Source organism: Streptomyces sp. NPDC025833 (assembly GCF_055558055.1).
In genome coordinates, this window is the sequence record NZ_JBVHNF010000001.1 from 335,777 (window position 1) to 392,657 (window position 56,881).

Genomic DNA, 56,881 nt, shown 5'->3' on the forward strand with positions numbered 1-56,881 from the left:
GCGGCGCCAGGTGCTTGGCGCGGACCCGGCTCCAGGTGCCGGTGGCGAGGGCGCCGCCGTCGGCGAGCGGCACTGAGCAGCAGCCCGCGAGCCACTCGTGGCCCCGGTCGGTCATGTACCGGGCTATGCCGGCCCAGATCAGGCCGATGACGGCACCGTCGCGGTGGTCGGGGTGGACGCAGGAGCGGCCGACCTCCACCAGTCCGGGACGGATCGCGTCGAGCCGGCCGAGGTCGAACTCGCCCTCCGAGTAGAGCCGGCCGGCGACCGCGGCCCGCTCCGGGGGCAGCAGCCGGTAAGTGCCGACGACCTGCCCGGTCACCGTGTCGCGCACGAGGAGGTGGTCGCAGTACGCGTCGAAGGCGTCGACGTCGTGGCCCGGCTCGGCGGTGGCCAGCAACGCCCCCATCTCCCCGGCGAAGACGTCGTGCCGCAGCCGCTGGGCGGCGCGCACGTCGGCCTCGTCGCGGGCTAGGGTGACGGTGTAGCGGGTGGGTGCCGCGGGCTGCGGCGGACGGTCGAGGGTGGAAACGCCGGTCATGGCTCTCTCCTGGTCACGGGCCGGTCGGCGAGCGGCGGGCCGGATGCGCACGACCCGCCGCCTCAGTTCTCCCGACGCCGGTTGACCGGTGCGTGACCTGTGCCGGGAGAGCGGATGTGGGGATGCTGAACGGCGGGCACCGCGCCCCCCGCACGCGCCTCGCGCCCCGCAGGCCTCCGCACACCCGTGTCGTACGCGTGTGCGACCGCTCCCTGGAACGAAGGTGGGAAGGACGCTGAAGGCGTCGGCCGGCGCCTGGAGTCCGGCGCGGTGCCACCAAGTCCTCGCTGGTGCTGAAGGCGGCCCAGAGTGGCAGGAGGATCACCGTGCGGGTGATCGCCCACCGCGCCGGACACCAGGGCGGTTCGGTGACGAGCGCGTCCACGGAGCCGGTCGCGGGCTGATCCGGCGGCACACCGCGTGACGGGGGAGGGCGGCCGAGGCCCCCTCCCCCTCATGCCGCCCCGCGCGGCGAGGGGCGGCTCACCTGGTGACGGACGAGGCGCCGTGTGCGACAGCCGTAGCGGGCCGCCGGTGCGGCGGGGCGCCCGGTGGCTCACGGTTCCAGGACCACCTTGCCGATCGTGCCGCGCCGCTCCAGCGCCCGGTGCGCCGCGGCCGCGTCCGCGAGCGGGAAGCGGGTGACCGCGGGGCGCAGCCGGCCCCGGGCGGCCTCGTCGAGCGCGCGCAGCTCCAGGGCGCGCAGGCCGCCCGACCTCCGCAGCATCTCCGGGCCCAGGACGGACTGCGAGACGCCCTCGACGAAGTGGCCCCGGCCTCCGTCGATACCCTCGGCGGACCAGCCGAAGACCAGGTGCCGGCCGCCGGGCCCGAGCAGGGCGACGGCTTCCCGGGCGGCGTCTCCCCCGACACCGTCGTAGACGAGCGTGGCCGCCCGCCCGCCGAGGTACGCGCGCACCTCGGCCGGCCAGCCGGGGTCCGTGTAGTCGACGGCGAGGTCGGCGCCGTTCGCCCGCACCCGGGCGGTCTTCTCCGGGCCGCCCGCCAGTCCGATCACGGTCGCCCCGGCGTTCCCGGCGTACTGCACGAGCAGTGTCCCGATGCCGCCCGCCGCGGCGGGTACGACCACCACGTCCCGCGGACCGGGTTCGGCGAACCGCACGATGCCCAGCGCCGTGCGCCCCGTGCCGATCATGGCGACGGCGGCGGCGAAGTCCAGGGTCTGCGGCAGCGCGTGCAGGCGCTCGGTCCCGGTGACCGCGAGTTCGGCGTAGCCACCGGGCACCATCCCCAGGTGGGCCACCACGCGCCGGCCGAGCCAACCGCCGTCGGTACCGGTGCCGAGCGCGTCCACCACCCCCGCGACCTCCCGGCCGGGCACGGTCGGCAAGGCGGGCAGCTCGGGCAGCGGTCCCTGGTGCCCCTCCCGCAGGGCGGTGTCGAGCAGGTGCACCCCCGCGGCGGCGACGGCGATCCGCACCTGACCCGGACCCGGGACCGGATCGGCCACCTCCTCGTGGACCAGGTTTTCGGCCGGGCCGAAGGCGTGCAGACGGACGGCGTACATGGGACCCCCAGGCGGGACGACTCGGTGCGGCGGTTCACCGCACCTGCGAGCCTCCGGCCTCAAGCACACCTGAGGTCAAGGCCAGGCCGACCGGGACCGGCGGGACGCCATTGCGCGTTCCCTCCGGACACCGCCGGCCCCCGTGCCGTGCGCCCGGCTCCGCTCGGACCAGGGCGGATCAGGCCGTGCCGTGCGTCGCGGACCGGGGCATCTCCTCATGAACCCCTTATGCCCACACCGCCTTGACCACGGCGTGACCCGCCGCGGCCGCCCGCCCGTAGAACTCCCGCAGGCCCCCGTGCAGGCCGACGAACTCCTGCCTGGCCTCCGCCTCGTCCCATCCGTGGCCGGCGAGCCGGGCGCCGACGGCGGCCCACAGCTCGTCGAAGGAGACACGCGCGAGGAACTCCGCCGCTCGCGCCACCCCGGGCGGCTCCAGGAGCATCAGGGGCGGGTTCGAGGTGTCGGCACCGGCGCCGTGTGCCACGGGGCGCCCGCCGTAGACCGGCAGCGTCCACGGCCTGCCGGACTCACCGGACTCACCGGACTCACCGGGCAGGGCATCGGCCGCGGCGTAGAGGTCGTTGACGGAGTCCCAGATCCCGTACCCGGCGGCACCGACAGTCGGCGGCCGCCGGGCCGCCGGGGCGTGGAGGCACGGCCTCCCGGTGCGCGGGCGCTGACGCCCGGCGCGCACCAGGAGGCCGTGCCGCGTCCGGGGCCGGAACCGGCTCCGGACGGCTGCTTCCCGGCCGGGGACGCGCTCCCCGGCCCGGGCCGCTAGCAGGCCCCGAGGTCCTCCCAGACACCCCACTGGCCGGTGGTGCCGGGCTTGTCGCCGCTCACCCACCACTTGGCGCGCCAGTTGTGGCCGCCGTAGGACACGGTCTCACCGCCGTTGTAGATCCGCGCGGAGTCCCAGGCCGGCGCGGTGCAGGTGTCACTGCCGCCACCGCCGCCGCCGTTGCCGCCACCGGTGCCGCCGCCACCGCCGCTGCCGCCACCGATGTTGACGTCGACGCAGGAGTAGAACGCGTTGGCGGTGTCCGAGATGTTCCAGACCGCCAGCACCTTCTGACGGCCCGTGAAGTTGCCGAAGTTCACCTGGTGGCTGATGTCCGCGCCCGGCTGCTGGTTGTTGCCGGCGAACTCGGCGACCTTCTGGCCGGAGATGAAGTACTGCCAGTTCGCGGTGGCGTGCCGGGCCGTGTTGTGCCAGGTGAACGTCGCCGACGTACCGACCGGCGTGACCTTCCAGCCCTTGCTGTCGTCATCGAGCTCGGCGTACTCCGCGTGTCCGCCGCTGCAGCTCTGGAGACCCTTGGGCCCCTCGACGCTCTGCGGTTCGTACTTGATCTGACCGCAGGAGACGACGCCCTCGGCGCACTGCTGCTGCCGGCTCGTGGGCAGTGTCACCCAGCCGTGGGCGCTGGCCGAGCTGGCCGGGAGGCTGACGGCGAGCACCGGAGCGACCAGCGCACCAATCGCGAAAGCTGCTCGTCTTTTCGTGTCCATGCCACGTCACTTCCTTCAAGGGGATCGAGAAACGGCGCCCGTGCGGTCCGGCCGTGCCGGTCCCGCGGGGTGCGCGGTCCGCCCCGGCCGCGCATCCCGCCGGGCCGGGCGGGGTGCGCGGACACGGCGACGACGGGACGCGCGGGACGCGCGCCCCGTCGTGGCGCGACCGACACCACGGGACCGGGCAGGGGTCGGCACAGGTCTGGACCTGCACCCACTAGGTCTAGACCATAGCCCCGCGCCCGGCCCGGTCAAGAGTGCTCGCCCCAAAAAAACGGAGGCCCTTCCCGGCGCCTCCCGACCCCGAATCTTTTCCGGCTATTGGTCTAGACAAGGTGGCTGGAATGGTTCACAGTGCGTCTACACCAACGTGCCGCCGGACGGCACCGAAACCGCTTCCCCACCGTTGCCCCGCCGCGCCGCGCCCCACAAAAGCGCAGGCGGGCACCGCGCGCCACCCGCTGGAGCACACTCCGGCCACCATGCGCCGAAGCCGTCCGGCCGACACGACCACAAGCGAAATTCCGCCTCCCCCCCCCACCGCGGCGCAGCGCCCCCCAGGCCGCTGCGCGAGAGAGGAGTACCCCCATGGAAGCGCTGGAACGAAGCAAGGCATCCGCGCTCGGCCTGTTCCGGATCGTCACGGGGCTGCTGTTCACCTGCCACGGAGCCGCCACCCTGTTCGGCGTCCTGGGCGGCCCGGTCGGCGCCACCCCGCGCCTGGCGGAATGGCCCGGCTGGTGGGCCGCGGTCATCCAACTGGTCGGCGGGCTACTGGTGCTGTGCGGTCTGGAGACCCGCATCGCCGCCCTGCTGTGCTCGGGTTCCATGGCGTACGCCTACTTCGACGTGCACCAGGCTCACGCGCTGCTCCCCATCGAGAACGGCGGAGAGGCGGCGGCCATGTTCTGCTGGTCCTTCCTCCTCATCGCCGCCCTCGGACCGGGCCGTTGGGCACTGGAGTCCGTGGTGCCCACCCGCCGGCGGCCCGGTGCCAGGCCGACCGGTTCGGTGTGGTCCCGGAACACGACGACATCCGTCTGAGCGAACGGCCGACGTCACCCCGGCACACGATCACCGGTCGCGCGGCCGGGGCGGCGGCGCAGGCCCCCGTGGCCGGGGCGCCGTCCTGGTCGGCGCCGCCGGGCACCGGACCGGATCCCGGTTGATCGCATTCCCCGCCGACGGCGGGAGTCGGGCAGGCAGCCGACTCCGGACACCGGCTGACGGCGCGCACGAGGCCGGGAACCCGGACGGCGGGTCCCCGGCAGTCCGCGACCGGGTGATGCTCGTGACGGCCGCACCCGGTCGCCGTAGACGGACGCGCCCTGGTTACGGCGTACCGGTCTTGTTGAACCCCCGGTCGAGGTAGGGGTACTGGTCCGGGACGTGGCCGTCGGCCGCGACCAGCCGGGCGATGCCGCCCTGGTCCCGCCACACCTGCTGGGAGGAGCCGAAGGTGAAGCCCCCGAACTGCGGGTGGGTCTCGTTGGTGTAGATGCGGTAGCGCTGGCCTGGCTCGATGACCGTCCCCGCCGGGAAATGGAAGTCGCGACCGGTGGGCTTGGACTCCACGACCCAGCCGGTCAGGTCCTGGGGCCCGGCGCCCTGGTTGAAGATCTCGACGTACTCGTCGGCCTGGCCGGGGCCGGTGCCCAGGTACCGCAGGTCGGAGATGATCACGTCGGGCTCTTCGGCGGTGAACATGCAGACGACCTCTGCGAAGTTGACACCGCCCTCGGGGCTGCGGAACTGCCGGACGATCTGGCCGCCCCGCTTGAAGCCGCTCAGCACCGCCCGGTACTGCTTGCCGCCGATCGTGACGGGCTGGGGGTGGACGAAGGTCTGGAGGTCGACCAGGTCGTCGTCGACCGGGCTGCTGCCGGTGGTGTTGGGGGTCTCGTGGTGGTGGAAGGCGAAGTCCAGGTCGGTGGTGCTGCCGTCCTCGAACATGACGTTGATGCGGAGCTGGACGTCGAACTGCTCCGTGCTGACGCTGGTGGGCAGGTTGCGGTGCACGAAGGTACCGACGACGAACTCGGTGCCGTCGAGCTCGACGTCCGCGGCCGCGCCCCGGAACTGGTAACCGCTCTGGGACCCGCTGCTGCCCCACCTGACGTCCGCGGTGCCCAGGCCGTCGATGGGTGTGACGGCCGGGCTGGTGGACGGGAAGACGCCGGAAGTGACGACGGTGGTCATGGTGGCTGACTCCTGCTCTCGTTAGTCTTCGTCCTCGATGACCTCGGCCTTGATCTTGGCCGGCGGCGCGGATCCGACCTGCGCGACGCCGTCGGTGAAGCGGCCGGGCCTGGCGCCGTCGGCGGCTTCGAGGCCGCAGGTGTAGACGAGGCAGTCCTTGTCCTCGCCGCTCGTGTTCAGGTGCACGTGGTAGCTGAAGGTGAGCGTGCGCCCGTCGTCACTGACCTTGGCCTGGACCGGGGGCAGATTGCCGCCCGTGGTCTGGTCCATGCGCTTGTACTGGGCGCCCACCACGCCGTTCCAGCGGAACCCGGTGGGCGCGGTGAAGATGTGGTCGCGTTCGCCGGCGTCTACGGTCTCGCTCCAGTTCGGCGTGCGCACGCAGACGTTGACGGTGGTGCCGAGACCGCCGGGAGCGTCCTCGACGCCGCCCTCCTGCCACACCACGAGGTCCAGCTTCTGCGCCCGGCCCTGTTCGTAACCCCAGTCGTAGCCGTTGGCGTACTGGTCCTTCTCGGCCCGCTTGCCGTCGCGCGGCGGGCCGGCGTGCGGCTTTCCGGCGAGCGCGTCGGCGCGCCCCTGGTCCTCACCCCGTTTGTAGGCTTCCTTCTTGGAGTTCACCTCGGTGGCCATCTGCGTCCTTCCTGGACTCGTGCTCGAAGCGTGCGGTGGAAAGTGGAAAGGGGACGACCGGGCGCTCACCCGCCCTGGGACACGGGCCGGTCCCGGCTCCGGACACCGCGGAACTCACCGGACGCCGGGACGCCCGCGGGGAGCGGCGGCGGGCACCGAACGCGGGCCGCGCCCTCCCATGGCTTGGGGAAGGGCCGTTCACAGCCGTTGCGGCGCGCACTCGGGCCGTCATCCGCACCAATCGTTAACCCGGACTCTCGGGAGGTATGCCGCGATTCCCCCATCCGCGAATGAGGGATCGATCCTGCCTCACTTGTTCGAGTGGATTCGAAGCACTGGGTACATAGGGGTGCAGGGAGGAAGTTACGTGCGCCCCCTGTACGGCGTACACGCCCCCGTTTCGGCGTGCGCGCCCCGCCGCCCGCCTCCGTGCACCTCCCCGGACCCGCCCGGCACCCCGCCGGGCGGGTCCTCCCTCGTGCGGGTGGTGCGCGCGGTGCGCCGCTCCCCCGGTGGAGGCCCGGCCGGTATGCAGAGGGCGTACCGACGACGGCCCGGAAGGAGACGGACATGCGGGAGACGCGGGCGTGGCGAGGGAGGGAACCGGGCGGCACGGGGGCCCGGCCGCCGCGGTGCCGGGCGGTGTCGGCGTGACGGCGCAGACCCCGGCCCGGCAGGGCGCTACCGCTCGCGGTGCGGACACGGGCTCCCCGGACGGGGCCGGCGCACCGGTCACCGTGGCGGGGAACGGTACGGCCGGGTTCTCCGGGGACGGCGGCCCCGCGCCGGACGGCCGGCTGGCCTTCCCCGCGGACGTGGCCGTGTGGGGCGGGTCGGTGTTCGTCGCCGACCACGCCAATCACCGCATCCGGCGGATCGACGGCCCCGGCGTGCTGAGCACGGTCGCCGGGGACGGGATGCGCGGCTTCGCCGGGGACGGCGCGGAGGCCGTGCGCGCCCGGCTGGGCTTCCCGGTCGCGGTCGCGGCCGGCCCGGACGGTGCCCTGTTCCTGGCCGACGAGATGAACCACCGGGTCCGCCGCATCGATCCTTCGGGCGTCATCCGCACCGTCGCGGGCGAGGGCACCCGCGGCGGTGACGGCGACGGCGGACCCGCCGGACAGGCGCGGCTGGACGCCCCCTGCGCCCTGGCCGTGGACGGCACCGGAGTGCTGTACATCGGCGAGGCGGGCGTCCCCAGGGTGCGCAGGGTCGGCCGCGACGGTGTCATCGGCACGGTCGTCGCGGCGTCCGGGGGGCCTGCGGGCCCCGGCCCGGCCGACGCCGGCGAGGCGTTCCTGCCCGCGGGTCTGGCGGCCGACGCGGCCGGGCGGCTGTTCATCGCCGACCCGGTGGGCCGCCGGGTGCTGGCGCTGGACACGGACGGAACGCTCCGGGGCCTGGCCGGACCGCCGGGCGCGGACGGCGGGGGCACCGAGGCCGACTGGGACGCACCGTGCGCGGTGGCCGTCGACGGACAGGGAGCCGTCTACGTCGCCGACCTGAACGGACACCGGGTGTGGCGGCTGGCCGACGGAGCGGCCCGGGTCTTCGCGGGGCCGGAGCCGACGGCGGGCGAGGACCCCGGGGCCGGGCGCACGGCCGATGCCGCCCCCGGGAGCTCACTGGCCTACCCGTGCGGCCTCGCCGTCGACCCGGCCGGCCGGCTGCTCGTGGCGGACAACTTCCACCACCGCGTCGCCGCCCTGCCCCTCACCACCGCCCCCACCCCGGTCGACGAGCCGGAAGAGGACGAGAAGCGGGAGCAGGAACGGGAATCGGAAGAAGACCAGCGGGGCCACAAGGCGGAACCGGAGCGGGAGTCCGAAGGGGGCGGCGGGGCCCGGGACGACGCGGAGCTGCTGGTCCGCCAGGAGGTCGGGGTGGAGGTGCCGCGCGGCGGGCACGAGCTGCTGCACGTACGGGTCTCGTCCACCGACCCCTGGGCGCCGGGGCCGGTGGAGCACCGCTTCACGGCTCCGACGGGGTTCGCCTTCGACGGGCTGGTGACCTGCGCGTACTACCGCGCGGACCGTACGGTGCTGCCGGGCGGCGAACCGGCGGCGGCCCTGCGGGACGGCGGCAGGTCGCTGACCGTCACCGACGCGCCCCGCCTGAACACCCCCGACCGTCCGGCGGCGGCCCTGGTCTACACGCTCGGCGTCCGGGCCCTGCCGGACGCCGAGCCGGGCCGGTACACCGACGGCCGGGCGGTGGTCGCGGGCCGGCCCGAGGTGCGTCTGAAGGCGAGCGTCCTGGACGACGACGACTGACCGGCACCGGCACGGTGCCCGCCGAGCCGCCCCCGAGGCGCACCCCGTCCGGGGCGGCTCTCCCCGCTCCCAAACCCCTCAGCAATAACTAAACGTTTCTCTGCTCCCGCGTCACCCGCCCGAACGTCACAAGTTGTGATGGATGGCATGCGGTGAGTTACCTTTCGAATCGTGTTCGCTCCCTCTCCGCCAAGACTCGGCCCCCCGGGCCCCTTCCCGGACGCTCCCCTCACCCACCCGCTGGACCGCAAGTGGCTGCACTACGCGTTCCTGTCCCGCTGCGGCCGGCAGGCCCTGATCGCCAACCTGTCGGTCCTGGGTTCCTCCACCGGGGCCGTCCTCGCGGATCCGGGTGCCCCGGTCACCGGGCGGCGCAGCGGGACCGGCACGGCCGCCGAGGGGCAGCACATGGCCATCCTGCTCGTCTACGGGGAGGGGCACGGCTGGAGCTCGACCCAGTTCAACGCCGACCAGCCCGAACTGCCCTGGTCGGCCTTCCGGTTGCCGCACCGGCACGGCGAGCCCGGCGCCTTCCGGGTGGCGGCCAGGTCGGCGGCGCCCGCGGCGGACGTACGGCTGACCCGGACCAGCAGGCCATGCACCTCCCAGTGCGCACCGTTCGGCGAGGACCAGCACCTGCGGTGGCAGTCCGAGCCGGGCGTGCTGGGCACCGGGACCCTGCGGCACGGCGACGGCGCGGCCACGGAGACCGAACTGCTGGGCTACCACGAGCGGGTGCGCGGCCGGTGGTCCTGGACCACCCTCGGCGGCTGGGTGTTCGGATTCGTCAACGACCCGTCAGGGCCCGGCGACGCCGCTCCGCCCTCGGCGGTCGTCTTCACCCTGATCCAGCCGAAGCACCCGGCGGACGCGGCCAACGGGTCGGTGATGCTCTGGCGCGACGGACGGATGATCCGGCACTTCCCCCGCCGCAACCTCCAGGTCGCGGTCAGCGGCAGCCTGGACCGTGACCGGGTCGCCGTGACTCCCCCGCTGGCGGACCTGCTGGCCACCCCGTCGATGGCCGCGGTGCCGGGCCGGCTGCTGATCACCGCCCGGCTCGGCGACGACCGGCTCGTCCTCGACTTCCGCTCGCACACGGCGGGCCGCATCGCCAACCCGTCGGAGACCAGCCTGCGCCCGTTCAGCGTGCACGAGACCCTCGGCCCGTGCACCGTCGAGGGCCGGGTCGGCGGGCGCCGCATCGGCTTCAGCACCCAGGGCATCGTGGAGTTCGCCGGCGGTGCCCATGACTGAGACCATGCCCGCGTTCACCGGTGCCCGGCTGCTCGACGAGACCGTCGCCGCCCTGTCCGACCGGGCGCCGGCCATCCTCGCCGCGGCCGCCGACGAACTGCGCGACATCCGGCTCGGCCTGCACTTCAACGACGGCAGCCACGCCACGCTCACCGCGCGGCACAGCCGGATCGTCGTGACCCGGGACCGCTGCACCGATCCCGACGTCGAGGCCGCCTTCGACAACCGGGCGATGAACCTGCTCTTCGACCTCCAGCGGGAACCCATCGACCAGGTGCTGCCCGACAGCCTCGACGTACGCGGCGACCGGGACGACACCCTCGCCGTGTGGCGTGCCTTCACCCTGCTGTCCCAGCGCGCGGCCGGGCTGCGCAGCATGCAGGAACTGTGGGGCACCTACCGCGAGCGGGCACCGCGGCTGTGGGGCTCCGCGACGCCCGCCACCCGGGCGCCGGCCGCCGATCCGGTCGGCTGGACGGCGCTGGACCACCTCGCCCGGCACTCCCCCGAGGACACCGCCGCGCCGCCCGCGCTGATCGGCGACACCACCGTCACGGCCCCGCGCATGCTGTGGGACGGCCGCACCAGCACCGACTGGTCGCTGGAGGACACCGTCCGCGACGCCGACCTGATGGCGACCATGCGCCGGTGCCGGGCCCGCACCAACGAGGAGATCGAACGGCTCCTGCCCGACCGGGAACCCCGCGCCGAGCTGTACGACCTCATGCGTTCCTACCCCGCCCGGCAGGGCAAGGGCCTGCGGCCCACCCTGACCATCGCGGCCTGCGCCGCGTTCGGCGGCCGCCCCGAGGACGCCGTACGCGCCGCCGCCGCGCTGGAACTGTTCCACAACGGCTTCCTCGTCCACGACGACATCGCCGACGAGTCCACGCACCGGCGCGGCCTGCCCACCATGCACGAGGAGCACGGCGTCGGCCTGGCCATCAACGTCGGCGACGGGCTGAACCTCCTCGCGGTGGACGCCGTCCTGTCCAACCTCGCGACACTCGGCCTGGCCCGCACCCTCGGCCTCATCCACGAGGCCGTGCACATGTGCCGGGAGTCCATCGAGGGGCAGGCCATGGAACTGGGCTGGATCCGCCACGACACCGTGCCCGGGACCGACGACGCCTACTTCACGATGAGCACCAAGAAGACCGGCTGGTACACGTGCATGAGCCCGTGCCGCATCGGCGCGGTCTGCGCGGGCGTCACCGACCCGTCCGTGCTGGGCCGCTTCGACGAGGCGTTCCGGCTCATCGGCATCGCCTTCCAGATCCAGGACGACATCCTCAACCTGGTCGGCGAGGAGTCCCTCTACGGCAAGGAGCCCCTCGGCGACCTGCTCGAAGGCAAGCGCACGGTGATGCTGATCCACCTCTTCCGCACCGCGCACCCCCACGAACGGCCGCGGCTCTTCGACGTCCTGCGCCGTCGCCGCACCGACAAGACCCAGCAGCACGCCGAGGAACTCCTCGCGGCCATGCGCCGGCACGGCTCCATCGAGTACGCCACCGACCTCGCCGACCGGCTCGCCGCCGAAGGCATCGCCCGTTTCGAAGCAGACCTCCGGATCATCCCCGAGAACGAAGGCAAAGCCGTTCTCCGGCAGATCGCCCACTACGTCACCTCAAGGCCACTGTGACCACGTCAACCACGCCCCCGCCCGCCGGTTCCACCGACGCCGGCCCCCTGCTCCCGGTCGACCACCGGGCCTTCGCCTTCCTCGGCCAGGTCAACGGCGCGTTGCGCCAGTGCCTGTGCACGCTCGCCCGCCACGGTGTGGCGCTGCGCCGCGGCGACCCCGACCGCGCCCGACTGCTCCTCGACACCGTCCGGCCCTGGCCCCTCTACAAGGGCGGCCAGTTCCTCTTCGACCTCATGGAGTGGGAGGACCTCATGGTTGACGGCGACCCGCCGCCCCTGATGCCGGCCGAGCGGATCGTCTCCGCCTGCACGGTGCCCGTGCAGTGGCTCGCCGCCACCACCTCCGGGGCCGACACCGCGCCGCACCTGGTCCCCGGGCAGCGCACCGCCGCCGCCCTCGACCTCCCCCTGCGGCTGCTGGCCACCACCGCCCGCACCGCTTTCCTCGGCGCCGCGCAGGACCTCACCGATCTGCTCGGCGCGCCCGCTGCCCCGGCCGGGACCGACGACGACAGCGGACACGCCGTCCCGCCGGAGCCCGCCCCGCAGGACGGCGAGGCCGAACCGCCGCCCCTGGAAGGGGGCTTCTACCTCTACGAGGACATCATGCTGGGCGCCCTCGCCGTCCTCGGCCCCCTCCTGGCCGAACACGCCCCCAGCGCCTCCGATCCCTCCGCCTAGCTCACCGCGGCCGTCGCCGGTCCCGACGGTGCACGAGCGGGCGCCCCAAGACCGCCGCCGGCGGAACCGCCCACGCGGAAGCCCATCCACAGAAGGGAAACACATGGCCACGCAGACGCAGGCCCCGGTCCAACCGGGTTCCGAGAACAAGCTGTACATCCTCCAGCAGGGCATCGTCGAGGACGCCCCGGGGGGCGTTCCGGCGCACCTCAGCTTCGGCATCCTCAGCACCGTCCCCGACCCGGTGAACCCCGGTGACATCACCATCAGCCTGAAGGCGCCCACCGGCTTCGTGTTCACCAGTTGGCTCTCGTGGGCCTACCACGACGTCAACACGCTCCAGGCCAAGGGCAACATGAAGACGACCCAGGGCACCCTCGGTGACGGTGGCCGCACGCTGACCTTCACCCACAACCCCTACCTGGCCAGCAACCAGGAGGCCCTCGGCTACGCGGCCCAGGTCACCGCCGTCGACGGCGCGACGCCCGGCCGTTACACCGACGGCCAGCTCAAGGTGGGTGCCGCCAGCCCGATCAAGCTCAAGGGACGCGTCCTCGACCCCGACGAGGACTGATCCCCGTCCGACGGGCGGCCCGTCGGTGGCTCGCCGGCCGGTCCGCGAGCCATCGGCGGGCCGCGAGCCGTTCGGCGGGCCGCGTGCCGTGCGCGCCCCCGCCGGGCCGTACGGCCGGACCCCGCCGTGGGATTCGAGTGATCGTGCCGGACGCACAGGCATGTCCCCTCCGCACGTCACGGTCCCCACCCGCATGCTCGACGTGAACCGGTATCTGACGACGCGTCACAAGCCGGTTCGCCCGGAACGTCATCGGTGACAGAGAGAGGCTCGAACGTGGACGAAGCAGGAATCAGCGTGGCGGTCGGGAACGGGGAGACCGCCTCGCCGGTGCCGCGCACGCGGCGCGGGGTGTGGGGGCTGGGGACGCTGGTCGCGGCGATGCTGCTGGGGGCGTCGCTCCCGGGGACCGCCGCCGCTGCGCAGGGGCAGCCGGCCGCGGCGGCCCCGGTCGCGGCGGTGAAGGAGCCTGAGTGCATCCAGCCGGGGAACGCGTGGCTCAACCCGCGGTTCTACTGGCGGAACGTGTTCGGCGCCCGACTGGGCGAGGGAGTGATCCACGAATCGAACTCCCCGAACCCGTTCGGCGGGCGGATCGCACCGGGGTCGACGTTCACCTTCAGGTGGCGTCCCGAGACCACCCGCAACCCCCTGGGGGCCCAGTACCACGTCCACCGGGTCAACCTGGCGTCGATCATGGCGGTGGCCCAGGTCGAGTCGGTGACGGGGCCGGGCAGCCTCGCCGGGACCACGCTGAGCGCCCAGGAGACGCCGCCGGCGAAACTGGGCGACACCCTGGTCACGTTCCGCATCCGGCCGGGGACCGAGGGCCGGACGGCCACCCTTTCCTCGGCCGACCACAGCCTGACGACCAGGTGGCTGTTCGCCAACATCAACAACATCTGGGAGAACACCGGGAGCATCAGCTTCACCGTCGCCAGCCGTGCCAGCCTCGGCTGCGGATCCTCGTCGATCCTCGGCTAGCCGGACGACGAGGTGACGCGGAGGCCGGCTAGCCCCGTCAGGGGTCCCGCCGGCCTCCGCGTCATCCCAGGGCCCCGTTCGGATCACCCCGCGAGCCCGGCGTGACCCGGACGAGAGGCCCTATGGCTCCGGGGCCGGTCTCGGGGGGACGCGGGAGTGGGTCCAGGTGAGCAGTGCGGGGTCGTGCAGCGCCGGCAGCCAGAGGTGGGCGCGGTCGGCGCCGTCGCCCCGCGGCCGGGGTCCGACGCCCAGGACCCGTAGTCCGGCGCGGCGGGCCGCCTCCACCCCGGTCAGGGAGTCCTCGACGGCCAGCGCCCGGTGCGGGCGGACACCGCAGAGCCTGGCCGCCACGGCGTAGACGTCCGGGTGCGGTTTGGGGCGTACCTGGTCCCCGGTGTCGGGGACCACGATGTGCTCGAAGTGCCCGCGCAGTCCCGCCCGTTCCAGGCTGCCTTCCACCACCACCCGCGGGCAGTTGCTGGCCACCGCCAGGGGCAGCCGGCCGGAGAGCAGCCGGACGAACTGGACCGCGCCCGGCATCGTCACCGGGTCGTCGGTGACGAGTGCCAGGAAGTGGTCGAGGAGCGCGGCCGTCAGGCCTTCCGTCAGTTCGGGCTTGCGCACCGACCGGGCCATCAGCCGGCCGCAATCCTCGTAGTGCAGGCCCGCGGCCTGCTCCGCGAACCCCGGCGGCGTCTGGAGCCCGTACTCCCGGAAGGCCCGGCTGCGGGCTTCCTGCCAGTGGCGTTCGCTGTCCATCAGGGTGCCGTCGCAGTCGAAGACGACGGCTTCGGGCGACCAGTCGAGCAGATTGTGAGCCGTGGTGGTCACAGGGGCCTCCTATGCGTCCGTACGCATTGGCATGCGGCATTTCCGACTATCCACGGGAAACGGAAAGATAGTGGTCGCTACGTTATTTCCGTCCCGGCAATTCGGGCAATGACCCTATTGAGTGACTCGACGGCGCCGGGATGCGGGCGTATGGCGGTGCGGCGACGGCAACGGGCGCCCATCGGTCGACTCCCTCAACACCACTTGCGGAACACATCAGTTGACACGTGGGCGCGGACCGGGTGGGCCCGGTGGGACCCAGGCCCATTACCACTCTCCCGCGTTCCCCTTCGAAAGAAATGCTTAATTACCACACGCGTGTGACCCGCTTTTGCTCCAGGCGTACGCTGGCGCACTAAATTCATGGCCGGCGGAGCACCGAGCGAGGGCGGACGGAACGTTGCAGGAACGGGCGAAGGCAACCCGCAAATCGCTGCTGGAGGCGGCTGCCCAGCTCTTCGCCGAACAGGGTTACGCGGCCACCAGCGTCAACGACATAAGCGCCCGGTCGGGCCGGACCAGCGGCGCCGTCTACTTCCACTACGCCGGCAAGGAGGGCATCGCCGTCGCCGTCGTCGAGGACCGGTTCGCCACCTGGACGCAGCTCGCCGCACGGTACGCGGACGAGGCCGTCCCGCCGGTCGAGCGTCTCGTCGCCCTCAGCTACGACATCGCCCACGCCCTCGCCGAGGACCCGGTGACGCGGGCCGGTGCCCGCCTGTGGGCCGAACGCGCCACCATCAACGCGCCGCTGCCCGACCCCTTCGCGCTGTGGACCGCCGCCGCCACGCGCCTGCTCGCGCAGGCGCGGCACGCCGGCCACCTGAGCGCGCACGTCCGCCCCGCCCGCACGGCCCGCACCCTGGTGCGCGCCTTCTTCGGCCTGTGCGCGCTCACCGAGGCGCTCGAAGGCACGGCGGTCGTCACCGACCGCCTGACCGACTGGTGGCAGCTGACCCTGCCCTCGCTCAGGCCGCAGCCGGTGCGCGAGGACCTGACGACGCGACGGTGACCCCTGCCGGTCCCGGCCCGCCACGGCCGGGCACGGCGCGACCGCGCGCCGTCAGCCGGCGGAACCGGGTGCGGGCGCGGTCCCGTCCCGCCGGTTCGGTGGGGCGGGACCGGTTTCCCGGGCCTTCGGCGGCGGGGGCGCTACTTCAGGTAGACGATCCCGTCCGTCGTGACGGTGGGACGCCCGGTGGTGCCCCTGACCACGATCTGCACGGTGTGCTTGCCGCCGGCCGTCCAGTTCTTGACCCAGATGGCGTTGCGGTAGGCGGTGGTGGCGGACTTGAGGTCGACGGTGGCGACCTTCGTCCCGTCGACCCGGATGTCGGCCTGCCCGGAGGTCGCGGCCCGCGACACCGTCCAGGCCACCGAGCGACCGGTGAAGGTCCAGGTGAGGGAGGCGTTCTTGGTGCTGCTGGTGAGGGACGCGCCGCCCAGGTAGTTGGCGGAGGACTTCACGGCCCAGGTCCCCGCCCGCTTCGCCGAGGTCTCCTGGAGGATCACCGGTGTGCCCGCCACCGACGCGGCGGCGGAGTTGCCGACGGTGTCGTAGGCGCGGAGCGTCCAGGTCGTGGCGGCACCGGACTTGGCGGTGTGCGCGGCGCTGCCGACCGTCGGTCCGTACGTCTTGGCCAGGGGCGCGAGGAGCCGCGTCTCCTTCAGCGAGACGTCGTCGGCGGCCTTCCAGCCGAGGGTCAGCGGGACGGCCGCGGTGTTGACCGTGCCGGTGCGCAGGGCGAGGTTCGGCTTGGTGGTGAACGTCGGTGCGGCGGTGTCGGCGACGACGGTACGGGCCGCGCTGGTGGCGGTCCGGCCGGACTGGTGAGTAGCCCTCACCTGCACCTGGTGCGTGCCCGCGCCGAGGGTCAGCTTGGCGGAGGCCGCCGTGCCCGGGACGGTGACGGCGGTCCTGCCGTCCACGAGGACCTCGAAGGACGAGATGAGCTCCTTCGGGGTCGTGGCGGACCAGGTCACCGTCAGGGGGCCGTTGGTGTAGGGGGTCGTGCCGACCGTGGTCGTGCCGGTGACCGTGCCGAGGGCGAGGCCGGTGACCGGGCCGGCCGCGAGGGACCGGACGGTCTTGAGGGCACCGTAGAAGGCGTCGCCCGGGCACAGGGTGTTGTAGCCGTCGCGGTGGCCGTGGATCGCCGGGAAGGCTAGCTGGTCGCCCGGCTTCCAGGTCTTGCCGGCGAGGTTCTGGCCGCCGAGGGCGGCGGTGAGCGTGACGTCGGAGTCCGGTTCGACGCCGTACTGGCCCAGCTTCCAGGCGGCGACGCGGGCGACCGAGGTCATCGCCTGGGCCGGCGGCACGCTGTCGGTGTGGGTGCCGATGACGGCGATACCGGTGGTCAGCGAGTTGAAGCCGTAGGCGTGCGCGCCGACGACGGGGAGGTCGGCCCCGCCCTTGCGGCCTTCGTAGACCGTGCCGCACTTGTCGACGAGGAAGTTGTAGCCGATGTCCTTCCAGTCCAGCGTCCGCACGTCGTAGGTGTAGATCGCGTTGATGATCGACGGGGTCTCGGCGCACGTGTAGTCGTTGGTCGAGGCCGTGTGGTGGACGACGACCGCCCTGATCTTCCCGTCGATGTACGTCGGTGCCTCGGGGCTGATCGACTCGTCCGCGCCCCAGCCGGAGCGGGCGGTGATCGGCGGGCGGGGGGCCGTGGAGGGCGGTGGGGCGGGGGCCGTCGTCGAGGGCGAGGGCGAGGCGGTCGCCGTCCCGCCGGGGGTGCCGCTCGGGGAACCCGGCGGCGTCCCGGTCGGTGACTGCGTCACCGACTCGGAGTCCGTGGGCGAGGGCTCGGTGGGCGACGGTTCCGTGGACGTCGTGTCCGTGGGCGCCGGTTCCGTGGTGTCCGGATCGGTGGTGACGGGGTCGGGCGAGCCGGGGGTGCCCGTCTCGTCGGGAACGGTCGACTCGGACGCGGACGGCGTGGGCTCCCCGGTTCCGTCCACCGCGTAGGCGGCGGGCTCGGCGTCGTCGCCCGTGCCCCCGCTCGCGGCGCCGGAGGTGACCATGTCGAGGCGGAGCCCGTCGGGCAGCTTCGCGGTCGCCTTCCCGTCGACGCGGGCCTCGACGGCGTCGGAGAGTCCGACCCACGCGGGCTCGGTGCCACCGCGCGCGGCACCCTGCTCACCCGCGCCGCTGTCGGCGTCGAGGGTCCGCCACCCCGACCACGTGCCGGACCCGACGGCGCGGGTCCGCACCCGGACCTCGCCGGCCGGCGTCGAGGAGCCGTCCCGCCAGGTGATCCCGACGAGGCTGAACGGCTTGACGGACCGCCGGGACAGCGTCGCCGACCGCCCGTCGCCGCTCACCTTCAGCGCCGTCGACCGCAACCGGTCGTGCACCGGGCCGTGGGCCGTCGCGCGAGGACCGTCGCCCTCGCCGCCGGTTCCCCCGTGCACCCCCTGCACCGCCAGCGTTCCGCACACGGCCGCCGCGACGACCACGCCCGGGACCCAGAAACGATGTGCTCTCATGCCGAACTGCACGCCCCTTGTCGTGAGTTGGGAGCATCCTGGGAACCCGCGCACTGTGCGGGTGCGGCGGGGCCGAGCTCCGGAATCTCGACACTCTACACAATGTGAACATGTCAGCCGCCGCCGGGACGGTCGTGGCCGACGCCGGGCCTCCACGCCCGGCCCGTTCCTCACCAGCCACCGCGAAACCGCTGGTGAAGAGTGGTCCAACGACCGGTCGAAGGTGCACCGGAAGCCATTCCCATGAAGATTCAACCATGATAGGAAGATCGCCTTCACGGAATGAACACATGCGTGGGGGTGATTCGCCGCGCGGCCGGCGTCCCGCGCGTGCGGGCGCCGACCTCCGGCGGCCGACCGGCCGGTGACACCGCGTCAGACGTGCCGGGGCGGATCCGTCACCTCATCCATGTACGCACCACCCACCCCGTACCCTTCTCTGCACGGAGAGCGCTCTCGATGCCTCTGATACGCCTGCTGTCCGCGACGGCCGTGACCACGGCGACCGCGGCCGGCCTGCTGCTGCCGGCCGCGCCGGCCGGCGCGGCCACCACCGTGGGGGACTCCCGTCTCCCGGCCGTGGGCAGCCGGCCCGCCCACGTGACGCACCGGACCCACGGGACGACGACCGCCGACGAGGGCGTGCCGGCCGCCGAGGGCGTGACGGCCCGGGCCGCGGCGTCCGGTCCCGTCTACCGCTTCCTGGAGCCGGGCCCCCCGCCGGGCCGGTGGAACCCCTGCGCCAAGCTGACCTACAAGGTGAACCTCAACGGCACGTCGACCGCCGAACTCACCCGCGTCAAGGCCGCGGCCAAGGTCATCGCCGACGCGCTGGGCGGCGTCAGCCTCGACTACCGCGGCACGACCACGAAGATCCCGCAGTCCGCGGACGACGTCGGCGGCTCCGGCGCACCGATCGTCCTGGCCTTCGCCACCCCCGGCTCCGGGAAGGGCAGGTCCCGGATGCTGCCCGGCGGCAGCGTCGCGGGCGAGGGCGGGTTCGCCTGGCGCCAGGCGTCCAACGACTGGCGGATCGCGCGCGCCTACGCGGGCGTCGCGGCCTTCGACGAGAACCACGTCCGCAAGATGACCGCCACCCAGCGCAGCAGCCTGTACCTGCACGAGATCGGACACGTCTTCGGCCTCGACCACGTGGGCTACAAGAGCTCGATCATGTACCCGACCATCCTCGGCGTGACCAAGCCGAACACCGGTGACCGCGCGGGTTTCAAGAAGCTCGGCACGTCCGCCGGCTGCCTGAACGACGCCTCCCCGGTCACCCCCGCCCTGGCGCTGTCCGGCACCTCGCTGAAGGTGTCCTGGCCCGCCGCGTCGGCGACTTCGGGGCGTCCCACGTACCAGATCTCGATCAAGGTCAACGGCAGCCTGGCCCTGTACCTCGGCCCCACCACGGCCACCGGCGTCACGGTGCCGCTGTCCCGGCTGTTCGACGAGGCCTGGCCCCTGGAGCCCGGCACACCGCTGACCGTGACCGCCCGGATCACCGTGACGAACCCGCTGAGCAGCAAGGACGGCGCGACGACCGCCCTCCGGCTCCCCGCCGCCGTCCAGGAGAAGGAGGCCACCGCGAGCTTCGACTTCACCGCCGAACGGCTGACGGTGACCGCTCCCCGCTGGACGGTGGCCACCGTACGCCTCCCGGTGACGTGGGACGTCGACGGCTCGGTGACGTGCCATCAGCCCGGGGACGGCTGGTGGCGCACGTCCGGCAGCCTCGCCTCGATCGGGTCCGACAGGACGAGCGCTTCCGTCGACCTGCCGGTCGACTGCGTCTCCGTGGACCTGGATGCGAACGTGCGGGCCTGGTACCCGGGGCGGGAGACCCAGGCCACCCACCTGGTGCGGACCTTCACCGCGCCGAACACGGCCGGCTGAGCCCTGATCACCCGCGGCGGGGGCGGACCGTACGCCGTGCTCCGGCCCCCGCCCCGGGCTCGGCGAGGGCGCCCGTGACCCCGGGCGAGGCGCGCCGCGGTACCGGCCCGGCCGCGGGTCAGGGCCTGTCGGCGCCGGCGGACCGCACGGCCTGCCTGCGGTAGTCGCCGGGCGGCGTTCCGAGGGCCCGCTTGAAGGCGACGCTGAAGGCGCTCTCGGAGCCGTAGCCCACGGACGGGTGAGGTACTCCAGCGGCCCCTGGCCGACCGCGGTCTTGAAGCGGGCGGCCAGGGTGAACCGGGACACCGCGGCGGCGGCCGCCAGTCCGGCCACGGTCCACGGGTGCGCCGGATCGCGGTGCGGGCAGGCCGGCGCCGCGGCGACGACGGGGTCCGCGGAGCCGGCCGTCCACCCCGGCACCGCGTGCGGCTCGCGCACCAGGTGCGGGCGCGGCAGGTGGACGAGCATGCGTGCTGGACGACGAGGGCGGCATACGGCCGCCGCCGCACTACAGGACGCCCGAGCAGGGGGCCGCCACCGCCGTCCTGCCGGCCGCCTCGCCCTTCGTGGCGAGCGTCACCGGCCGCTCCTTCGAGGACGACCAGGAGGCGGCGACCGTCCGCGGCGACTAGGGCCGGTCCGCGGGCGTGGCCGCCCACGCGCTCGATCCGGAGGCGGCGGACCGGCTCCGGCGGTACGGCGCCGACGCCCTCCGCGCGGGCGCCGCGCCCGCCGGGCTCGGCTGACGAGCAGCGGGGCGGAAACACCAGACGGGGCCGGGTGAGCACCGCTCCCGGCCCCGCCCGCCCGCCATTCGGCGAACGCTCGGTGTGCCCACCGCGGGGCGCTCCGCCCCGGCGGTGCTACCGCTTCCCCGCCTTGCGGGTGGCCCGCAGCCACTCCTTGTTCATGGCAGTGATCGAGACCAGCGGGATGCCCTTGGGGCAGGCGGTCGCGCACTCCCCCGCCAGCGTGCACCCGCCGAACCCCTCCGCGTCCATCTGCGCGACCATGTCCAGCACCCGCGTCTCCCGCTCGGGCGCGCCCTGCGGCAGCACGTTGAGGTGGTTGACCTTGGCGGAGGTGAAGAGCATCGCCGCCCCGTTGGGACAGGCGGCCACGCACGCACCGCACCCGATGCACTCCGCGTGCTCGAACGCGAAGTCGGCGTCGGCCTTCGGCACCGGCGTGGCGTGCGCCTCCGGCGCGGACCCGGTCGGCGCGGTGATGTAGCCGCCGGCCTGGACGATCCGGTCGAACGCCGACCGGTCCACCACCAGGTCCTTGATCACCGGGAAGGCGGCGGCCCGCCACGGTTCGACGTCGATGGTGTCGCCGTCCCGGAAGGAGCGCATGTGGAGCTGGCAGGTGGTGGTGCGCTCCGGTCCGTGCGCGTCGCCGTTGATGACCAGCGAGCAGGCGCCGCAGATGCCCTCGCGGCAGTCGTGGTCGAAGGCGACCGGCTCCTCGCCGGCCAGGATGAGCCGTTCGTTGAGGACGTCCAGCATCTCCAGGAAGGACATGTCGGGCGAGATGTCGTCCACGTCGTAGGTGGACATCGCTCCTTCGGCGCCGGCGTTCTTCTGCCGCCAGACGCGCAGGGTGAGCTTCATGCGTAGCTCCGCTGGGTGGGGTGGACGTACTCGAAGACCAGGTCTTCCCTGTGCAGGACGGGGGCCTCGCCGGTGGCGGTGAACTCCCAGGCGGCGGCGTAGGCGAACGCGTCGTCGCGGCGGGCGGCCTCGCCGTCCGGGGTCTGCGACTCCTCGCGGAAGTGGCCACCGCAGGACTCGGCGCGGTGCAGCGCGTCGAGGCACATCAGCTCCGCGAGCTCCAGGTAGTCGACGATGCGGTTGGCCTTCTCCAGCGACTGGTTGAACTCCTCGCCGGTGCCGGGGACCTTGATCCGCCGCCAGAACTCCTCGCGAATCTGCGGGATCCGCTCCAGGGCCTTGCGCAGCCCGGATTCGGTGCGGGCCATGCCGCAGAACTCCCACATCAGCTCGCCGAGTTCGCGGTGGAAGGAGTCGGGGGTGCGGTCGCCGTCCACCGCCAGCAGCAGGTTGAGGCGGTCCTCGGTCTCGGCCAGCACCTCCTGCACGACGGGGTGTTCCGCCGTGACGGCCTCCTGCCGCGGGTGGCGGGCCAGGTAGTCGTTGATGGTGGCCGGCAGCACGAAGTAGCCGTCGGCGAGGCCCTGCATCAGCGCGGAGGCGCCGAGGCGGTTGGCTCCGTGGTCGGAGAAGTTGGCCTCACCGATCGCGAACAGGCCGGGGACGGTGGTCTGCAGGTCGTAGTCGACCCACAGGCCGCCCATCGTGTAGTGCACGGCCGGGTAGATCCGCATCGGCACCTCGTACGGATCCTCGTCGGTGATCCGCTGGTACATGTCGAAGAGGTTGCCGTACTTCGCCTCGACGGCCTTGCGGCCCATCCGCTGGATCGCGTCGGCGAAGTCCAGGTAGACGCCCTGTCCGCCGGGGCCCACGCCCCTGCCCTCGTCGCAGACGTTCTTGGCGGCCCGGGAGGCGATGTCCCGCGGCACCAGGTTGCCGAACGAGGGGTAGATGCGCTCCAGGTAGTAGTCGCGCTCCTCCTCCGGGATCCGGTGCGGCGGCCGGGTGTCGCCCTTCGCCTTGGGCACCCAGATCCGGCCGTCGTTGCGCAGCGACTCGCTCATCAGCGTCAGCTTGGACTGGTGGTCGCCGGTGCGCGGGATGCACGTCGGATGGATCTGCGTGAAGCAGGGGTTGGCGAAGTAGGCACCGCGCCGGTGTGCCCGCCAGACGGCGGTCGCGTTGGAGTTCATCGCGTTGGTCGACAGGTAGAAGACGTTGCCGTAGCCGCCGGAGGCGAGGACGACGGCGTCCGCGAAGTAGGTGTCGATCCGGCCGGTGACCAGGTCCCGGGCCACGATGCCCCGGGCCCGCCCGTCGACGACGATCAGGTCGAGCATCTCGGTGCGCGGGTGCATCTCCACGTTCCCGGCGGCGATCTGCCGGGACAGCGCCTGGTAGGCGCCCAGCAGGAGCTGCTGGCCCGTCTGGCCGCGGGCGTAGAACGTGCGGGAGACCTGGACGCCGCCGAAGGAGCGGGTGTCGAGCAGGCCGCCGTACTCGCGGGCGAACGGCACGCCCTGGGCCACGCACTGATCGATGATCTCGACGGAGATCTGCGCGAGCCGGTGCACGTTGGACTCGCGGGCCCGGAAGTCGCCGCCCTTGACGGTGTCGTAGAACAGCCGGTGGATCGAGTCGCCGTCGTTGCGGTAGTTCTTCGCGGCGTTGATGCCTCCCTGCGCGGCGATGGAGTGCGCGCGGCGCGGGGAGTCCTGGTAGCAGAACTGGACGACGTGGTAGCCCTGTTCCGCGAGGGTGGCGCCGGCGGAGCCGCCCGCGAGGCCGGTGCCCACCACGATCACCGTGTGCTTGCGCCGGTTGGCCGGGTTGACCAGCTTGGCCTCGAAACGGCGCTTGTCCCAGCGCTCGTTGATCGGGCCGGACGGGGCCTTGGAGTCGGCGACCGGCGCGCCGGTCGCGTAGTCGGTGTACGTCATGGTCAGCTCACCACTCCGGTCATGACGCCCACGGGTACGGCGATGAAGCCGACCGTGAGCAGCAGCGCGAGGACGTCGGCGACGGCCTTCAGGGCGCGGTCGCGGGTGCGGCTGCCGACGCCGAGGGTCTGGGCGGCGCTCCAGAAGCCGTGCCGGACGTGCAGGCCGAGCGCGAGCATCGCGACGATGTAGACGACGTTGCCGTACCAGGTGGAGAACGTGTCCACGACGTTCTGGTACGGGTGCCCCTCCTGGAAGCCGCCGGGGTGCACGGTGCCGGTGGTCAGGTCGAGGATGTGCCACACGATGAACAGGCCGAGGATGATCCCTCCCCAGCGCATGGTCCGGGTGGCGTAGCTCGCCCGCGGCTTCCTGTGCACGTACTTGGCGGGCCGTGCCCTGAGGTCGCGGCGGCTGAGCTGGTAGGCGGACGTGGCGTGGGCGACCACGGCGACGACGAGGACGATCCGGACGAGCCAGAGGGTCCACTCGTAGTGCATGAAGGGTTCGCCGACCGTGCGCAGCCAGTGCGCGTAGTGGTTGAACTCGCCCGCGCCGAAGAAGATCTTCAGGTTGCCGATGACGTGCGCGACCAGGTACAGGAGCATGATCACGCCGCTGACGGCCATGACCGTCTTCTTGCCGACGGAGCTGTCCCACACGGTACGCGCCATGGACGGCCGTCGGTCCGTCCGCGTTGCCAGAGCCATGCCCAGCACGCTAAACGGACCGGACCCGATCGGTCCAAGACATGGTACGGCTCGTTTCCATAGCCCGCGGCTATGCTTGTGGGATGCAGTTCCAGCAGCTCCAGTACTTCGTGGCCGTCGCCGAGACCCGGCACTTCACCCGCGCCGCCGAGCAGGTCCACGTCGCCCAGCCCTCTCTGTCGCAGCAGATCAAGGCGCTGGAGCGGGAGCTGGGCGCGGATCTGTTCCGGCGGGCGCGGGGCAACATCACGCTCACCGACGCGGGCGAGGCGCTGCTGCCGCTGGCCCGGCGCATCCTGGCCGACGCGGACACCGCCCGGCACGAGGTGCAGGAACTGGTGCAGCTGCGGCGCGGCCGGGTGCGGCTGGGGGCGACGCCGAGCCTGTGCACGGGCCTGCTGCCGGACGTGCTGCGCGCCTTCCACGACCGCTACCCGGGGGTCCGGCTGCTGATCGAGGAGGGCGGCTCGCACGACCTGGTGCGGGGGCTGGCCCGGGGCGCCCTCGACCTGGCCCTGGTGGTGCTGCCACTGCCGACGCCGGCGCCCGCCCTGACCACCGTGGAGCTGCTGCGCGAGGACCTGGTGGTGGTCTCCTCGCCGGAGGCGCCGGTGCCCGGCCGGGACGGGCGGGCCGTGGAGATCGCCGACCTGGAGGGGGAACGGCTGGTGATGTTCCGGCACGGGTACGACCTGCGGGAACTGACCGTGGCCGCGTGCCGCTCCGCCGGGTTCGAACCGGACTTCGCCGTGGAGGGCGGCGAGATGGACGCGGTGCTGGGGTTCGCGCGGGCGGGGCTCGGGGTGGCCGTGGTGCCGCGGATGGTCGCCGCCCGGGCGGGCCGCGGCCTGCGGGTGACCCCGCTGGCCCGCCCCGGGCTCCACCGGACGATCGCCCTGGCGCACCGCAGCGACGTCGCTCCGCCGCGGGCGGCCAGGGAACTCCAGCGGATGCTGCTGGAACGCTGATCCGGGCGGGCGCCGGGTACGGGCGCCCGGGGCCGCGCCGGACCCCGCGCGCCCCGCACGTTCCGCGTGCCCGGCCGACGCGTGCCCGGCCTGCTCCGGTCAGCCCGTCGCGTCCACCAGGGCCAGCTCGTGGAGCCGCTCCGGGGGGCCGGGACGCGCGTAGTACCAGCCCTGGGCCGTGTCGCAGCCGAGGACGCGCAGCTGTTCGGCCTGCGCGCCGGTCTCCACGCCCTCGACCGTGACCGCCAGGTCGAGGCTGTGGGCCAGCGAGACGATCCCCTCCACGATCTTGAGGTCGACGGGGTCGGCGGGGAACTGCTGCATGCCCTGGGTGAAGGAGCGGTCGAGCTTGAGGACGCTCACCGGCAGACGGCGCAGGTTGGCGAGGTTCGAGTACCCGGTGCCGAAGTCGTCGAGGGCGATGTCGACACCCATCTCGGCGAGCCGGCGCAGCGGCTTGAGCAGGTCGTCGTCGGCGCCGATGAGCGCGGACTCGGTGACCTCCAGGCACAGGGCGTCCGGGGTGACGCCCGCGCGTTCGAGGATGTCGACCGTGTCCTGGACCAGCCCGGGGTGACTGAGCTGGCAGGGCGAGAGGTTGACGTTGATGCGCAGCGGGCCGGCGTTCCGGTCGCCGTGGCGTTCCCGCCAGGCGCGGGCCTGGCGGATCGACTCCTCCAGGACCCAGCGGCCCAGCGGCACGATCAGACCGGTGTGCTCGGCGAGCGGGATGAAGCGGTCGGGGCCGAGGATCCCGTGCTGCGGGTGCAGCCAGCGCACCAGGGCCTCGGCGCCGCGCACGCTGCCGTCGCCGAGGTGGACCAGGGGCTGGTACTCGATGAAGAACTCGCCGCGCTCCAGCGCGGTGGGCAGGGCGGTGGTGAGGCCGTGCCGGGTGATGGCGCGGGCGTCGGCCTCCGCATCGGCGAGCTCGAAGCGGTTCCCGCCCGCCGACTTGGCCCGGTACATGGTGATGTCGGCGCTGCGCAGGACCTCGGCGGCGGTGCGTTCCCCGGCCGGGCCCTCGACGATGCCGAGGCTGCCGCGGACCAGGAGGTCGCGGCCGTCGATGCTGATCGGGGTCACGAGCGCGTTCATGATGCGCTCGGCCAGTTCGTCGACCTCGCGCTCGGTACCGGGGCCGGTGGTCAGGGCCACGAACTCGTCGCCGCCGAGCCGGGCGACCATCTCGCCGGGTGCGGTCGCGCAGGACTGGAGCCGGTCGGCGACCTCCACCAGCAGCCGGTCGCCGGCCGCGTGGCCGAGGCTGTCGTTGATGGTCTTGAAGCCGTCCAGGTCGAGGTAGCACAGGCCGAAGCGCTGGCCCTCGCCCGCGTTCAGGGCCTTCTCCAGCCGCTCGAAGAACAGCGTGCGGTTGGGCAGGCCGGTCAGGGCGTCGTGGGTGGCCTCGTAGCGCAGCCGGAGGTTGAGCAGCCGGCGCTCGGTGGTGTCCTCCATGAGGGCGAGCTGGTACTGCGGCATGCCGTCGGCGTCGCGCAGCAGGGAGACGGTCAGGTTGGTCCACAGGACCGTGCCGTCGGTGCGGTTGAACGCCTTCTCCAGGTGGTAGTGCTCGCGCTCGCCGGTGACGAGTTCGTCGTACAGCCGCCAGGTCTGCGGGGCGTCCTCGGGGTGCACCCAGTCCTGGACGCGCCGCCCGCGCAGGGCTTGCTCGGGGAGGCCGAACATGCGCAGCAGCGCCTCGTTGACCTGGAGGATGTTGCCGTCGAGGTCGGCGATGCCGATCCCTATGGCCGCGCCCTCGAAGACCGCGCGGAAGCGGGCCTCGCTCGCGTGCAGCGCCTGGGCGACGACGCCCTGCGCCAGCAACGCGGCCTGGGCGATGGACTCCTGCTCGGCGAGGGTGCGCTCGCGCAGCGCCTGGGCGTAGCCGGCGGCCATCGCGTGCTGCAACCGCGAGGAGCGCATGCGCAGTTCGTCCTGGGGGCCGTCCTCGCCGCAGTACAGGACCAGGTAGGCGTCGACGCAGTCCAGGGTGCGGGCCAGCGCCTCGGGGTCGGTGCAGTGCGCCCCGACGAGCGCGGCGCCGACGGCCTTGGCCTCCTCCGCGTCGAAGCTGCGGGCCAGCAGCAGTTCGCTCAACCGGTGTGCGAGCGGCAGGAGTTGCTCCTCGAACTCGGCACGGGTCGAGGACGTCGAGGTCACCGGGAAGACCGCCCGGCTCCAGATCGTCGTCAGCCGGCGAAGTCTGCCCTCCGGCCCGTCCGGCCCCGCACTCACGCCGTACGCCCCACGCCGGCGAGTCCGGAGAAGGCGTACGGGTCCTCGTCCTCCGGCGCCGAATCCGGGCGCCAGAGCGGCATCTGCACCAGTCCGGGCTCCACCATGTCGTACCCCTCGAAGAACCGCGCGACCTCGTCGCGCGAGCGCATGATCAGCGGGTTGCGAATGTCCTTGTACACGTCCACCGCGCCCTCGGCCCGCTCCGCGGGCAGCGGGATCCCCTCGTACGAGGCATGGGTGAGGATGAGCAGGCTGCCGGGCGCGAGCGCGTCGCGCAGCTCGGCCACCGCACCGTACGGGTCGTCCGCGTCTTCCACGAAGTGCAGTATGGCAACGAGCAGGAGGGCCACTGGCCGATTCAGGTCGATCAGCCGCTCCCGCTCGGAACTGGCCAGGATCTCGTGGGGCTTGCGCAGGTCGGCGGCGACCACGTCGGCGTCGTCGTCACCGGACAGCACCGCCTGGCTGTGGGCGACGGCCACCGGGTCGTTGTCGACGTAGAGCACGCGGGCGCCCGGCGCGGCGGCCCGGGCCACCTCGTGGACGTTGCCGAACGTGGGGATGCCGGAGCCGATGTCGAGGAACTGGGTGATGCCCTCGCCCGCCGCGAACCGGACGGCCCGGCGCATGAACGCCCGGTTGGCCTGCATGACCTTCGGCAGGCCCGGCATGAACGCCATGGCCTTGCGGGCCGCTTCGCGGTCCACCTCGAAGTTGTGCGAACCGCCCAGGTAGTAGTCGTAGATCCGCGAGACGCTCGGCACCGAGATGTCGATGCTCCGGGGGGCCCAGGCGGGACGCTCCATGTATCTCTCCAAGGCGTGGACAGGTGTAGGCGATCCGGTGTTCGAGCTGAGGCTACTGATCGCCCGCCAAAGGAGCGACCTCAACCGGAAATTGACCATCCGTTCCCGGTCACTGCCTGCGGCAAGTGCCCGCACGACCGCGCTGGGTGACGGCAGCCCGGGACCGGCGCCTCCCACGCGCGCCGGCGTCCCGGGGCGGACGGGGCGACCGACCCGTGGGGGTGCTCCACGCCCCCGGCGCACCGGCCGGCCGTCCGTCGCGCGGGACGGCCTGTCGCGCGCCGCCCGCCCACACCATCTCCCGCTCGCGCGACGGCCCTTGGGACCACCGGTTGCGATGCCCTCGGCAGCGGTGGCGGACCGGCCGCCGACCGTGAACCGTGACGGACCGCCCCTTGCCGCGGGCAGGCCGCCGGTCCGCCAGGAGGTACGCATCGCCGACTCCCCGTCGTCGCCCCGGTGTCGCGGCGCCCACCGGCCGGCCGCCGCACGGTCATGGGTACGCACCGCGGGGTGGCCGTGTTCAACGGCCGCTGGTTTTCCGGGTGCCGGGGCGCGCACGGGAGAGGCACCGGCGAGCAGGTACCGGAACGGATGGTGCTTGTACCGGCTTTTCCGCTCGCCAAACCACTGATCATGTCATCTCCTTCTTTCGGAGCAATCTCCGGCCACCGGGGCGTGCGGCGGCGCCCGGCGCCTCATGATCTGCGACGTGCATGGACCCGAAGTGACCCGCGGCGCACCTGCGGCACGGGCGTTGGCGCTGCTGACGCTGACCTGGGCGCTGGTGGGCTGTCCGGTCGGCAGCGCCTCGGCCGACGCCTGCGCGTACGCCTCGACGGGCCCGGACGGCACGGTGGCGGTGGCCTACGCCGGTGGTCACCCCTGGCCGCCGCCCCCGCCCTGTCCGAAGCCGACCCCGCCGCCGTGCCCGCCCACACCGACCCCCACGCCGACGCCGACCCCGACGCCCACACCGACCCCGACCCCGACTCCCACTCCGACCCCGAAGCCGCCCGAACCGACCCCGACGCCCACACCGGAACCGAGCCCCACGCCCACGCCGGCCCCCGAGCCTCCCCCGAGGCCCGCGCCGAAGCCGACCCTGAAGCCCTCACCGCCCGCCCGGCCCGCTCCGGCGCCCCCGGCACCCCGGCCGGCCCCCACGCCCTCCCCGACGCCGACGCCGAGGCCCACACCGAAGCCGAAGCCCAGGCCCACCCCGCGGCCCGCCGCGACCCCGGTGAGCTACCCGGCGTACCACCCGCACACCGTCAGCCACCGCACGCACGGGCACACCACGCCCGTCACCTACGTCCTGCTGATCGCCGTTCCCGCGATCGTCGCCGTCGTGGCGCTGCGCCCGCGCTGACGCGCCCGTCCTCATCCCTGGAGGCTTCAGTTGTCGGATTGGCTTGTTCTCGTCCTCGCGATGCTGGGAGCCTGCTCCGTGGTGGTCGTCATCACTCTGGTGCGGCACCGGACGGCCGCCGAGGACGAGGATCCCAGCGAGACCCCGGACGTCATCGAGTACATGACGATGTGGATCGGCGTCATCTACGCGATCGTCCTGGGGCTGGCCATCGCGGGCGTGTGGGAGGCGCGGAGCACCGCCCAGGACCACGTGCAGGCCGAGGCCCAGGCGCTGCACGAGATCTCGGAGCGGGTGCGGGTCTACCCGCCGGACGTCCGCGACCGCGTCCGCGCGGACATCGACGGCTACGTCGGCTACGTCGTCCACACCGAGTGGCGGCGGATGGCGGAGGACGGCCAGGTCACCGACCGCGGCGCACAACTGCTGCAGAAGGTGCGGGCGGACGTCACCGACTACCGGCCGGGGAACGACTTCGAGGCGCAGGCCTACCAGCCGCTGCTGGACCAGCTCGCCGCCGCCGACCAGGCGCGCAACGCGCGCGCCGACTCCACCGGGGCCACCATGCCGCCGGTGGTCTGGTGGGGGCTGCTGACCGGCGCGCTGATCACCATCGGCATGGTGTTCGCCCTGCAGATCCGGCGCACCCGCCGGGAACTCGTCCTGGCCGGGCTGTTCTCGGCGACCATCGCCTTCATGCTGTTCCTGATCTGGGATCTCGACGCTCCCTTCGGCCGGGGCATCGCGGTCACGGCGGAGCCGTTCCTCGGCATGTTTCCGGGCGTCACCGGATAGCCCGCCGGACGGCGGTGGTCCGCCCGTCCCGTCGCTCCGTCCCGCCGCACGCCCGGCACGGCAGGACCTCGCCCCCGCTCCGCCGAGGAGGCGGGGCGGGGGCCTGTCGGCGTGCGGTGCCGGGAGCGGGGGCGGATCCGGTGGTCCCGGCGGGGACCTGGCGGGGGCTCAGGCGCGCTTCTCGTGCCGGCGGCGCAGCCAGAACACGCCCCCGCCGATCACCGCCGTGGCCACCAGCCCGCTGCCGATGGCCACGTCGGCGGGCGTGGCACCGCCGATCCTGCTCCCGCCGAGGCCGCCGGCCACGCCGCCGAGCACGGTGAAGGCGTCGCGGCGGGTCAGGGTGCGGCCGTCGCAGCGGACGGTGACGTCGTACCGGCCGCGGCGGACGGCTCGGTCGACGAAGGCGACGCCCCGCGAGGAGTCGTCGTGGAACGGTTCCAGACGGATGGTGCCGAACGCGTCCGAACTGGCCGTGCCCTCCCGGCAGCCGTTCACGATGATGGTGATGCGGCCCCCCGCGGAGACGACGTCGGGCGTGACGAAGATGTCGCGCGCGTCGGCGAAGTCGTCGCCGTGGTGCCCGAATTCGTTCCGCCCCTCGCCGTGGCCGCCCTCTCCCCCGCGGCCCTCGTCGCCGCGGCCCTCTCCCCCGCGGCCCTCTCCCCCGCGGCCCTCGTTCCCGCGGCCCTCTCCCCCGCGGCCCTCGTTCCCGCGGCCCTCATTGCCGTGGCCCTCATTGCCGCGCCCTTCGTTACCGCGGCCCTCGTTGCCCCGTCCCTCGTTGCCCCGTCCCTCGTTGCCCCGCCCCCCGTTGCCGTGCCCTTCGTTGCCCCGGCCCTCGCCCCCGCGGCCGTTGCCGAACCCCTCGTTGCCGCGGCCGTTGCCGTTGCCGTTGCCGTTGCCGTTGAAGTTGCCGTTGCCTCCGTTGAAGTTCCCGTTCCCGTTGCCGGGGACGCGGCCCCCTCCGTTGAGGACGCCGGTGCCGGGGAGCACCCCCACCCCGGTCCCGCTCAGGCCGCCGATGTTGCCGGTGCCGGGGACGACGACCGCACCGTTGTTGTCGGTGCCGCTCGGGCCGCCCCCGTTGCCCATGCCGTCCGCGACGGCCACGGGGGCGGCGAGCCCGAGGACGGCGAGCGTGGTGCACGCCGCCACCAGGGCACGTTGGTTGCGCATGTGATCCTCCGCGGGAGGTCACCGGGGCCCGTCCCCGGTGGATCGGCGAGGAAGCACCTCCCGGAACGACCCTCGGACGCGCGGAACACGCCCGCATGTCGAGAATGGTCCGTCCTGGTGAGCCGACACGCCGACGGAAAACCACACAATCCGATATTGCCGCAGGTCACGGACCGTCAGAAGCAATCTCGGAACGGCAACTCGGATGGCGCACGGAACGGTCGGCCGGGCCACCCGTTCGCCGATCACCCCGTCGCCCGCCGCCCGCGCGGGAATTAGCGTTTTCCCATGCGCGATGGACGTGGCGCGACCGCGTCGAAGAGGGGATGGCGAATGTCTGCGTCCAAGCTGTCCGAGCTTGCCGAAATGGAGGAACGGCGCAGGAGGCGCGCCCCGTGGGGCGTGATGGCGCTTGTTCTGCTGACCGGTCTGGCACTCATCCGCAACGGTTCGGGGGAGTTCGACACCGGCCCGCCGCAGCCCGCCTCGGCGGCGGCCCCGGACAGCCGTGCCGCCCTGGGTTCCTTCGCCCCCGCGCCCGCCTCGCTGCCGTTCGCCGCCGTGGACCGGGTCCGCATCCCCGCGATCCGCGTGGACGCGCCCGTCGTGCCGGTGGGTCTGGACCCGGACGGCTGGGTCGCCGCGCCGCCACCGGAGAACCCGGGCCTGGCGGGCTGGTTCACCGGCGCCGTCTCCCCGGGCGAGAAGGGCACGGCGGTCGTCGTCGGGCACGTCGACAACAAGCAGGGGCCCGCCGTGTTCTACGGCCTCGGGGCGCTGAAGAAGGGGAACCGGGTCGAGGTCCTGCGCCAGGACGGGCGGACCGCCGTCTTCGAGATCTACGGGGTCGAGGTCTTCGAGAAGAACAACTTCCCCGGCGACCGGGTGTACGGCTCGAAGGGCGCGCCGGAGCTGCGGGTCATCACCTGCGGTGGCGGCTTCTCCCAGCAGAACGGCTACGACGGGAACGTCGTCGTCTTCGCCCGCCTGACCGCGGTCGCCTGAGGCGGCCACGGTCCGGTGGACCGGGCGGGCGGCGGGGGCCGCCGCGGCCCGGTGGTCACACGCGCCGGCGCGGCACGGTGAGCCGGTACCCGGAGTCGAGCAGGTGGGGCAGCCATTCCCGGATCGCGCGGACGGTCTGCGTACGGTCGCCCCCGGCGTCGTGGGAGAGGACCACCACGCCGGGCGCGGCCCGGCCCTCCACGCGGTCGACGATGGTGCCCGTGCCCGGTTCCCTCCAGTCGGTGGTGTCCACCGTCCACGCCATCGGCTCCATGCCCATCTCGGCGCCCAGTTGGAACGCGGCCCGGTTCCAGGCGCCGTACGGGGCGCGGAACCACTGGGGGCGCTCGCCGTAGGCGTCCTCGACCGCGTCGCTGGTGCGTTCCATCTCGGAGCGGATCTCCACCCGCCGGAGCGTCGTCAGCAGCGGGTGCGTATAGGTGTGGTTGCCGACGACGTGGCCCTCGTCGGCCATCCGGGCCAGCAGTTCCCGGTTGTCGACGACGCACTCCCCGCACACGAAGAACATGGCCCGGACGTCGTACTGCGCGAGGGTGTCCAGGATGTGCGGGGTGTAGTCCGGGTGGGGGCCGTCGTCGAAGGTCAGCATCATGCGCCGGCCCGTCCCGGGGATCTCCGTGATCGGTTTCGCGCGCACCTTCAGCCTGCGGGGCGCGGTGCGCGGCGGGCCGTATCCGGTCAGGGGCTGCAACCGGAAGGCGGAGGGCTTGAGCGCCTGGCGTGCCTGCGGGCCGGGGACGGGGGGCACGGCGGTCCGGGCGGCCTCCTCGCCGCCGCCGGCCAGGACGACTCCGGCGGCGGTGCCCGCCGTCCCGAGGGCGGCCGCGCCCGCGAGGAGCAGCCTGCGCCGCGTGAACAACTGTTCCTTCTGCATGACTCATCAGTCGCCCCGCGGGACGCCGCCGCACCGCAACGCCACCGGTGCGGCGGCGGGAATGCACCCGGACGGCCGAGTGGGCGCCGGTGGCCGGCGCCGGTGCTCAGCGGCGGCGCACCAGCGGGAACGGCAGCGTCTCACGGATCGTCAGGCCGGTGAGGAACATGACGATCCGGTCGACGCCGAGTCCGAGGCCGCCGGTCGGGGGCATGGCGTAGGCGAGGGCCTGGAGGAAGTCCTCGTCCAGTTCCATGGCCTCCGGGTCCCCGCCCGCGGCCAGCAGCGACTGCTCGGTGAGCCGGCGGCGCTGCTCGACGGGGTCGGTCAGCTCCGAGTAGGCGGTGCCCAGTTCGGTGCCGAAGGCGACCAGGTCCCAGCGTTCGGCGAGCCGCGGGTCGGCGCGGTGCTGCCGGGTCAGCGGGGAGACGCCCAGGGGGAAGTCCTTGTAGAAGGTGGGCGGCCCGGTGCGGTGTTCGAGCAGCCGCTGGTACAGCTCGGGTGCGATGCGCAGGTACAGGTCGAGGTCGTAGGCGTTGCTGTGGGTGGTGAAGGGGCGCGCGTGGGCGCCGCCGTGGACCCGCTGGAGCATCGGCGTCTCGACCTCCAGGTAGCCGCGGTCCAGCAGGCCCTGGCGCAGGGCCTGCACGGCGGCGGAGCGCACCCGGATCACGGCGCGGGCGTCGGGCCGGGTGATCAGGTCCAGGTGACGGCGGCGGACCCTGGCCTCGGCGTCGGTGAGCCCGCGGTGCTTGTCGGGCAGGGGGTGCAGGCACTTGCCGGTGAGCTGCCAGGAGGTGACGAAGACGGTGGGTTCGCCCCGGTCGCTGAGCCCGGTGCGCCCGCCGGCGGTGATGTGGTCGCCGGCGTCGGCGGTGAAGCGGTCGAGTTCCGGGCCCGCGCGGTCGCGGGTGAGGGCGATCTGGTGGTCGCCGGACCAGTCGCGCAGCACCGCGAAGACGATGCCGCCGAAGTCGCGGACCAGCATGAGGCGTCCGGCGACGGTGACGTCCTCGTCCGGCGGCAGGCCGGCGAGGGCGTGGGTGGGCGCGGGGGTGCCCACGGGGTAGGGGTCGGTGCCCGTGGCGCGCAGCCGGTCGAGGGTGCGGTGCCGGACGCGGACCTGGTCGGTCAGGCCCGCGTCCGGGGCGGCGGGTCCGGCCCTGTCCCCTCCGGCGGGGCCGGGCACCGGCCGGGACGGCGCGGCCGCCGGGGCGGCGGGCCGCTGTCCCGTCTTCGGGTGCCCCTTTTCCCCAGAGTTTGCGCAGGGACGGTACGGGGACGAATCCCTCCGCGATGCCGGAGGCGAGCCCGATGCGGGCGAGGGAGGCGGTCTCGCCGTAGCAGAGGAAGCGGGGGTACCACTCGGGGCGGTACTTGGCGTTGGACCGGTACAGGGCCTCCAGTCGCCACCAGCGGGACAGGAACAGCAGCAGCCGGCGCCAGAGCCTGAGGACCGGTCCGGCCCCGATGCGGGCGCCCTCCTCGAAGACCGACCGGAAGACGGCGAAGTTCAGGGAGACGCGGCGCACGCCCAGCTTGGGCGCGGCGGCGCAGAGTTCGGCGACCATGAACTCCACCACGCCGTTGGGCGCGGTCCGGTCACGGCGCATCAGGTCCAGGGAGACGCCGTGGCGGCCCCAGGGGACGAAGGAGAGCAGCGCGAGCAGCCCGCCGCCCTCGCCGAGTGCCTCGACGAGCAGGCAGTCGCCGTCGGCCGGGTCGCCGAGCCGGTCCAGGGCCATGGAGAAGCCGCGCTCGGTCTCGCTGTCCCGCCAGGCGTCGGCCTTGCGGACCACCTCCTCCATCTCCCGTTCGGTGAGTCCGGCGTGCCAGCGGATGCGGCAGACCGCGCCGGTGCGGCGGACCCGGCGCACCGCCTGCCGGGTGACGCGCATGTCCCGGCCCTCCAGGTCGAACCACGCGACGTGCAGGATCGCCTCGTCGCCGAGTTGGAGGGCGCCGAGTCCGGCGCGGGCGTAGGCGCGGGCGCCGGACTCGGAGGCGCCCATCACGACGGGCGCCCAGGCGTGCCGGCGCGCCCGGTCGAGCCAGGCGCCGATGGCGTGCGGCCAGGCCTCCGGGTCGCCGACGGGGTCCCCGCCGGCCAGGCAGACGCCGGCCTCGACGCGGTAGGTGACGGCCGCCTTGCCGCTGGGCGAGAAGACGACGGCCTTGTCGCGCCGGGTGGCGAAGTAGCCGAGGGAGTCGCGCTCGCCGTACGCGCTCAGCAGGTCCCGGATGCGGGCCTCCTCGTCGCCGTGCAGGGCGGCCTCCAGGCGCTGGGACCGGAAGAGCGTGGTGGCGGCGTTGAGCAGGGCGAGCGCGCCGAACAGGCCGAGGAGGAAGGTGATCCGGCGCGGTGGCCGGCCGGCGAAGGCGCCCTCGGGGACGAGCCCGCCGCACACCCGGTCGGCGGCCCAGGCCAGGTGCTGCGCGGCCGGGAGCGTGCCGGGGAAGAGCTGGAGCAGCCCCCAGCCGACCACGATCCCGGCGGCCGCCCCGGCCAGCAGCACGGCGAGCGCCCGCCACACGGTGCCGCGCCGGGAGACGGCGTAGAACTCGCCGCGGGCCGCCACCAGCACGAGCAGCAGCAGTCCGCACAGCACCAGGGACGGCAGCGACTCGGCGTACAGGCCGACGGCCACGCCGAGCGCGTCGGCGAGGACGACGAGTCCGAGGTAGACGACGACCAGCCACCAGGCGATCTTCTTGCGGGCGGCGGTGGCGCCGGCCAGCAGGAACAGGAAGACGACGTAGGCGAGGTTGGCGCTGATGGGGACCAGCAGCAGGTCGAGGGCGCGGACGAGCGGGCGCAGCAGGCGGCGCAGCGGGGCGATGACCGCGAGCAGGGCGCACAGCAGGCCGAGTGCGGCGAAGAGGGTGGCGAAGGCCCCCGGGATCCGGCCGAGGCGCCCGCCGGGCGGGCGTCCCGGGCCGCCGTCACCGCTGCGGGCGGCCCGGTCCGCGGTGGCAGTCATGGTTCCGACTGTAGGAAGGGCGTGGACGTCCCGCGCGTCGAGCGGGCCCCGCGCATCGGCTGGAACAGTTCGTTCCGATAGCCTCTGGCCGTGACGGAACAGCACGAGCACCCCGCGCACACGTTCGAGCGGGGCACGGACGGTCCGAAGGTCATCGTCGTCGGCGTGGACGGCTCCGATTCCTCGCTGCGCGCCGCCGCGTACGCCGGTGGTCTGGCCCGGCGGCAGCGCGCGCTGCTGGCCGTGGTGTACGTGCAGCCGGTGCTGGCGGCCGGGGCGGCGCTCGGGGCGCCGGTGGCGGAGACGACCGACGAGATCGCCGGGGACCTGATCGCGCAGATCCGGGAGTCGGCCGAGCGGGTCAAGGGGATATTCGAGGTGCGCTGGGAGTTCCACACCTTCCGCGGCGATCCCTATGGTGGGCTGGTGAAGGCGGCGGACGAACTGAAGGCCGACGCGGTGGTGGTGGGCGCCTCGGAGCAGGCCGGTCACCGGCTCATCGGCTCGGTCGCGGTCCGGCTGGTCAAGGCCGGCCGGTGGCCGGTGACGGTCGTGCCGTAGGGCGCCGCGCCGGCGGCGTACGCCTGCCGGGGCGGTCCCGGGGCGTGCGTGCGGTCTTCTCCGCGCGGCGCCGCCGGGACATCATGATCCGCCGTCAGCCGCTGCCGTCGGTGAAGAGGTGAGGCATGGACAGGATCCGCCCGGGTGAAGGCATCCTCCGCCGCAAACCCATCGAGCACATCGAGGAGACCGAGGCCGGCGAGGGCGCCGGCCTGGAGAAGTCGCTGGGGCTGTGGCAGCTCACCGCGATCGGCGTGGGCGGGATCATCGGCGCGGGCATCTTCACGCTGGCCGGCACGGTGGCCAACGGCACCGCCGGGCCCGCGGTGCTGCTGTCCTTCCTGATCGCCGGTGTGGCGAGCGCCTGCGCGGCGCTGTCGTACGCCGAGTTCGCGGGCCTGATCCCGAAGGCGGGGTCGGCCTACACCTACGGCTACGCGGTGCTCGGCGAGTTCGCGGGCTGGTTCATCGGCTGGGACCTGCTGCTGGAGTACACGGCGATCGTGGCCGTGGTGGCCATCGGCATCTCCGGCTACTTCAGCTTCCTGGTCGAGGAGATGGGCGCGGGCCTGCCGCGCTGGATGCTGGGGGCGCCCGGCACCGGCGCCGGGCACCGGGTCGACCTGTTCGCGGTGCTGCTGTGCCTGCTGATCGCCTGGCTGCTGAACCTGGGCATCCGCAGCGCGGCCCGCTTCGAGACGTTCGTGGTGGCCCTGAAGGTGCTGGTGGTGCTGCTGGTGATCGGGGTGGGCGTGTTCCACATCGACACCGGGAACTACCACCCGTTCTTCCCGTTCGGGATCAGCGGGGCGTTCACGGGCGCGGCGACCGTGTTCTTCGCGGTGTTCGGCTACGACGCGATGTCGACCGCGGCCGAGGAGTCGAAGGACGCCCGGCGGCACATGCCGAAGGCGATCATCTACTCGCTGGTCATCTCCATGGTGCTGTACGTGGCGGCCTGCCTGGTGCTGACGGGCATGCAGAACTACCGGCACATCGACCCGGAGAGCGGTTTCTCCACGGCGTTCAAGTCGGTGGGGCTGGGCGCGCTGGCCGACGTGATCGCGGTGGGCGCGATCATCGGCATCCTCACCGTGATGTTCACCTTCATGCTGGGCGTGACCCGGGTGTGGTTCTCGATGTCCCGGGACGGGCTGCTGCCCCGGTGGTTCGCGAAGACGCACCCGACGCGGCACGTGCCGACCCGGGTGACCTGGATCGTCGGCGGGGCGTCCGCGGCCATCGCCGGTTTCGTGCCGATCGGCGAGGCGGCCGAGCTGACCAACATCGGCATCCTGCTGGCGTTCGTCGTGGTGTGCGTGGCGGTGATCGTGCTGCGCTACCGGCAGCCGGACCTGCCGCGCGGTTTCCGGACGCCGTGGATGCCGGTCGTGCCCGCGCTGGGTGTCGTCTTCTCGATCTGGCTGATCACCTTCCTCCAGTGGCAGACCTGGGTGCGGTTCGCGGTCTGGTTCGCCATCGGCTGCGTGATCTACTTCGGCTACTCCTACCGGCGTTCGGTGCTCGCCACCCGGGGCGCGCCGGGCGGTCGCGGCGCGGGCTGATCCGGCCGCTCACCCGGCCATGACCAGCCCGTCCTGCGCGGCTCCGCGGCTGAGGACCACGTCCCTGACGCGGTCGCGCACCTGCTGGAGGCCGGTGTCCCGGGCGGCGGCCCGGCCGAGGTCGACGACCCGCCCGGCGACGGGGTCGTAGAGCTGCGGGCGGAACTCGGCCCGGGTGACCCGCCAGGGGCCGCCCGGCCGGGCCGGCGGGGCGAAGGTGAAACGGGCGAGGGTGGACTCGTTGCCGCGCGGGTCCCCGGCGCCCTCGCCGTCGTACGTACCGCCGGCGATCTGGTCGCCCGTCCCGTAGACCACCCAGGTCCCGTTGACCTTCTCGTACGCCTGCGGGACGTGGGTGCGGGTGCCGAGGATCAGGTCGACGTCGGGGCGGCCGTTCGCGGCCGACGCCGTCAGGCGCTGGGCGAGGGTCTGCTGGAGCCGGTCGGGCTCCTCCTGCCACTCGGTGCCCCAGTCCAGGGAGACCACGACCACGTCGGCGCCGCCCCGCCGCGCGGCACGGGCGTCGGCGACGATCCGGTCGGCGTCGATCACGCCGACCGCCCAGGGCTGTCCGGCCGGCGGGGGGAAGCCGGTGCCGGAGGTGTACGACAGGTGGGCGACCCGGGCCCCGCCCGCCCGGAGCAGGCCGACCGAGCGGGCCTCGGCCTCGCCGCGGGCGGTCCCGGTGTGCCGCAGCCCGGCCCTGTCCATCGCGTCGAGGGTGCGTGCGATGCCGGCGGCGCCGTCGTCCAGGGCGTGGGCCGAGGCCGTGGCGCAGCTGTCGTAGCCGGTCGCGGCGAGGGCCTCGGCGATCTGCGGCGGGGACTTGAAGACGGGGTGGCCGGTGTAGTCGCCCTCTGCGCCGTAGACGGTCCCCATGTGGCAGAGCGCCAGGTCGGCGCGGGAGACGTCGGGCCGGACGCCGGAGAGCATGGGCCGGAAGTCGTGGCCGGTGCGGCCGGCGTCGTGGGCGGCCCGCTCGATGACGGAGGTGTGCGGCAGGACGGCCCCGGAGGCGACGAGGGTGAAGCCGCCGTCGCCGCCGGCCGGCGGGGCCGGCTGTCCGCGGGTGCCGGATTCCTGGTGCTGGTTCTGGCAGGCGGCCCCGGCCGCGAGGACGGCGGTCAGGACCAGGGCCACCTGCTGTCTGCGTCCGAACATCAACTCACCCCAGGGTTGTCGTATATACAGACGAAGCCGTGACGGGCATATGGGTATGAAGCTGATGTGCCGGATAAACGACCCGGGTGGCGTCCTTAGCCCGTCCGGCGGCCCGGCGCGCCGCCCGTACGGCCGTGCGCCGCCGCCGTCGGCGGTGCGCCGCCCTGATCGGCCGTCCGCCGCCGTGATCGACCGTTCGCCGCTCCGATCGACCGTCCGGCGCACGGCCGGGTCCGCGCCCTGTCCGCCGCCCGCGGCCCACGCTGGCATACGGCCATGACGGCCGGAACCTCACGCACCACAGGGACCACGACCGCCGGGCACGAGCTGGCCGCGCTCCAGCGCGAGCACGGCGGCTTCCTCTTCGCGGTGCTGCTCAGGCTCTGCGACGGGGACCGCCAGCGCGCCGAGGACCTCGTCCAGGAGACCCTGGTGCGCGCCTGGCGGCACCCCGAGGCCCTGCACGCCGACGGCTTCGACTCGGTACGGCCCTGGCTGCTCACCGTGGCCCGGCGGCTCGCGATCGACGCCCGGCGGGCCCGGCGCGCGCGGCCGCCCGAGAGCGGCGACGAGGTCCCGGAGGACGCGCGGGTGACCGCCGACCACGCCGAGCGGGCCGCCGCGGTGCTCGACGTCCGGGAGGCTGTGAAGACACTCACTCCCGAGCACCGTGACGTCCTGCTACTGGTGTACTTCCGCGGGGCCAGTGTGGCGGAGGCCGCGCGGGCCCTGGGGGTCCCGCCCGGTACCGTGAAGTCCCGCGCGTACTACGCGCTGCGCGCCCTGCGCCGGGTCCTTCCGGGTTATGCGGCCGACCTGCGGTGAAACCGGAAGCCTGGTCAAACCTCGGTAAAGCGCCTTGCTGTGGCCCCCGTTCGGGCAATGGGCTGTCCTCATCCGCGTTCCGGGCGCCGGGGACTGACCCCCGGCGGACCCGGGCGACGCGCACGCACCGGAGGAAGGGCAGGAAGGGATGCCGCACAGAGGTCAAGAGAGCACGGACGGCACCGGCGGCGCCGGCCAGGCCGTACCGATGGCCTGGTTCTACGCCGAGTACATCGCCGACGAGCTGCTGCGCACCGGCGATCTGATGCCGCCGACGTCCTTCGAGTTCCGGGCGGGCCGGGACGCGCTGGCACTGACCGTCTTCCTGTCCGACAGCGACGGGGAGCTGTCCGGCATCCGGGTGGTCTCCCAGCTGGAGAACTGGCTGGCGCTGACCGCCTACGACCAGCCGTGGCAGGACTGGGTGCGGGCGTGCATGGCCGAGCTGACCGGCCGGGCGGCCGGTGCCGGCGGCCCCGGCCCGGACCTGCGGCTGGCCGCGGACGCCTGGCGCTGGCTGGAGGAGACCGAACTGCTCGCGCCGGACCTGGACGCGGTGCCGGGGGGCGGCCCGGTGCCCGGGGAGGACGACGGGCCGAAGGTGTGGACGCCGGCCTGGCGGCTCGGGCTGCCCCTCGGGCACCTCGCGATCCACCTCTTCTGAAGCGGCCGGAGCACCCACCGGCTCGGGACGCGGGCGGCCGCGCGGCCGGGGCGCCGCCGGGTCGGTCCTGACGGCCGGGGCGCCGCCCGGTGGGCCACCGCGGGCGGAGCCGGCGGCCGGTGGGCTACGGCGGGCGGAGGCGCCGACCTGCCACCCCGGCGGTGCCCGGCCTCACTTCAGCAGCCGGGACAGCCGGCGGTCGGCCAGGGGCCTGCCACCCGTCTGGCAGGTCGGGCAGTACTGGAGCGAGGAGTCGGCGAAGGACACCTCCCGGATGGTGTCGCCGCACACCGGGCAGGGCTCGCCGGTCCGGCCGTGGACACGCAGCCCGCTCCTCTTCTCCGCCTTCAGCCGGCCGGCGGCCACCGACCGGGAACGCTCGACCGCCTCGGTGAGGGTGCCGCGCAGCGCGGCGTACAGCCGGTGGTTCTCCTCCGGGGTGAGGGAGGCGGCGAGCTTGAACGGGGACATCTTCGCCGCGTGCAGGATCTCGTCGCTGTAGGCGTTGCCGACGCCCGCGATCAGCGACTGGTCCCGCAAGGCGCCCTTGAGCTGCCGCCGTTCACCCGACAGCAGGCCGGCGAGGCGCTCCTCGTCGAAACCGGGGGCGAGCGGGTCGGGGCCGAGCCGCGCGATGCCCGGCACCTCCCGCGGGTCGCCCACGACGTGGACGGCGAGGCGTTTCTGGGTGCCGGCCTCGGTGAGGTCGAAGCCCTCTCCGGTCTCCAGCGCCACCCGCAGCGCGAGCGGTCCCCTGCCGGGCTTCGGCGGGCCGTCCGGCAGCCGGTCCCGCCACTGGAGCCAGCCCGCACGGGCCAGGTGGGTCACCAGGTGCAGCCCGCCGTCCGTCGCCACGTCCAGGAACTTGCCGTGCCGGCGCACGGCCGTCACCTCGGTGCCCTCCAGGGCGGTGACCGGCGGGTCGTAGGTCTTCAGGACACTGACGGCGACCGGCAGCACCCGCACCACCCGCCGTCCGACCAGGTGCTCGGCGAGGAAGTCCGTCAGCGCTTGTACCTCGGGCAGTTCCGGCATACGTCCAGAGTGCCACCGGCCACCGACGCCGCCCCGCGCCCCGACCCGGACGGACCAGCCCCGGCCCCGGCGCGCCCCCGGTTCCCACGGGGTGCCGGCCGCCGGGCCCGGCGGGCCCGCTGCCGGCACCGGGCGCGGCCGGGACGAGGAGCGCGGGCGGGACAGCGGGCCCGACGGTCAGCGGGAGGCGGGCTGCGCGGGTGACGGGGTTTGCGTGGGGCCTGCGTCAACCGGGCCGCCGGGGTGGGAGGCCGTCGGGCCGGTTCCGGCCGGGGCGGGCCGGCCGGTGGCCCGGGGCCGCGGGCCCGGCGGGGTGGGGGGCGTGCCGGCTCCGGTCCGCGCCGGGCGGGGTACGACGCGGTCCCGGCGGACGTCGGGGCCGACCCGGCGCTCGGTCCAGGTGCGGTTCGCGCCGTCCACGAGCGTGAGGGCGGCGACGGCCCGGGACGCCGGGGCCACCACGATCACCTTGTTCGGCCGGTAGCCGGGCCAGGGGGTGCCCCGGGCACCGGCCCCGCCGCGGGTCGGGGCGGGCGGTCCGAGCGGGTTGCCGCAGGCGCAGCGCACCCGGGGCACGCCCCGGTCGTCGACGAGGACCGCAGTGCCCGCCTGGAGCACCGCCTGGTACGCCTCCGCCCTGCGGTTGCGGAAGGAGTGGTTCGTGACGCGCGTGTCGGTGCCGAGCGCCACCGGGGTCAGCCCGCGCAGATAGCCCGGCAGGGTCTGCCGGGTGACGCCCTCCACGCGGGCGAAGGCGTCGGCCCGGGTGCCGTCCGCCGCCAGGTGGCCGATGTGCCGCTCGACGTCGCAGCCGGCGACGCCCGGGGAGCCCCGGTACAGGCCGGGTGTCGCGCCGGACAGGGTGCGGGCGGCGCGCAGGGGCGCCGCGAGTTCCGCGGCCGAGACCGGGACGGTGCCGCGGGGAGTCGCCGGGGCGGTGGGATCCGTGGCCGTGGAGGGGGTGAAGGGCTCGGGCCCCCGGTCGGTGGCGGCCTGGAGGAAGACCAGCTCACCCGCCCGGGCCTCCTTGACGCCGGAGCCCGCGCAGCCGGCGGCCAGGAGCACCGCCGACAGCACGACCGTGACGATGGTTCCGGAGGGTATCCGCACCGCACACTCCACGTTACTTTGGGTGATTACGCCCTATTGTGGGCATCGCACGGGACGGGCTGGCAACTCGGGGAACAGCCGCACAGGAGGGCGCGTACCGCCGTGGACTGGTTCACCGCACCCGGCTACTGGCTGAGCCGGCTGGTCTTCCAGCGGGCCCTGGCCGCCGTGTACCTGGTCGCCTTCCTGACGGCGGCCCTCCAGTTCCGTGCCCTGCTGGGCGAACGGGGCATGCTGCCGGTCCCCCGCTTCACCGCCCGGGTGCGCTTCCGGCGCGCCCCGAGCCTGTTCCATCTGCACTACTCCGACCAGTTCTTCGCGGCGTGCGCGTGGACGGGCTGCGGGGTGTCGGCGGCCCTGCTCGCCGGGGCGGACTCGGCACTGCCGCTGTGGGCCGGGATCGTCCTGTGGCTGGTGCCGTGGGCGCTGTACCTGTCGATCGTCAACGTGGGCCAGACGTGGTACGCCTTCGGCTGGGAGTCACTGCTGCTGGAGACCGGGTTCCTGGCCGCCTTCCTGGGCAACGGCGAGGTGGCCCCACCGGTCGTCGTGCTGTTCCTGCTGCGCTGGATCCTGTTCCGGGTGGAGTTCGGCGCAGGGCTGATCAAACTCCGGGGCGACGCCTGCTGGCGCAAGCTCACCTGCCTGGACTACCACCACGAGACCCAGCCGATGCCGGGCCCGCTGAGCTGGTTCTTCCACCACTTGCCGAAGCCGGTGCACCGGGTGGAGGTGGCCGCCAACCACGTCACCCAGCTGGTCGTACCGGTGCTGCTGTTCGCCCCGCAGCCGGTCGCCTCGGCCGCCGCGGCCCTGATGATCGTCACCCAGCTCTGGCTGGTGCTCTCGGGCAACTTCTCCTGGCTCAACTGGATCACCGTCGTCCTGGCCCTGTCCGCGCTCCGGCTGCCCACGACGGCGCCCCCGGTGCCGCCGGCGCCGCTGTGGTACGAGGTGCTGGTCCTGGCCGTCGCCGCGCTGCTGCTCTTCCTCAGCCACCGCCCGGTGCTGAACATGGTCTCCCGCCGCCAGGTGATGAACCGCTCGTTCGACCCGCTGCACCTGGTGAACACCTACGGCGCGTTCGGCAGCGTCAGCCGGGTGCGCCACGAGGTGGTGGTCGAGGGCACGCTGGACGAGACCCCGCGCGACGACTCGGAGTGGCGGGAGTACGCGTTCCGGGGCAAGCCCGGCGACCCCCGGCACTGGCCGCGCCAGTTCGCCCCTTACCACCTGCGCCTGGACTGGCTGATGTGGTTCGCGGCGCTGTCCCCCGGCTACGCCGGGGAGTGGTTCGGCGGCCTGGTGGAACGCCTGCTGGAGAACGACCCGGACACGCTCAGGCTGCTCCGCCGCTCGCCGTTCCCGCCGGACACCCCGCCCCGCTACGTCCGGGCCCGGCTGTTCCGCTACCGGTTCACGACCTGGCGGGAGCTGCGGGAGACGGGGGCGTGCTGGGAGCGGGTGTTCGTGCGGGAGTACCTGCCGCCGACGCGACTGGCGGGCACGGTCCGGCGCCCGTGACCGCGAGGGCCCCCGGTCGCGGTGCCCTCGCGGGGGCAGGGGCTCACGGGGCGAGGGGGCGCCTGCGCAGCCGCAGGGTCACCAGCTCGAACGGCCGCAGGCGTACGGTGATCCGCTCATCGTCGCACGCGGGCGGCGCCGCGTCGGCGAGGGGCCGCTCCAGCAGGTCCGCCGGCACCACCCCGGCGATCTCGAAACCGGCCGTCAGGGTGGCCCGGGCCCGGCCGCCGAGGGCCTCGTGGAAGCGGACGACCATGTCCCCGCCGCCGCCGTCGGGGCGGACGCGTTCGTCGAGGACCCGCCTGAGGCGGGCTTCCACCAGCGTGCGGTCGTCATGCATGCGGGGTGCTCCCTCGGGGGCTCCGGTCGGTCATGGCGGTCGTGCCGAGCACCGGGGTGGGTGGCGGCCCCGGGCGTTGCAGGGCTCCCCCGTGACGCGCGGTCCGAACCGCCGCCCCCGCCCGGCCGGCGGGCCCGCGCCGAAGCGGTGGCGCTCGCACGCGGAACCGGCCGGGCGGGTCCCGCCGGCCTCTCGACGCGGCGCGGGCCGGCGTGCACAGTTCTCCCTACGGGTCTGTACCGATGAGTAACGAGGAGTGTCCGTGGCCAGTTGGGCCGGCCGGAGTGCCGCCGAGATCGCCGCCGCCGTCCGCGGGAAGCGGGTCACGCCCCGGGAGGTGGTGGCCGACCACCTCGCGCGGATCGAGCGGCTCGACGGCCGGATCGGGGCGTTCCGCAAGGTCCGGGCCGCGGCCGCGCTCGCCGAGGCCGACGAGGTGGGCTCCCGCACCGGCCTGGCCGAACTCCCGCTCGCCGGCGTGCCGGTGGCCGTGAAGGACAATCTGGCGGTGCGCGGTGAGGCGCACCGCGACGGCTCCGCCGCCACCCCGGACACCCCGGCCGGTGCCGACCACGTGACGGTGGCCCGGCTGCGGGCGGCCGGTGCCGTGGTCGTCGGCCTGACGAACGTGCCCGAACTCTGCGTGTTCGGCACCACGGAGGGCCCGTACGGCACCGCCCGCAACCCGTGGGACCCGGCCCGCACCGCGGGCGGCTCCTCCGGTGGCAGCGCGGCCGCCGTGGCCGCCGGGATGGTGCCGCTGGCGCTCGGCAACGACGGGATGGGCTCGCTGCGGATCCCGGCCGCGAACTGCGGACTGGTCACGCTGAAGCCCGGGTTCGGCGTCGTGCCGGCGGGGATCGGGAACGGCGACTGGTTCGGGATGTCGGAGAACGGCCCGCTGGCCACCACGGTCGAGGACGCGCGGCTGATGCTCGCGGTCCTCGCCGGCACGGGGTTCGCGCTCCGGCAGGAGCGGCGGCCCCGGCGGATCGCCGTCGCCCTGCGCAGCCCGGTCGCCGGGCCGGGCGTGAGCCGGCCGTACACGAGCGCGGTGCGGCAGGCGGCCGGGGCGCTGGCCCGCTCCGGTCACCGGGTGCGGCGGGCCGAGCCGCCGTACCCGCTCTCCCTCGGTGTGACGGCGCTGCGGCACTGGACGGCCGGTACGGCGGTGGACGCGGCGGGCCTGGACGCGGCCCGGCTCGCCCGGCGGACCCGGGTGCACGCGGCGCTGGGCCGCCGCTTCGAGGGCGCGGTGCGCACCGGCGCCGCCCGGGAGCGGCTGCGGGCCCGGCTGACGCCGTTCTTCACGGAGCACGACGTGCTGCTCACCCCGGCGCTGGCCCGCCGCTCGCCGAAGGCGGGGCCGTGGCACGAGCGGGGCTGGCTGCGCAACGTCCTCGCCAACTCCGCCTACGCGCCCTTCACTCCGCCGTGGAACCTGACCGGCTGGCCGGCGATGTCCGTCCCGGCCGGGGCGCTGCCCTCCGGCGCCCCCTGCGCCGTCCAGCTCGTGGGCCGGCCGGGCTCCGAGCCGGTGCTGCTGGACCTGGCGCGGGAGCTGGAGGAGCTGATGCCGTGGCGGCGGACGGCGCCGGCGCCCGCGGGGTGGTGAGGCAGGGCGTCAGTCCAGCGCCCGGTACATGATGTGCAGCCCCACCGGGCCGTGGCGGGGGTGCTCGTACGCCTCCGGGACGGTGGCCAGGACGGTGAAGCCGAGGGAGGTCCACAGGGCGACGGCGGGGTTCGTCTCGACCACGGCGTTGAAGACCATCGCGCGGTAGCCGTGCGTCCTGGCCTCGGTCAGGACGTGTTCGGCGAGGGACCGGCCGACGCCGCGTCCGGCGTGGTCGGGGTCCACCATGAAACCGGCGTTGGCCACGCGGGCGGCGGGTCCGCCGTAGTTGGGGGCGAGGTAGGCCGAGCCGACCACGGCGCCGGTCTCGTCCTCGGCGACGTAGACCCGTTTGGCCGGGCTCATCCACAGTTCCCGGGCCGCCTCCTCGGTGGTGTCCGGGTCCCACGCGTAGGTGTCGGCGGCGGCGACGATCCGGTGCCAGAAGGGCCAGATCCGCGGCCAGTCGGCGGCCACTGCTTCTCTGATCGGCATGGGCGTGAGTCTGCCACGCCCATGCGGGGCGATCGCGACGCGTACCGGCCCGGGGGTCAGTCCACGCTCGGCAGGATGTGCGGCTCGGCCAGGTCGTCCTCGTACCCCGCCAGGCGGATCGGGGCGGACCGGGCCCACACGTCGAGGCTGCCGAGTTCTCCGGGCCTGCGGCCCGGGCGCTCCGTGTGTTCCGCGGGGCGCTGCTCGCGATTCGTCTTCTCCGGTGTCACCGCGCACTCCTTATGTGTCGGGTCACCCTCGGGGCGTACCGGCAGTCTGCGCCTCGGCGCTGGACGCCCGCTCGGGTCTTTCTGGAAGGCCAGTTCGGACGCGGTGGCGCCGGTGTCTCTGTCAGAGCAGGCCGTTGTGAACCGGCTCGCCCCAGGACGGACGGTGGGTGTGGGTGGGACCCGTACGGTGTCCGTCGACTCCAGATTAACCAAATGAGCGGGCATCCGCTCGATAGGGAATGCAAACAAGGGGTAAGCCCTGCGTTTCCACCAGGAGTCCAACACCCCTCAATATGGGGCTTTTTATGACAAGGAACCCGCTCGGGCGATGCCTGGATTCACCCGCTCGGCTTACCGGGTGAACGCTTCTTCGGGTCGGCCGCCGACCGACGGCCGGGCCCGGCTCAGTTCAGGCGCCGTTGGCCGGTCGGCAAGCTCGCCATGGTGTGCTGACGGCGCAACGGCTGACTCGCGGAAGGACTGGCGCATGGAGCTGCGCAGCGTCGAGGAGCTGATGGACCTGCTGGACGGCGGCCGGGACCGGCACGCGCTGCGGACCGCCGCGCTGCTGCGCAGAGGCCGCCCCGCCGACAAGGAACTCCAGGTGGCGGGGCTGGTGCGGGGCATCGGGCCGGTGCTGTGCCCGGGCGACGCGGCGGCGGGTGCGCGCCGTGCGGCCGAGGCGGTGCGCACCCTGCTCGGCGAGCGGGTGTCCCGGCTGGTCCGCGGGGAAGCGGACCCGGCCGGCGACGAGCTGCCGAGGCTGCGCCAGGCCGAGGAGGAGGCCCGGACGGCCGGCTTCGACGCGGGCGTCCTGGAGGACTGGCGCACCCTGCTGGAACTGGTGGCCGCCCGCCACGGCCGGCCCGGCCCGGCCGGCCGGGGACCGGCCGCGGCCCCGCACCGGGACGGGCCCGTCACCCGCCCGGCGGCTCACCACTTGCCGGGCGCGTAGTCCTTCATGAAGACGCCGTACAGGTCCTCCCCCGCCTCGCCGCGCACGATCGGGTCGTAGACGCGGGCGGCGCCGTCGACCAGGTCCAGGGGGGCGTGGAAACCGGCCTCGGCGAGGCGCAGCTTGTCGTAGTGGGGGCGCTCGTCGGTGATCCAGCCGGTGTCCACGGAGGTCATGAGGATGCCGTCGGCCTGGAACATCTCGTCGGCGCTGGTCCGGGTCACCATGTTCATCGCGGCCTTGGCGGCGTTGGTGTTCGGGTGGCCCGCGCCCTTGTAGCCGCGGGCGAAGACGCCTTCCATGGCCGAGACGTTCACGACGTACGCGCGTCCGCTCGCCGCCTTCCCGGCGGCGTCGGCCATCGCCGGGCGGAGCCTGCTGATGAGGATGAACGGCGCCGTGTAGTTGCAGAGCTGGGTCTCCAGCAGCTCCACCGGGGAGATCTGCTCGATGGTCTGCACCCAGGTGTTGGTGTCGACGACGTCGGGCAGCAGGCCGCCCGCGTCGATCGCGGTGCCGTCGAGGTGGCGGGCGACGCTGGCGTTGCCGGCCACCAGCGCGAGGTCGGCGACCTGCTGCGCGTCGAGCTCGCTGGTCCCGACGGGCAGTGCGGCCGGCCCGCCGAGTTCGCCGACCGCGCCGGAGTTGAAGGCGCCGATGACGTGGTGGGGCGGCAGCTCACCGGCGGGCAGCGGCGCGCTCTCGCCCTCGACGAGGGCGGCGTAGGCGGAGGGCAGCCGGCGCACGGTCTGCGTGGCGTTGTTGATCAGGATGTCCAGCGGGCCCGCCTCGGTGAGCCGGTCGGCCAGCGCGACGACCTGGGCCGGGTCGCGCAGGTCCACGCCGACGACCTCCAGGCGGTGGATCCAGTCCGCCGAGTCGTCCATCGCCTTGAAGCGGCGGATGGCGTCCTTGGGGAACCGCGTCGTGATGGTCGTGTGCGCGCCGTCGCGCAGCAGCCGCAGCGCGATGTACATGCCGATCTTGGCGCGGCCGCCGGTGAGCAGGGCGCGCTTGCCGGTGAGGTCGGCGCGGGCCTCCCGCTTGGCGCGGTTCTCGGCGGCGCACTTGTGGCAGAGCTGGTGGTAGAAGTAGTCGACCTCGACGTAGCGCTGCTTGCAGACGTAGCAGGAGCGCGGGCGCTGGAGTATGCCCGCGATCCGGCCGGAGGCGGTCCTGGAGGAGGGCAGGATGCCCTCGGTCTCGTCGTCGATGCGCTCGGCGGAGCCGGTGGCGGTGGCCTCCGTGACGGAGCGGTCGTGCGCGGTCTTGGCGGCGCGGCGCTCCTGGCGGCGGCGCTGCTTGACCGTGCGGTAGATGGCCGAGGTGGCCCGGCGCACCAGGACCGCGTCGGGGTGGTCGACCTCCAGCCGGTCCAGTTCCTCCAGCACGCTCAGGCAGACGGCCAGCCGCTCCGGGTCGATGCCGGGCCCGTAGACCATCTCGTCCATGGACGCCGAGCCGTCCTCTGTCACCGTCATCGCGCTGCCGCTTCCCTGATCACCCGCGCGGCGCTCCGATTCGCGCCCGCTTTCGAACAGCGGATTTTAACGGAGCGCGGGGCCCCGGGACCAAAACCGCTCTCCGGGGCCCCGCGGGGCCGGTGCTCAGCGCTCGCAGACCGACAGCAGCGTCTCCACCTCGGCCGGCACCGCGCGCGCGAGCCGGTCCAGGTCCGGCACGGCCCGCGCGTCGGCGACCAGCCCGTAGTGCACGCTCCCGCGGTACGTGGAGATCGCGACCGCCAGCGCCTGTCCCGGCGCGAGCGGCGCCAGCGGGTACACCTCGGTCAGCCGGTGGCCGCCGAGCCGCAGCCCGATGCCCGGCATCGGCACGCTGGTGACGAGGATGTCGTACCAGAGGCGCGCGGCCTGCCCGACGAGCGGTCCGCCGAGCCGGTGCCCGAGCGCGGGCACGTGGTCGGCGAGCAGGGCGACCGCGCCGGCCCCGCGGTCGGCGCCCGCGTCCTTGTTGCGGACCATCGCGGCGCGCACCGCCGCCAGCCGCCGCAGCGGGTCCGGGTCGTCGACCGGGAGCCGTATCAGGTACCCGGAGAGCCGGTTGCCCTGCGGCTGCGCGGTGCGCGGGCGGCGCCGGGAGACCGGGATCAGGGCGCGCGGGGCGACGCCCTCGCTGCCGTCGCCGCGCTCGTCCAGCCAGCGGCGCAGGGCCCCGGCGACGACGGCGACGAGGACGTCGTTCACCGTGCCGCCGGCGCTCTTGCGGACCCGGTGCACGTCGTCGATGTCGACGACGGCCCCGGCGGTGCGGCGGGTGCCGCTGGGCCCGGAGGTGAGCGCGGCGCAGGGGCGCATGCCGAGGGTGGAGCGGGCGAGCGAGGCGCCGATGTCCAGGGCCCGGCCCGCGTCGGACAGGGCGTCCCTGAGCAGCCCGGGGACCAGCGCGGGCAGCCGGCGCACGTCGGACAGCGGGGTGCGCGGCGGTTCGACGGGGCGGGGCGCGCGCTCGGGCAGGTCGACGGGGTCGAGCACGCCGGCGGCGAGCTTCAGCGCGCGCAGCCCGTCGGCGAGGGCGTGGTGGAACTTGAAGAGCACCGCGAAGGACACCCCGTCCGCGCCGGGCAGCACGTGCGCCTCCCAGGGCGGCCGGCCGCGTTCCAGCGGGCGCTCCATCAGCCGGCCGGCGACCGCGTGGAAGTCGTCGGCCGGGGCGTGCAGCCGGACGTGGCGCAGCGGGTCGAAGTCCGGGTCGCTCTCGCGGGCGGCGCCGCCGAAGGCGAGCGGCTGCCAGACGTCGCGGATGCGCATGCGCAGGCCGGGTACGGCGGCGGCGCGGGCGGCGAGCAGGTCGGCGGCGTGGGCGCCCGCGGTGGGCGAGTGCGCGGCGAAGACACCGAGCGCTCCGAGGTGCATGGGGTACCGGTCGGACTCCATGTTCCAGAAGGCCAGGTCGAGAGGAGCGAGCAGGTCGGCGGTCAAGGGCTTGCCTCACGCGTCGGCGACGGGTGGATGACGCAGTCAAACTCCGCCGGACGATTACGGTCAATTACGATCACGCTACGCATAGTTAACGTCAGGTCGGGTCCCGCCGCCGGTGGAGGCGGCGGGACGCGGGAGACGTCGGGGTCACTTGAGGACGGGCGGCGCCGCTCCGGGTGACGTGCCCCACCCGGACGGGCGCGGGCCGACCGTGAAGTCGAGGGAGCGCAGTGAGCGCAGCGCGCCGGTGGTGAGGTAGGTGCGGGCGTGCGGGGTGCCGTCCATGCGCACGGCCTGGACGTAGCGGTCGGCGGCCGAGGTGCCGGGCGCGGTCACCGTCAGCCGCCCGGCCGGCCAGTACCGGCGGTCCAGGCGCAGGTCCACGCGGTCGAAGACCGGCGTGGTCAGACCCCAGGTGTCGTTCCCCGGCTGGACCGGGAAGAGGCCGATCGACGACAGCACGTTCCAGGCGGACATGGTGCCGAGGTCGTCGTTGCCGGTCATGCCCGTGGGGCCGTCCGTGAACAGGGTCAGCGCCGCGTGCACCACATCCGTGGTCTTCCAGGGCTGGCCGGTGGAGAGGTAGGTGTAGGGCGCGATGAGGTCCGGCTCGTTCATCGGGTTGTAGACGGCGGCGTTGTAGTAGGCGTACGGGTCGCCGTGCACCCAGGCCTCGCGGGCGGTGCGCGCCGGGTCGGTGAGCAGCCGGTCGTAGGCGAAGAAGGAGTCCAGCCGCGCGTTGGCCGCGCGCGTGCCGCCGATCAGGCCGACCATCCCGGGCACGTCCTGCGGGACGAGCCACTGGTACTGCCAGGCCGTGCCCTCGTGGAACCCGGTGCCGCCGGCCGGGTCGGGCGAGCCGGTGAAGGCGCCGGAGGCGTCGCGCGCCCGGAAGAAGCCGGTGGCCGGGTCGAAGACGCTGCGGTAGTTCCGCGACCGCGCGGCGTAGCGGGCGGCGTCCCCGTGGTGGCCGAGACCGCGGGCCATCTGGGCGAGCATCGCGTCGGCGAGCGCGTACTCCAGGGTGACGGAGGCGCCGTGGTGGTAGTCGGAGTCGCCCATCTTGGCGTACGGCCGGTCCTTGTCGTAGGGCGCGAAGCCGTGGGCGATGTACTCGGCGTTGGCCTCCCGGCCGATGCCCGGGTACGCGGCCGGCGGCACGCCGTCGGCGTTCTTCCGGAGCGCCCGGTAGGCCCGCTCCTCGAAGCCCTTCAGGAGCCCCGCGTGGTACGCGGTGGTCAGGAACGGGGTGACCGGGTCGCCGCTCATGATGTTCGTCTCGACCGGGCCGTAGCCCCACTTGGGCAGCCAGCCGCCGTCCTCGTCGACCGCGACCACCGAGCGGGCCATGTCCCGTGCCTCACGCGGCGCGAGCAGCGCGAGGAGCTGGATCTGGGTGCGGTACGTGTCCCACAGCGACCAGTTCTGGTAGTAGGTGAAGCCGCGCGCGCGGTGCGGGCGCCGGTCCCAGCCGAAGTAGCGGCCGTCGGCGTCGCTGCCCACGTTGGGCGCGAGGTAGGACCGGTACAGCGCGGAGTAGAAGGTCCGGCGCAGCGTGCCGGTGCCGCCCGTGACGCGGACGCCGCCGAGCCTGCGCTCCCACTCCCCGCGGGCCCGCCGGCGCACGGCGTCGAAGGACCGGCCGCCCTCGGCGCGCAGGTTGGCCGCGGCGCCGCGCGCGTCCACGTACGACAGGGCGGTGGTCGCCTCGACCGTGCGGTCCCCGGTGGTGTCGAACCGGACGTAGGCGCCGCCCGCCCCGCTGCGGGCGCCGGGGGTGACGGTCCGGCCGTCCCAGGTGCCGTAGGCCGTGAAGGGCCGGCTGAAGCGGGTGACGGTGTGGACCGTGTAGGGGCCCGTGTCCCGGCAGAAGCCGTGGCCGGTGATCTCGGTGCGCACGGTGCGGTCGTCGAGGATCTCCACCCGGCTGCCGCCCGGCTTGTGCAGCGACTGGGCCGCGTTCAGCAGGACGTTGGCCTTGGTGGTTGCCGGGAAGGTGTAGCGCTGCACGCCGGTGCGGGCGGTCGCGGTCAGTTCGGCGCGGACGCCGGAGGCGAGGCCGACGCGGTAGTAGCCGGGGCTCGCCTCCTCGTCGTCGTGCGAGAAGGCCGCCGCGTACCGGGCCTGGTCCGTCTGCGTGACGTCGCCGGTGGTGGGCAGCACGGGCAGGTCGCCGCCGATCCGGCAGCCCACGCCCGACAGGTGGACCAGGGAGAAGCCGCGGATCCGGTGCTGCGTGTAGTCGTAGCCGGTGCTGTGCCCGGTGTCCGGGGAGAGTTGCACCATGCCGAAGGGCACGGCCGCGCCGGGGAAGGTGTTGCCCTCGTTCTGGGTCCCGATGAACGGGTTGACCAGGTCGGTGAGGTGGCCGTCGGTCCGCTCTGCGGCCCGTGCGGCGGGGGTGGCGATCAGCGCGGACGCTGCCATCACCCCGGCCAGGCACAGCCGCGTGCGCCGGGTCCCTCTCATGTCGGATGACCTCCGCAGGTTGGGCGTCGTTGCCTGCATCCTGAAGGCCCGACGCCGGGAACCCGGGGATTCGGGGGGCTCGGCGCGTGACGCGTCGCGCGGGTGGCGCCGCCGGCGGCGCCCGGGTCAGGTCACCCGCTGCCCCTTGCCCAGCGCGATGACACCGCCCTTCGAGACGGTGTACAGCTCCTCGTCCCGCTCCGGGTTGACGCCGATCGTGGCGCCCGGCGGGACCTCGACGTTCTTGTCCAGGACGGCCCCGCGGACCACCGCGCCCCGGCCGACACGGACGTTGTCGTGCAGGACCGAGCCCTGGACGACCGCCCCGGGGTCGACGCGGACGCCCGGAGAGAGCACCGACCGGGTCACCTGGCCGCGGATCAGGCAGCCCGCGCTGATGATGGACTCGCTCGCCATGCCGCCCGCGCCGAAGCGGGCCGGGGAGAGCTGGCCCGAGTGGGTGTAGATCGGCCACTGGCGGTTGTACAGGTTGAACGCTGGGCGCTCGGCGATCAGGTCCATGTGCGCCTCGTAGTAGGCGTCCAGGGTGCCCACGTCCCGCCAGTAGCCCTGGTCGCGGCTGGTCTCGCCGGGGACGTGGTTGTCGCTGAAGTCGTACAGCGCGGCCTCGCCGCGCGCGGTGAGCTGGGGCAGGATCGAACCGCCCATGTCGTGCACCGACTCCGGGTCCTCGGCGTCCCGGTGCAGGGCCTCGACGAGCGTCTTCGTGGTGAAGACGTAGTTGCCCATGGAGGCGAAGACGCACCCGGGGTCGTCCGGCAGGCCGGGCGGGTCGGCGGGCTTCTCCAGGAAGCGCTCGACGGTGCGCCCGTCGGACCCCGGGGTGATCACGCCGAAGGACGAGGACTCCGCGCGCGGCACCCGGATCCCGGCCACCGTCACGCCCGCGCCGCTCTCGATGTGCTGCGCGAGCATCTGCCGGGGGTCCATGCGGTAGACGTGGTCCGCGCCGAACACCGCCACGTACTCGGGCTGTTCGTCGTGGACCAGGTTCAGCGACTGCAGGATCGCGTCGGCGCTGCCCAGGTACCAGCGCGGTCCGAGGCGCTGCTGCGCGGGGACCGGGGTGACGTAGTTGCCGAGCAGGCTGGACATCCGCCAGGTGGTGGTGATGTGCCGGTCCAGCGAGTGCGACTTGTACTGGGTCAGCACGCAGATGCGCAGCACGTCGGCGTTGACGAGATTGGACAGGACGAAATCCACGAGCCGGTACGTGCCGCCGAAGGTGACCGCGGGCTTGGCGCGGTCCGTCGTGAGCGGCATCAGGCGTTTGCCCTCCCCGCCCGCCAGCACGATCCCGAGTACCGAAGGCCCTCCACGACGCATGGCCGCTCCCCTCACCCTGGTTGCCCAACGGATGCCCCGAGCGGGCCGGATCAGGCCTGTCCGAGCGTCTCCTCGTACAGCGCGGCCGTGCGCCGGGCCACCGCGTCCCAGCCGAACTCGCCGACCGCGCGGGCCCGTCCGGCCTCGCCCATCCGCCGGGCCGCCTCCGGGTCGGCGAGGACGGTGTCCAGGGCCCGGGCGAGCGCCGGCTCGAACCCGTCGTCCGCGTCGACCAGGAGACCCGTACGGCCGTCCGCCACGACCTCGGGGATCCCGCCCACCCGGGACGCCACCACCGGCGTGCCGCAGGCCATCGCCTCCAGGTTGACGATGCCGAGCGGCTCGTACACCGAGGGGCAGACGAACACGGCCGCGTGCGTGAGGAGCTGGATCACCTCGGGCCGCGGGAGCATCTGCGGGATCCAGAACACGCCCGCCCGCACCCGGCGCAGCTCCTCGAACAGCTCGCGGAACTCCCGGTCGATCTCGGGGGTGTCGGGCGCGCCCGCGCACAGCACGACCTGCGCGCCCGGGTCGATGTCCCGTACCGCGCGCAGCAGGTGGGGCACGCCCTTCTGCCGGGTGATGCGGCCGACGAACAGGACGTACGGCCGGGCCGGGTCGATGCCGTGCCGGGCGAGGGCGCCGGTGCCGTGGTCGGGCCGGTACAGCCGGGTGTCGATGCCGTTGTGCACGACGTGGACGCGGGCCGGGTCCAGCGCCGGGTAGCAGGCGAGGACGTCCTCCCGCATGGCGCCCGAGACGGCGATCACCGCGTCGGCGGCCTCGATCGCGGTGCGCTCGGCCCAGCTCGACAGGGCGTACCCGCCGCCGAGCTGCTCGGCCTTCCAGGGGCGCAGCGGCTCCAGCGAGTGGGCGGTCACCACGTGCGGCACGCCGTACAGCAGCTTGGCCACGTGCCCGGCGAGATTGGCGTACCAGGTGTGGGAGTGGACCAGTTCGCGGCCCTCCAGCGCGGCGGCGACGGCGAGGTCCACCGAGAAGGTGCGCAGCGCGTCGTTGGCCCCGTCCAGGGCGGGCCAGGGCCGGTGGCGCACGACACCGGCGCCGCGTCCCTCACCCCAGCAGTGCACCTCCAGGTCCACCAGGGGGGCGAGCTCCCGCGCGAGGAACTCGACGTGGACGCCCGCGCCTCCGTACACGTCCGGAGGGTACTCCCGGGTCAGCAGTCCCACTCGCACCCGTCAAACCCCTTGTCTCGGTGGTGTCTTCCCTTCATGGTCACCCGGATGCGCCGCCGGGGGAAGAGCGCGGCGGGCGGGTGAAGCAGCAGTCGCCGCAGAGCCCGCCGCCGGGTACCCGGTAGTACAGGCAGCAACTGCGCCGCCGGAAGGCGGTGCCGGTGCGCACGCCGGTGGCGCCGAGCAGCGGGTGGGCGAACAGCTCACCGGTGAGGGCGCGGGTGCGGGCCGCCACGTCGGTACGGCCGTGGGCGCGGGCCCAGCGGCCCAGTTCCCGGG

The 56,881-nt window shown here is 73.9% G+C and carries 46 protein-coding genes and 4 pseudogenes (2 of these 50 cut by a window edge); 21 read left to right on the plus strand and 29 right to left on the minus strand.

Annotated features, from left to right (window positions below; translation table 11 throughout):
* The 4 genes from ACZ4K2_RS01460 to ACZ4K2_RS01475 all read right to left on the minus strand — a co-directional run.
* Positions 1 to 541: the 5' portion of a GNAT family N-acetyltransferase gene (locus ACZ4K2_RS01460; protein ID WP_467472607.1), read on the minus strand. The gene continues 230 nt to the left of window position 1, outside the view; the window shows 541 of its 771 coding nt (coding positions 1–541); it begins with the start codon at positions 539 to 541; the stop codon falls past the left edge of the window.
* A 556-nt stretch (positions 542 to 1,097) separates the two neighbouring features.
* Positions 1,098 to 2,069, minus strand: coding sequence for a zinc-binding dehydrogenase (locus ACZ4K2_RS01465; RefSeq protein WP_467472605.1), 972 nt, complete (start codon positions 2,067 to 2,069; stop codon positions 1,098 to 1,100).
* Between the two features lie 226 nt (positions 2,070 to 2,295).
* Positions 2,296 to 2,766, minus strand: a complete 471-nt coding sequence (locus ACZ4K2_RS01470; protein ID WP_467472602.1) for a DUF1877 family protein — start codon at positions 2,764 to 2,766, stop codon at positions 2,296 to 2,298.
* 83 nt (positions 2,767 to 2,849) lie between these two features.
* The gene (locus tag ACZ4K2_RS01475) at positions 2,850 to 3,584 is read right to left on the minus strand and encodes a lytic polysaccharide monooxygenase (protein WP_467472599.1); all 735 of its coding nucleotides are present in this window, start codon (positions 3,582 to 3,584) and stop codon (positions 2,850 to 2,852) included.
* 591 nt (positions 3,585 to 4,175) lie between these two features.
* Here ACZ4K2_RS01475 and ACZ4K2_RS01480 point away from each other — a divergent pair.
* Entirely contained in the window at positions 4,176 to 4,631 is a 456-nt protein-coding gene (locus tag ACZ4K2_RS01480) for a DoxX family protein (RefSeq protein ID WP_467472598.1), read from the plus strand.
* A gap of 288 nt (positions 4,632 to 4,919) precedes the next feature.
* On the opposite strand, the gene ACZ4K2_RS01485 is transcribed toward ACZ4K2_RS01480, so the two are convergent.
* Together ACZ4K2_RS01485 and ACZ4K2_RS01490 are read right to left on the minus strand one after the other, a co-directional pair.
* On the minus strand, positions 4,920 to 5,786 hold the full coding sequence (locus ACZ4K2_RS01485; protein ID WP_467472596.1) for a choice-of-anchor K domain-containing protein: 867 nt from the start codon (positions 5,784 to 5,786) through the stop codon (positions 4,920 to 4,922).
* Between the two features lie 21 nt (positions 5,787 to 5,807).
* Positions 5,808 to 6,419 (minus strand): hypothetical protein, encoded by a 612-nt coding sequence (locus tag ACZ4K2_RS01490; protein ID WP_467472594.1) that lies wholly within the window; start codon positions 6,417 to 6,419, stop codon positions 5,808 to 5,810.
* Positions 6,420 to 7,006: 587 nt separating this feature from the next.
* On the opposite strand from ACZ4K2_RS01490, the gene ACZ4K2_RS01495 reads away from it, so the two are divergent.
* The 6 genes from ACZ4K2_RS01495 (at position 7,007) to ACZ4K2_RS01520 (ending at position 13,835) form a co-directional block, all read left to right on the plus strand.
* Complete coding sequence (locus ACZ4K2_RS01495; RefSeq protein WP_467472591.1) at positions 7,007 to 8,692, plus strand: NHL repeat-containing protein; 1,686 nt, start codon at positions 7,007 to 7,009, stop codon at positions 8,690 to 8,692.
* Positions 8,693 to 8,863: 171 nt separating this feature from the next.
* A complete protein-coding gene (locus tag ACZ4K2_RS01500) occupies positions 8,864 to 9,949 on the plus strand; it encodes a hypothetical protein (RefSeq protein WP_467472589.1) in 1,086 nt (361 codons plus the stop codon).
* Positions 9,942 to 11,594: a polyprenyl synthetase family protein gene (locus ACZ4K2_RS01505; protein WP_467472587.1), complete on the plus strand. Its 1,653-nt coding sequence runs from the start codon at positions 9,942 to 9,944 to the stop codon at positions 11,592 to 11,594. Before ACZ4K2_RS01500 ends, ACZ4K2_RS01505 begins: the two co-directional genes overlap by 8 nt.
* Positions 11,591 to 12,277: a hypothetical protein gene (locus ACZ4K2_RS01510; protein ID WP_467472586.1), complete on the plus strand. Its 687-nt coding sequence runs from the start codon at positions 11,591 to 11,593 to the stop codon at positions 12,275 to 12,277. The genes ACZ4K2_RS01505 and ACZ4K2_RS01510 overlap by 4 nt, the downstream gene beginning before the upstream one ends.
* A 103-nt stretch (positions 12,278 to 12,380) precedes the next feature.
* On the plus strand, positions 12,381 to 12,851 hold the full coding sequence (locus tag ACZ4K2_RS01515) for a hypothetical protein (RefSeq protein ID WP_467472584.1): 471 nt from the start codon (positions 12,381 to 12,383) through the stop codon (positions 12,849 to 12,851).
* Between the two features lie 276 nt (positions 12,852 to 13,127).
* The gene (locus tag ACZ4K2_RS01520; protein WP_467472582.1) at positions 13,128 to 13,835 is read left to right on the plus strand and encodes a hypothetical protein; all 708 of its coding nucleotides are present in this window, start codon (positions 13,128 to 13,130) and stop codon (positions 13,833 to 13,835) included.
* Between the two features lie 120 nt (positions 13,836 to 13,955).
* On the opposite strand, the gene ACZ4K2_RS01525 is transcribed toward ACZ4K2_RS01520, so the two are convergent.
* Positions 13,956 to 14,666: an HAD family hydrolase gene (locus tag ACZ4K2_RS01525; RefSeq protein WP_467472580.1), complete on the minus strand. Its 711-nt coding sequence runs from the start codon at positions 14,664 to 14,666 to the stop codon at positions 13,956 to 13,958.
* A 400-nt stretch (positions 14,667 to 15,066) separates the two neighbouring features.
* Between ACZ4K2_RS01525 and ACZ4K2_RS01530 the strand changes: the two genes are divergently transcribed.
* On the plus strand, positions 15,067 to 15,678 hold the full coding sequence (locus ACZ4K2_RS01530; protein ID WP_467472578.1) for a ScbR family autoregulator-binding transcription factor: 612 nt from the start codon (positions 15,067 to 15,069) through the stop codon (positions 15,676 to 15,678).
* 140 nt (positions 15,679 to 15,818) lie between these two features.
* Here ACZ4K2_RS01530 and ACZ4K2_RS01535 read toward each other — a convergent pair whose 3' ends face one another.
* The gene (locus ACZ4K2_RS01535; protein ID WP_467472576.1) at positions 15,819 to 18,158 is read right to left on the minus strand and encodes a peptidoglycan recognition protein family protein; all 2,340 of its coding nucleotides are present in this window, start codon (positions 18,156 to 18,158) and stop codon (positions 15,819 to 15,821) included.
* A 459-nt stretch (positions 18,159 to 18,617) separates the two neighbouring features.
* On the opposite strand from ACZ4K2_RS01535, the gene ACZ4K2_RS01540 reads away from it, so the two are divergent.
* Entirely contained in the window at positions 18,618 to 20,054 is a 1,437-nt protein-coding gene (locus ACZ4K2_RS01540; RefSeq protein WP_467472573.1) for a matrixin family metalloprotease, read from the plus strand.
* A gap of 154 nt (positions 20,055 to 20,208) precedes the next feature.
* On the opposite strand, the pseudogene ACZ4K2_RS01545 reads toward ACZ4K2_RS01540, so the two are convergent.
* Positions 20,209 to 20,522 (minus strand): annotated as a pseudogene (locus ACZ4K2_RS01545) (AraC family transcriptional regulator); the annotation flags it as partial.
* Positions 20,523 to 20,524: 2 nt separating this feature from the next.
* Here ACZ4K2_RS01545 and ACZ4K2_RS01550 point away from each other — a divergent pair.
* Positions 20,525 to 20,686 (plus strand): hypothetical protein, encoded by a 162-nt coding sequence (locus ACZ4K2_RS01550; RefSeq protein ID WP_467472571.1) that lies wholly within the window; start codon positions 20,525 to 20,527, stop codon positions 20,684 to 20,686.
* Between the two features lie 231 nt (positions 20,687 to 20,917).
* Here ACZ4K2_RS01550 and ACZ4K2_RS01555 read toward each other — a convergent pair whose 3' ends face one another.
* From ACZ4K2_RS01555 to ACZ4K2_RS01565, 3 genes are read right to left on the minus strand one after another with little or no spacing between them, the layout of a single operon-like run.
* Entirely contained in the window at positions 20,918 to 21,667 is a 750-nt protein-coding gene (locus tag ACZ4K2_RS01555; RefSeq protein WP_467472568.1) for a succinate dehydrogenase/fumarate reductase iron-sulfur subunit, read from the minus strand.
* A complete protein-coding gene (locus tag ACZ4K2_RS01560; RefSeq protein ID WP_467472566.1) occupies positions 21,664 to 23,610 on the minus strand; it encodes a fumarate reductase/succinate dehydrogenase flavoprotein subunit in 1,947 nt (648 codons plus the stop codon). The genes ACZ4K2_RS01555 and ACZ4K2_RS01560 overlap by 4 nt, the downstream gene beginning before the upstream one ends.
* Positions 23,611 to 23,612: 2 nt before the next feature.
* Complete coding sequence (locus tag ACZ4K2_RS01565) at positions 23,613 to 24,284, minus strand: succinate dehydrogenase (RefSeq protein ID WP_467472826.1); 672 nt, start codon at positions 24,282 to 24,284, stop codon at positions 23,613 to 23,615.
* Between the two features lie 119 nt (positions 24,285 to 24,403).
* Between ACZ4K2_RS01565 and ACZ4K2_RS01570 the strand changes: the two genes are divergently transcribed.
* The gene (locus ACZ4K2_RS01570; protein ID WP_467472564.1) at positions 24,404 to 25,288 is read left to right on the plus strand and encodes a LysR family transcriptional regulator; all 885 of its coding nucleotides are present in this window, start codon (positions 24,404 to 24,406) and stop codon (positions 25,286 to 25,288) included.
* 99 nt (positions 25,289 to 25,387) lie between these two features.
* Here the strand turns inward: ACZ4K2_RS01570 and ACZ4K2_RS01575 are convergent, their stop codons facing one another.
* Together ACZ4K2_RS01575 and ACZ4K2_RS01580 are read right to left on the minus strand one after the other, a co-directional pair.
* Positions 25,388 to 27,529 carry a putative bifunctional diguanylate cyclase/phosphodiesterase gene (locus ACZ4K2_RS01575; protein ID WP_467472562.1) on the minus strand — a complete coding sequence of 714 codons (2,142 nt, stop codon included), beginning with the start codon at positions 27,527 to 27,529 and terminating at the stop codon, positions 25,388 to 25,390.
* Entirely contained in the window at positions 27,526 to 28,338 is an 813-nt protein-coding gene (locus tag ACZ4K2_RS01580) for an SAM-dependent methyltransferase (protein ID WP_467472560.1), read from the minus strand. The genes ACZ4K2_RS01575 and ACZ4K2_RS01580 overlap by 4 nt, the downstream gene beginning before the upstream one ends.
* A 1,243-nt stretch (positions 28,339 to 29,581) precedes the next feature.
* On the opposite strand from ACZ4K2_RS01580, the gene ACZ4K2_RS01585 reads away from it, so the two are divergent.
* Together ACZ4K2_RS01585 and ACZ4K2_RS01590 are read left to right on the plus strand one after the other, a co-directional pair.
* Complete coding sequence (locus tag ACZ4K2_RS01585) at positions 29,582 to 29,710, plus strand: hypothetical protein (protein ID WP_467472558.1); 129 nt, start codon at positions 29,582 to 29,584, stop codon at positions 29,708 to 29,710.
* Positions 29,711 to 29,740: 30 nt separating this feature from the next.
* Entirely contained in the window at positions 29,741 to 30,505 is a 765-nt protein-coding gene (locus ACZ4K2_RS01590) for a bestrophin-like domain (protein ID WP_467472555.1), read from the plus strand.
* A gap of 168 nt (positions 30,506 to 30,673) precedes the next feature.
* On the opposite strand, the gene ACZ4K2_RS01595 is transcribed toward ACZ4K2_RS01590, so the two are convergent.
* The gene (locus tag ACZ4K2_RS01595) at positions 30,674 to 31,684 is read right to left on the minus strand and encodes a hypothetical protein (protein WP_467472552.1); all 1,011 of its coding nucleotides are present in this window, start codon (positions 31,682 to 31,684) and stop codon (positions 30,674 to 30,676) included.
* Positions 31,685 to 32,017: 333 nt separating this feature from the next.
* Between ACZ4K2_RS01595 and ACZ4K2_RS01600 the strand changes: the two genes are divergently transcribed.
* Positions 32,018 to 32,689: a class F sortase gene (locus tag ACZ4K2_RS01600; RefSeq protein ID WP_467472549.1), complete on the plus strand. Its 672-nt coding sequence runs from the start codon at positions 32,018 to 32,020 to the stop codon at positions 32,687 to 32,689.
* Positions 32,690 to 32,744: 55 nt separating this feature from the next.
* On the opposite strand, the gene ACZ4K2_RS01605 is transcribed toward ACZ4K2_RS01600, so the two are convergent.
* Both ACZ4K2_RS01605 and lysX read right to left on the minus strand, forming a co-directional pair.
* Entirely contained in the window at positions 32,745 to 33,584 is an 840-nt protein-coding gene (locus ACZ4K2_RS01605) for a polysaccharide deacetylase family protein (protein ID WP_467472547.1), read from the minus strand.
* A gap of 106 nt (positions 33,585 to 33,690) precedes the next feature.
* Positions 33,691 to 36,565: pseudogene (gene lysX, locus ACZ4K2_RS01610) on the minus strand (bifunctional lysylphosphatidylglycerol synthetase/lysine--tRNA ligase LysX).
* Between the two features lie 90 nt (positions 36,566 to 36,655).
* On the opposite strand from lysX, the gene ACZ4K2_RS01615 reads away from it, so the two are divergent.
* Together ACZ4K2_RS01615 and ACZ4K2_RS01620 are read left to right on the plus strand one after the other, a co-directional pair.
* Positions 36,656 to 37,126 (plus strand): universal stress protein, encoded by a 471-nt coding sequence (locus ACZ4K2_RS01615; RefSeq protein ID WP_467472545.1) that lies wholly within the window; start codon positions 36,656 to 36,658, stop codon positions 37,124 to 37,126.
* 125 nt (positions 37,127 to 37,251) lie between these two features.
* Positions 37,252 to 38,691 carry an amino acid permease gene (locus ACZ4K2_RS01620; RefSeq protein WP_467472542.1) on the plus strand — a complete coding sequence of 480 codons (1,440 nt, stop codon included), beginning with the start codon at positions 37,252 to 37,254 and terminating at the stop codon, positions 38,689 to 38,691.
* Positions 38,692 to 38,700: 9 nt separating this feature from the next.
* Here ACZ4K2_RS01620 and ACZ4K2_RS01625 read toward each other — a convergent pair whose 3' ends face one another.
* The gene (locus tag ACZ4K2_RS01625) at positions 38,701 to 39,852 is read right to left on the minus strand and encodes a CapA family protein (protein ID WP_467472540.1); all 1,152 of its coding nucleotides are present in this window, start codon (positions 39,850 to 39,852) and stop codon (positions 38,701 to 38,703) included.
* A gap of 276 nt (positions 39,853 to 40,128) precedes the next feature.
* Here ACZ4K2_RS01625 and ACZ4K2_RS01630 point away from each other — a divergent pair, with 276 nt between their 5' ends.
* Both ACZ4K2_RS01630 and ACZ4K2_RS01635 read left to right on the plus strand, forming a co-directional pair.
* Positions 40,129 to 40,677 carry a sigma-70 family RNA polymerase sigma factor gene (locus ACZ4K2_RS01630; RefSeq protein WP_467472538.1) on the plus strand — a complete coding sequence of 183 codons (549 nt, stop codon included), beginning with the start codon at positions 40,129 to 40,131 and terminating at the stop codon, positions 40,675 to 40,677.
* Positions 40,678 to 40,825: 148 nt separating this feature from the next.
* Complete coding sequence (locus ACZ4K2_RS01635) at positions 40,826 to 41,341, plus strand: hypothetical protein (protein WP_467472536.1); 516 nt, start codon at positions 40,826 to 40,828, stop codon at positions 41,339 to 41,341.
* Between the two features lie 171 nt (positions 41,342 to 41,512).
* Here ACZ4K2_RS01635 and ACZ4K2_RS01640 read toward each other — a convergent pair whose 3' ends face one another.
* Complete coding sequence (locus tag ACZ4K2_RS01640) at positions 41,513 to 42,376, minus strand: Fpg/Nei family DNA glycosylase (RefSeq protein WP_467472534.1); 864 nt, start codon at positions 42,374 to 42,376, stop codon at positions 41,513 to 41,515.
* 177 nt (positions 42,377 to 42,553) lie between these two features.
* Complete coding sequence (locus ACZ4K2_RS01645; RefSeq protein ID WP_467472531.1) at positions 42,554 to 43,486, minus strand: DUF6777 domain-containing protein; 933 nt, start codon at positions 43,484 to 43,486, stop codon at positions 42,554 to 42,556.
* Positions 43,487 to 43,588: 102 nt separating this feature from the next.
* Between ACZ4K2_RS01645 and ACZ4K2_RS01650 the strand changes: the two genes are divergently transcribed.
* Positions 43,589 to 45,010, plus strand: coding sequence for a lipase maturation factor family protein (locus ACZ4K2_RS01650; protein WP_467472528.1), 1,422 nt, complete (start codon positions 43,589 to 43,591; stop codon positions 45,008 to 45,010).
* Positions 45,011 to 45,053: 43 nt separating this feature from the next.
* On the opposite strand, the pseudogene ACZ4K2_RS01655 reads toward ACZ4K2_RS01650, so the two are convergent.
* Positions 45,054 to 45,278 (minus strand): annotated as a pseudogene (locus ACZ4K2_RS01655) (glycosyl hydrolase-related protein); the annotation flags it as partial.
* A gap of 334 nt (positions 45,279 to 45,612) precedes the next feature.
* Between ACZ4K2_RS01655 and ACZ4K2_RS01660 the strand changes: the two are divergent.
* Positions 45,613 to 46,965: an amidase gene (locus ACZ4K2_RS01660; RefSeq protein ID WP_467472526.1), complete on the plus strand. Its 1,353-nt coding sequence runs from the start codon at positions 45,613 to 45,615 to the stop codon at positions 46,963 to 46,965.
* 9 nt (positions 46,966 to 46,974) lie between these two features.
* On the opposite strand, the gene ACZ4K2_RS01665 is transcribed toward ACZ4K2_RS01660, so the two are convergent.
* A complete protein-coding gene (locus ACZ4K2_RS01665) occupies positions 46,975 to 47,460 on the minus strand; it encodes a GNAT family N-acetyltransferase (protein ID WP_467472523.1) in 486 nt (161 codons plus the stop codon).
* 56 nt (positions 47,461 to 47,516) lie between these two features.
* The gene (locus tag ACZ4K2_RS01670) at positions 47,517 to 47,690 is read right to left on the minus strand and encodes a hypothetical protein (RefSeq protein WP_467472520.1); all 174 of its coding nucleotides are present in this window, start codon (positions 47,688 to 47,690) and stop codon (positions 47,517 to 47,519) included.
* A 487-nt stretch (positions 47,691 to 48,177) separates the two neighbouring features.
* Between ACZ4K2_RS01670 and ACZ4K2_RS01675 the strand changes: the two are divergent.
* A pseudogene (locus ACZ4K2_RS01675) lies at positions 48,178 to 48,561 on the plus strand (hypothetical protein); the annotation flags it as partial.
* Positions 48,562 to 48,623: 62 nt separating this feature from the next.
* On the opposite strand, the gene ACZ4K2_RS01680 reads toward ACZ4K2_RS01675, so the two are convergent.
* The 6 genes from ACZ4K2_RS01680 to ACZ4K2_RS01705 all read right to left on the minus strand — a co-directional run.
* Positions 48,624 to 50,126, minus strand: a complete 1,503-nt coding sequence (locus ACZ4K2_RS01680) for an SDR family NAD(P)-dependent oxidoreductase (protein WP_467472518.1) — start codon at positions 50,124 to 50,126, stop codon at positions 48,624 to 48,626.
* A gap of 126 nt (positions 50,127 to 50,252) precedes the next feature.
* Positions 50,253 to 51,584 carry a wax ester/triacylglycerol synthase family O-acyltransferase gene (locus tag ACZ4K2_RS01685; RefSeq protein ID WP_467472515.1) on the minus strand — a complete coding sequence of 444 codons (1,332 nt, stop codon included), beginning with the start codon at positions 51,582 to 51,584 and terminating at the stop codon, positions 50,253 to 50,255.
* Between the two features lie 147 nt (positions 51,585 to 51,731).
* A complete protein-coding gene (locus tag ACZ4K2_RS01690; RefSeq protein WP_467472512.1) occupies positions 51,732 to 54,053 on the minus strand; it encodes a GH92 family glycosyl hydrolase in 2,322 nt (773 codons plus the stop codon).
* A 126-nt stretch (positions 54,054 to 54,179) separates the two neighbouring features.
* The gene (gene glgC, locus ACZ4K2_RS01695; RefSeq protein WP_467472509.1) at positions 54,180 to 55,400 is read right to left on the minus strand and encodes a glucose-1-phosphate adenylyltransferase; all 1,221 of its coding nucleotides are present in this window, start codon (positions 55,398 to 55,400) and stop codon (positions 54,180 to 54,182) included.
* Between the two features lie 50 nt (positions 55,401 to 55,450).
* Complete coding sequence (glgA, locus tag ACZ4K2_RS01700) at positions 55,451 to 56,602, minus strand: glycogen synthase (protein ID WP_467472506.1); 1,152 nt, start codon at positions 56,600 to 56,602, stop codon at positions 55,451 to 55,453.
* A gap of 40 nt (positions 56,603 to 56,642) precedes the next feature.
* Positions 56,643 to 56,881: the 3' end of a (2Fe-2S)-binding protein gene (locus tag ACZ4K2_RS01705; RefSeq protein ID WP_467472503.1), read on the minus strand. It continues 514 nt past the right edge of the window; the window shows 239 of its 753 coding nt (coding positions 515–753); the start codon falls outside the window, past its right edge — the gene reads right to left on this strand; the stop codon is at positions 56,643 to 56,645.

Coding starts and splice junctions, on each gene's coding strand:
- ACZ4K2_RS01535 (WP_467472576.1), bottom strand. CDS start 18,158: ATGAGAGCACATCGTTTCTGGGTCCCGGGCGTGGTCGTCGCGGCGGCC.
- ACZ4K2_RS01690 (WP_467472512.1), bottom strand. CDS start 54,053: ATGAGAGGGACCCGGCGCACGCGGCTGTGCCTGGCCGGGGTGATGGCA.
- ACZ4K2_RS01465 (WP_467472605.1), bottom strand. CDS start 2,069: ATGTACGCCGTCCGTCTGCACGCCTTCGGCCCGGCCGAAAACCTGGTC.
- ACZ4K2_RS01635 (WP_467472536.1), top strand. CDS start 40,826: ATGCCGCACAGAGGTCAAGAGAGCACGGACGGCACCGGCGGCGCCGGC.
- ACZ4K2_RS01505 (WP_467472587.1), top strand. CDS start 9,942: ATGACTGAGACCATGCCCGCGTTCACCGGTGCCCGGCTGCTCGACGAG.
- ACZ4K2_RS01620 (WP_467472542.1), top strand. CDS start 37,252: ATGGACAGGATCCGCCCGGGTGAAGGCATCCTCCGCCGCAAACCCATC.
- ACZ4K2_RS01480 (WP_467472598.1), top strand. CDS start 4,176: ATGGAAGCGCTGGAACGAAGCAAGGCATCCGCGCTCGGCCTGTTCCGG.
- ACZ4K2_RS01625 (WP_467472540.1), bottom strand. CDS start 39,852: ATGTTCGGACGCAGACAGCAGGTGGCCCTGGTCCTGACCGCCGTCCTC.
- ACZ4K2_RS01600 (WP_467472549.1), top strand. CDS start 32,018: ATGTCTGCGTCCAAGCTGTCCGAGCTTGCCGAAATGGAGGAACGGCGC.
- ACZ4K2_RS01485 (WP_467472596.1), bottom strand. CDS start 5,786: ATGACCACCGTCGTCACTTCCGGCGTCTTCCCGTCCACCAGCCCGGCC.
- ACZ4K2_RS01570 (WP_467472564.1), top strand. CDS start 24,404: ATGCAGTTCCAGCAGCTCCAGTACTTCGTGGCCGTCGCCGAGACCCGG.
- ACZ4K2_RS01565 (WP_467472826.1), bottom strand. CDS start 24,284: ATGGCGCGTACCGTGTGGGACAGCTCCGTCGGCAAGAAGACGGTCATG.
- ACZ4K2_RS01540 (WP_467472573.1), top strand. CDS start 18,618: ATGCCTCTGATACGCCTGCTGTCCGCGACGGCCGTGACCACGGCGACC.
- ACZ4K2_RS01630 (WP_467472538.1), top strand. CDS start 40,129: ATGACGGCCGGAACCTCACGCACCACAGGGACCACGACCGCCGGGCAC.
- ACZ4K2_RS01640 (WP_467472534.1), bottom strand. CDS start 42,376: ATGCCGGAACTGCCCGAGGTACAAGCGCTGACGGACTTCCTCGCCGAG.
- ACZ4K2_RS01605 (WP_467472547.1), bottom strand. CDS start 33,584: ATGCAGAAGGAACAGTTGTTCACGCGGCGCAGGCTGCTCCTCGCGGGC.
- ACZ4K2_RS01475 (WP_467472599.1), bottom strand. CDS start 3,584: ATGGACACGAAAAGACGAGCAGCTTTCGCGATTGGTGCGCTGGTCGCT.
- ACZ4K2_RS01680 (WP_467472518.1), bottom strand. CDS start 50,126: ATGACGGTGACAGAGGACGGCTCGGCGTCCATGGACGAGATGGTCTAC.
- ACZ4K2_RS01560 (WP_467472566.1), bottom strand. CDS start 23,610: ATGACGTACACCGACTACGCGACCGGCGCGCCGGTCGCCGACTCCAAG.
- ACZ4K2_RS01595 (WP_467472552.1), bottom strand. CDS start 31,684: ATGCGCAACCAACGTGCCCTGGTGGCGGCGTGCACCACGCTCGCCGTC.
- ACZ4K2_RS01515 (WP_467472584.1), top strand. CDS start 12,381: ATGGCCACGCAGACGCAGGCCCCGGTCCAACCGGGTTCCGAGAACAAG.
- ACZ4K2_RS01665 (WP_467472523.1), bottom strand. CDS start 47,460: ATGCCGATCAGAGAAGCAGTGGCCGCCGACTGGCCGCGGATCTGGCCC.
- ACZ4K2_RS01490 (WP_467472594.1), bottom strand. CDS start 6,419: ATGGCCACCGAGGTGAACTCCAAGAAGGAAGCCTACAAACGGGGTGAG.
- glgC (WP_467472509.1), bottom strand. CDS start 55,400: ATGCGTCGTGGAGGGCCTTCGGTACTCGGGATCGTGCTGGCGGGCGGG.
- ACZ4K2_RS01555 (WP_467472568.1), bottom strand. CDS start 21,667: ATGAAGCTCACCCTGCGCGTCTGGCGGCAGAAGAACGCCGGCGCCGAA.
- ACZ4K2_RS01580 (WP_467472560.1), bottom strand. CDS start 28,338: ATGGAGCGTCCCGCCTGGGCCCCCCGGAGCATCGACATCTCGGTGCCG.